This is a genomic window from Leptolyngbya sp. NK1-12, from assembly GCF_032598965.1.
Taxonomy (GTDB): domain Bacteria; phylum Cyanobacteriota; class Cyanobacteriia; order Elainellales; family Elainellaceae; genus Elainella.
The window spans coordinates 3,959,762-4,017,432 of the sequence record NZ_CP053586.1; the positions used below are offsets into that span (position 1 = coordinate 3,959,762).

At 51.0% G+C, this 57,671-nt stretch carries 47 protein-coding genes (2 of these 47 running past the window's edge); 19 read left to right on the forward strand and 28 right to left on the reverse strand.

Annotation, left to right across the window (positions count from 1 at the left end):
- The 6 genes from HJG54_RS16780 to HJG54_RS16805 all read left to right on the forward strand — a co-directional run.
- Nucleotides 1-559, forward strand: the 3' end of a protein-coding gene (locus tag HJG54_RS16780) for an aldo/keto reductase (protein ID WP_316430112.1). It extends 626 nt beyond the left edge of the window; the window shows 559 of its 1,185 coding nt (coding positions 627-1,185); its start codon lies beyond the left edge, outside the window; its stop codon occupies nucleotides 557-559.
- A gap of 357 nt (nucleotides 560-916) precedes the next feature.
- A complete protein-coding gene (gene cysC / locus HJG54_RS16785; RefSeq protein ID WP_316430113.1) occupies nucleotides 917-1,471 on the forward strand; it encodes an adenylyl-sulfate kinase in 555 nt (184 codons plus the stop codon).
- A gap of 1,392 nt (nucleotides 1,472-2,863) precedes the next feature.
- Entirely contained in the window at nucleotides 2,864-3,349 is a 486-nt protein-coding gene (locus HJG54_RS16790; protein WP_316430114.1) for a helix-turn-helix domain-containing protein, read from the forward strand.
- Nucleotides 3,331-3,894 carry an IS630 family transposase gene (locus tag HJG54_RS16795; protein ID WP_316435628.1) on the forward strand — a complete coding sequence of 188 codons (564 nt, stop codon included), beginning with the start codon at nucleotides 3,331-3,333 and terminating at the stop codon, nucleotides 3,892-3,894. The genes HJG54_RS16790 and HJG54_RS16795 overlap by 19 nt, the downstream gene beginning before the upstream one ends.
- A 202-nt stretch (nucleotides 3,895-4,096) precedes the next feature.
- Nucleotides 4,097-5,257, forward strand: a complete 1,161-nt coding sequence (locus HJG54_RS16800) for an ABC transporter substrate-binding protein (protein WP_316430116.1) — start codon at nucleotides 4,097-4,099, stop codon at nucleotides 5,255-5,257.
- 81 nt (nucleotides 5,258-5,338) lie between these two features.
- Nucleotides 5,339-5,746 (forward strand): YkvA family protein, encoded by a 408-nt coding sequence (locus tag HJG54_RS16805; protein WP_316430117.1) that lies wholly within the window; start codon nucleotides 5,339-5,341, stop codon nucleotides 5,744-5,746.
- 179 nt (nucleotides 5,747-5,925) lie between these two features.
- Here HJG54_RS16805 and HJG54_RS16810 read toward each other — a convergent pair whose 3' ends face one another.
- Nucleotides 5,926-7,413: a serine/threonine-protein kinase gene (locus HJG54_RS16810; RefSeq protein WP_316435642.1), complete on the reverse strand. Its 1,488-nt coding sequence runs from the start codon at nucleotides 7,411-7,413 to the stop codon at nucleotides 5,926-5,928.
- 151 nt (nucleotides 7,414-7,564) lie between these two features.
- Between HJG54_RS16810 and HJG54_RS16815 the strand changes: the two genes are divergently transcribed.
- The 3 genes from HJG54_RS16815 (at nucleotide 7,565) to HJG54_RS16825 (ending at nucleotide 9,106) form a co-directional block, all read left to right on the forward strand.
- Nucleotides 7,565-8,242, forward strand: coding sequence for a histidine phosphatase family protein (locus HJG54_RS16815; protein ID WP_316430119.1), 678 nt, complete (start codon nucleotides 7,565-7,567; stop codon nucleotides 8,240-8,242).
- 51 nt (nucleotides 8,243-8,293) lie between these two features.
- Nucleotides 8,294-8,608 carry a carbon dioxide-concentrating mechanism protein CcmK gene (locus HJG54_RS16820; protein ID WP_035996699.1) on the forward strand — a complete coding sequence of 105 codons (315 nt, stop codon included), beginning with the start codon at nucleotides 8,294-8,296 and terminating at the stop codon, nucleotides 8,606-8,608.
- Between the two features lie 162 nt (nucleotides 8,609-8,770).
- Entirely contained in the window at nucleotides 8,771-9,106 is a 336-nt protein-coding gene (locus HJG54_RS16825) for a carbon dioxide-concentrating mechanism protein CcmK (protein ID WP_035996697.1), read from the forward strand.
- A 23-nt stretch (nucleotides 9,107-9,129) separates the two neighbouring features.
- Here HJG54_RS16825 and codA read toward each other — a convergent pair whose 3' ends face one another.
- The gene (gene codA / locus HJG54_RS16830) at nucleotides 9,130-10,389 is read right to left on the reverse strand and encodes a cytosine deaminase (protein WP_316430122.1); all 1,260 of its coding nucleotides are present in this window, start codon (nucleotides 10,387-10,389) and stop codon (nucleotides 9,130-9,132) included.
- 343 nt (nucleotides 10,390-10,732) lie between these two features.
- Between codA and HJG54_RS16835 the strand changes: the two genes are divergently transcribed.
- Together HJG54_RS16835 and HJG54_RS16840 are read left to right on the forward strand one after the other, a co-directional pair.
- On the forward strand, nucleotides 10,733-10,942 hold the full coding sequence (locus HJG54_RS16835) for an addiction module toxin RelE (RefSeq protein WP_316430123.1): 210 nt from the start codon (nucleotides 10,733-10,735) through the stop codon (nucleotides 10,940-10,942).
- Nucleotides 10,939-11,187, forward strand: coding sequence for a hypothetical protein (locus tag HJG54_RS16840; RefSeq protein ID WP_316430125.1), 249 nt, complete (start codon nucleotides 10,939-10,941; stop codon nucleotides 11,185-11,187). Before HJG54_RS16835 ends, HJG54_RS16840 begins: the two co-directional genes overlap by 4 nt.
- A gap of 25 nt (nucleotides 11,188-11,212) precedes the next feature.
- On the opposite strand, the gene HJG54_RS16845 is transcribed toward HJG54_RS16840, so the two are convergent.
- From HJG54_RS16845 to phoU, 5 genes are all read right to left on the reverse strand, one after another.
- Nucleotides 11,213-11,701 (reverse strand): tetratricopeptide repeat protein, encoded by a 489-nt coding sequence (locus HJG54_RS16845; RefSeq protein ID WP_316430127.1) that lies wholly within the window; start codon nucleotides 11,699-11,701, stop codon nucleotides 11,213-11,215.
- Nucleotides 11,682-12,485 carry a hypothetical protein gene (locus tag HJG54_RS16850; RefSeq protein ID WP_316430129.1) on the reverse strand — a complete coding sequence of 268 codons (804 nt, stop codon included), beginning with the start codon at nucleotides 12,483-12,485 and terminating at the stop codon, nucleotides 11,682-11,684. The genes HJG54_RS16845 and HJG54_RS16850 overlap by 20 nt, the downstream gene beginning before the upstream one ends.
- Before the next feature lie 87 nt (nucleotides 12,486-12,572).
- Complete coding sequence (locus tag HJG54_RS16855) at nucleotides 12,573-13,220, reverse strand: flavin prenyltransferase UbiX (RefSeq protein WP_316430130.1); 648 nt, start codon at nucleotides 13,218-13,220, stop codon at nucleotides 12,573-12,575.
- 53 nt (nucleotides 13,221-13,273) lie between these two features.
- A complete protein-coding gene (locus tag HJG54_RS16860) occupies nucleotides 13,274-15,682 on the reverse strand; it encodes a ribonuclease R family protein (RefSeq protein WP_316430132.1) in 2,409 nt (802 codons plus the stop codon).
- Between the two features lie 615 nt (nucleotides 15,683-16,297).
- Nucleotides 16,298-16,951, reverse strand: coding sequence for a phosphate signaling complex protein PhoU (gene phoU / locus HJG54_RS16865; protein WP_035996681.1), 654 nt, complete (start codon nucleotides 16,949-16,951; stop codon nucleotides 16,298-16,300).
- Nucleotides 16,952-17,367: 416 nt separating this feature from the next.
- On the opposite strand from phoU, the gene psaM reads away from it, so the two are divergent.
- Nucleotides 17,368-17,463 (forward strand): photosystem I reaction center subunit XII, encoded by a 96-nt coding sequence (gene psaM / locus HJG54_RS16870; protein ID WP_072009690.1) that lies wholly within the window; start codon nucleotides 17,368-17,370, stop codon nucleotides 17,461-17,463.
- A 615-nt stretch (nucleotides 17,464-18,078) separates the two neighbouring features.
- Nucleotides 18,079-18,546 carry a hypothetical protein gene (locus HJG54_RS16875; protein WP_316430134.1) on the forward strand — a complete coding sequence of 156 codons (468 nt, stop codon included), beginning with the start codon at nucleotides 18,079-18,081 and terminating at the stop codon, nucleotides 18,544-18,546.
- A gap of 27 nt (nucleotides 18,547-18,573) precedes the next feature.
- On the opposite strand, the gene HJG54_RS16880 is transcribed toward HJG54_RS16875, so the two are convergent.
- Both HJG54_RS16880 and HJG54_RS16885 read right to left on the reverse strand, forming a co-directional pair.
- A complete protein-coding gene (locus HJG54_RS16880) occupies nucleotides 18,574-19,599 on the reverse strand; it encodes an ABC transporter permease (RefSeq protein ID WP_316430135.1) in 1,026 nt (341 codons plus the stop codon).
- Between the two features lie 134 nt (nucleotides 19,600-19,733).
- Nucleotides 19,734-20,459 carry a Bax inhibitor-1 family protein gene (locus HJG54_RS16885; RefSeq protein ID WP_316430137.1) on the reverse strand — a complete coding sequence of 242 codons (726 nt, stop codon included), beginning with the start codon at nucleotides 20,457-20,459 and terminating at the stop codon, nucleotides 19,734-19,736.
- A 287-nt stretch (nucleotides 20,460-20,746) separates the two neighbouring features.
- Between HJG54_RS16885 and HJG54_RS16890 the strand changes: the two genes are divergently transcribed.
- Nucleotides 20,747-21,532 carry an RNA polymerase sigma factor SigF gene (locus HJG54_RS16890; protein WP_316430138.1) on the forward strand — a complete coding sequence of 262 codons (786 nt, stop codon included), beginning with the start codon at nucleotides 20,747-20,749 and terminating at the stop codon, nucleotides 21,530-21,532.
- Nucleotides 21,533-21,959: 427 nt separating this feature from the next.
- Here the strand turns inward: HJG54_RS16890 and HJG54_RS16895 are convergent, their stop codons facing one another.
- Entirely contained in the window at nucleotides 21,960-22,190 is a 231-nt protein-coding gene (locus tag HJG54_RS16895) for an NfeD family protein (protein WP_316430139.1), read from the reverse strand.
- A 740-nt stretch (nucleotides 22,191-22,930) separates the two neighbouring features.
- On the opposite strand from HJG54_RS16895, the gene HJG54_RS16900 reads away from it, so the two are divergent.
- On the forward strand, nucleotides 22,931-26,437 hold the full coding sequence (locus HJG54_RS16900; RefSeq protein ID WP_316430140.1) for an NB-ARC domain-containing protein: 3,507 nt from the start codon (nucleotides 22,931-22,933) through the stop codon (nucleotides 26,435-26,437).
- A gap of 13 nt (nucleotides 26,438-26,450) precedes the next feature.
- Here HJG54_RS16900 and bchD read toward each other — a convergent pair whose 3' ends face one another.
- From bchD to HJG54_RS16950, 10 genes are all read right to left on the reverse strand, one after another.
- Nucleotides 26,451-28,490, reverse strand: a complete 2,040-nt coding sequence (gene bchD, locus HJG54_RS16905) for a magnesium chelatase ATPase subunit D (RefSeq protein WP_316430141.1) — start codon at nucleotides 28,488-28,490, stop codon at nucleotides 26,451-26,453.
- 87 nt (nucleotides 28,491-28,577) lie between these two features.
- Entirely contained in the window at nucleotides 28,578-29,531 is a 954-nt protein-coding gene (locus HJG54_RS16910) for an asparaginase (RefSeq protein WP_035996663.1), read from the reverse strand.
- Nucleotides 29,532-29,625: 94 nt separating this feature from the next.
- Nucleotides 29,626-30,123, reverse strand: coding sequence for a CGLD27 family protein (locus tag HJG54_RS16915; protein ID WP_316430142.1), 498 nt, complete (start codon nucleotides 30,121-30,123; stop codon nucleotides 29,626-29,628).
- A gap of 40 nt (nucleotides 30,124-30,163) precedes the next feature.
- Nucleotides 30,164-30,607: a ribosome silencing factor gene (gene rsfS, locus HJG54_RS16920; RefSeq protein ID WP_035996658.1), complete on the reverse strand. Its 444-nt coding sequence runs from the start codon at nucleotides 30,605-30,607 to the stop codon at nucleotides 30,164-30,166.
- Between the two features lie 112 nt (nucleotides 30,608-30,719).
- Nucleotides 30,720-31,328 (reverse strand): bis(5'-nucleosyl)-tetraphosphatase (symmetrical) YqeK, encoded by a 609-nt coding sequence (gene yqeK / locus HJG54_RS16925; protein WP_316430143.1) that lies wholly within the window; start codon nucleotides 31,326-31,328, stop codon nucleotides 30,720-30,722.
- A 195-nt stretch (nucleotides 31,329-31,523) separates the two neighbouring features.
- Complete coding sequence (locus HJG54_RS16930; protein WP_316430144.1) at nucleotides 31,524-34,553, reverse strand: response regulator; 3,030 nt, start codon at nucleotides 34,551-34,553, stop codon at nucleotides 31,524-31,526.
- Nucleotides 34,554-34,694: 141 nt separating this feature from the next.
- On the reverse strand, nucleotides 34,695-38,120 hold the full coding sequence (locus HJG54_RS16935) for a GAF domain-containing protein (RefSeq protein ID WP_316430146.1): 3,426 nt from the start codon (nucleotides 38,118-38,120) through the stop codon (nucleotides 34,695-34,697).
- A 119-nt stretch (nucleotides 38,121-38,239) separates the two neighbouring features.
- Nucleotides 38,240-38,767 (reverse strand): chemotaxis protein CheW, encoded by a 528-nt coding sequence (locus HJG54_RS16940; RefSeq protein WP_316430147.1) that lies wholly within the window; start codon nucleotides 38,765-38,767, stop codon nucleotides 38,240-38,242.
- Nucleotides 38,742-39,104 carry a response regulator gene (locus tag HJG54_RS16945; RefSeq protein ID WP_316430149.1) on the reverse strand — a complete coding sequence of 121 codons (363 nt, stop codon included), beginning with the start codon at nucleotides 39,102-39,104 and terminating at the stop codon, nucleotides 38,742-38,744. Before HJG54_RS16945 ends, HJG54_RS16940 begins: the two co-directional genes overlap by 26 nt.
- Before the next feature lie 154 nt (nucleotides 39,105-39,258).
- The gene (locus HJG54_RS16950) at nucleotides 39,259-40,308 is read right to left on the reverse strand and encodes a response regulator (protein WP_316430150.1); all 1,050 of its coding nucleotides are present in this window, start codon (nucleotides 40,306-40,308) and stop codon (nucleotides 39,259-39,261) included.
- A gap of 724 nt (nucleotides 40,309-41,032) precedes the next feature.
- Between HJG54_RS16950 and HJG54_RS16955 the strand changes: the two genes are divergently transcribed.
- Entirely contained in the window at nucleotides 41,033-41,674 is a 642-nt protein-coding gene (locus tag HJG54_RS16955; protein WP_316430151.1) for a pentapeptide repeat-containing protein, read from the forward strand.
- Between the two features lie 163 nt (nucleotides 41,675-41,837).
- Here the strand turns inward: HJG54_RS16955 and HJG54_RS16960 are convergent, their stop codons facing one another.
- Together HJG54_RS16960 and HJG54_RS16965 are read right to left on the reverse strand one after the other, a co-directional pair.
- On the reverse strand, nucleotides 41,838-43,145 hold the full coding sequence (locus HJG54_RS16960) for a glycosyltransferase family 4 protein (protein WP_316430153.1): 1,308 nt from the start codon (nucleotides 43,143-43,145) through the stop codon (nucleotides 41,838-41,840).
- A gap of 1,401 nt (nucleotides 43,146-44,546) precedes the next feature.
- The gene (locus tag HJG54_RS16965; RefSeq protein WP_316430154.1) at nucleotides 44,547-45,497 is read right to left on the reverse strand and encodes a pentapeptide repeat-containing protein; all 951 of its coding nucleotides are present in this window, start codon (nucleotides 45,495-45,497) and stop codon (nucleotides 44,547-44,549) included.
- Between the two features lie 867 nt (nucleotides 45,498-46,364).
- Here HJG54_RS16965 and HJG54_RS16970 point away from each other — a divergent pair.
- The 3 genes from HJG54_RS16970 (at nucleotide 46,365) to HJG54_RS16980 (ending at nucleotide 50,977) form a co-directional block, all read left to right on the forward strand.
- On the forward strand, nucleotides 46,365-47,576 hold the full coding sequence (locus tag HJG54_RS16970; RefSeq protein WP_316430155.1) for a sensor histidine kinase: 1,212 nt from the start codon (nucleotides 46,365-46,367) through the stop codon (nucleotides 47,574-47,576).
- A 508-nt stretch (nucleotides 47,577-48,084) separates the two neighbouring features.
- Entirely contained in the window at nucleotides 48,085-48,591 is a 507-nt protein-coding gene (locus HJG54_RS16975) for a response regulator (RefSeq protein ID WP_316430157.1), read from the forward strand.
- Between the two features lie 178 nt (nucleotides 48,592-48,769).
- On the forward strand, nucleotides 48,770-50,977 hold the full coding sequence (locus HJG54_RS16980) for an ATP-binding protein (RefSeq protein ID WP_316430159.1): 2,208 nt from the start codon (nucleotides 48,770-48,772) through the stop codon (nucleotides 50,975-50,977).
- 88 nt (nucleotides 50,978-51,065) lie between these two features.
- Here HJG54_RS16980 and HJG54_RS16985 read toward each other — a convergent pair whose 3' ends face one another.
- The 6 genes from HJG54_RS16985 to HJG54_RS17010 form a co-directional block, all read right to left on the reverse strand.
- Nucleotides 51,066-52,259, reverse strand: a complete 1,194-nt coding sequence (locus HJG54_RS16985) for an endo-1,4-beta-xylanase (RefSeq protein ID WP_316430161.1) — start codon at nucleotides 52,257-52,259, stop codon at nucleotides 51,066-51,068.
- Between the two features lie 145 nt (nucleotides 52,260-52,404).
- On the reverse strand, nucleotides 52,405-53,364 hold the full coding sequence (locus tag HJG54_RS16990; RefSeq protein WP_316430162.1) for an NAD-dependent epimerase/dehydratase family protein: 960 nt from the start codon (nucleotides 53,362-53,364) through the stop codon (nucleotides 52,405-52,407).
- Nucleotides 53,365-53,485: 121 nt separating this feature from the next.
- Nucleotides 53,486-54,268, reverse strand: coding sequence for a WecB/TagA/CpsF family glycosyltransferase (locus HJG54_RS16995; protein ID WP_316430163.1), 783 nt, complete (start codon nucleotides 54,266-54,268; stop codon nucleotides 53,486-53,488).
- A 55-nt stretch (nucleotides 54,269-54,323) separates the two neighbouring features.
- Nucleotides 54,324-55,421 carry a glycosyltransferase family 4 protein gene (locus HJG54_RS17000; protein WP_316430165.1) on the reverse strand — a complete coding sequence of 366 codons (1,098 nt, stop codon included), beginning with the start codon at nucleotides 55,419-55,421 and terminating at the stop codon, nucleotides 54,324-54,326.
- 109 nt (nucleotides 55,422-55,530) lie between these two features.
- On the reverse strand, nucleotides 55,531-56,802 hold the full coding sequence (locus tag HJG54_RS17005) for an O-antigen ligase family protein (RefSeq protein ID WP_316430168.1): 1,272 nt from the start codon (nucleotides 56,800-56,802) through the stop codon (nucleotides 55,531-55,533).
- 26 nt (nucleotides 56,803-56,828) lie between these two features.
- A protein-coding gene (locus tag HJG54_RS17010) for a glycosyltransferase family 4 protein (protein ID WP_316430170.1) crosses the window boundary here: on the reverse strand, nucleotides 56,829-57,671 show its 3' portion. It continues 303 nt past the right edge of the window; only the last 843 of its 1,146 coding nucleotides appear in the window; its start codon lies beyond the right edge, outside the window; the stop codon is at nucleotides 56,829-56,831.

Below are 57,671 nucleotides of genomic sequence, written 5' to 3' on the forward strand. Positions count from 1 at the left end.
AGGTGGATTGCTCTACCAACCTTCGCAGCGCTTGATTGACCTCTGTGCACCCCTCAGCCCAATGGTGTTTAACGATTTGTTTTGCCTCAGCCACTCCGAAGTGCATACCCTGAGCATAGGAGCCGCTCGACCGCAGGATTTCGATGAGCACCTGAAGACCCTGGAGCTGCTCGATCAAGCCAATCAGATCCTGCCGCCCATCATCCAGCGTTTAGAGCAAGCTGCGATTGACCGCCTGGGTCAAGAATGGCTTGAAACCTGGCATCTGGGTTTGCCACAGCCAGAGGACACACCCGGCCAGATCAACATTCCCGTGATTCTGTGGTTACGAAATCTGGCCCTCGCCTATGATCTGATTGACTACGGTAAGATGCGCTATAACCTGTTAGGCCATGCAGACCACTGGTTCCCGGGCAACAAAGCGACTCAAGTCCAGCAGTTCGATCTGCGCCAGTGTCTTGCCAACAGCCCCCACGCTGACAAAATTCCCCAGTGTTTGCGAGAAGCTGACCAACTGCTAGGGGGTGAAGCCGTGAAGCGATTGTCCCAATCAGACTGAGACTAGCAGAGCAAAATTGCAATCAGATGTGACAGAAAGATCAGTAGAACCGAGGAGCGAATAAATCGCGACTCATTACGTCTGATGTTCATCGCCATGTTTACAGCATCTGCTCACAGCATTACCTGCGTAGCTCATCTTTACTGGTTCAGTTCGCCTCAGTTCGGCTCAGTTTTGCCTTGTGTGACAGCCATAGTGTAAAATTGCGTCTTGCCTAGTTCTGTTTTAACCGATTCGAGCTGTTAGATTTAGGAAATTAGGCGCATGGCACCTGGCGCTCTAGGCAGATGGGCCAGAATTAGGTTAGACGTGGTAACAGTTGGACGTGATGACGTAAGTTTGGAGGTTAGGTTTAGCATGAGGCAGCGGGGCGTAACAGTTTGGTTCACGGGCTTGAGCGGGGCAGGAAAAACGACGATTTGTCAGGCAGTAGAGGAAAAGCTACGCTCTGGCGGCTATCAGCTTGAGGTGCTCGATGGCGATATTGTGCGGGAAAACCTCACCAAGGGCTTGGGATTTAGTAAGGAAGACCGGGACGAAAACATCCGCCGCATCGGGTTTGTGGCCCATTTACTTACCCGCAATGGTGTGATTGTGCTGGTATCTGCTATTTCTCCCTACCGGGCCGTGCGCGAAGAAGTGCGGCAAAAGATTGGCGACTTTGTGGAAGTCTATGTCAGCACTCCGCTAGAAGTCTGTGAAGAACGGGATGTCAAGGGTCTCTACAAGCGAGCTAGAGCTGGTCAGATCAAGCAGTTTACCGGCATCGACGACCCCTATGAATCTCCCCTCAATCCAGAAGTAAACTGCCAAACTCAGCAGGAAACAATTGAAGAGAGCACAGCGAAGGTGCTGGCCTGCCTAGAGCAGCTCGGCTATTTGGTGGCCTCTCCTACACTGCAAAACGTATAGAACAAAATTGCGAAATTGACAAAACTGCTTGGCTCCCCTCCAATCGAGTGGGAGTTTTTTCGATTCGTGGAGAACGAAGCTGTGAGTTTTTGATACTTTGCAGTGTAGACATCGACAACCCTGCAAAGAAGGTATTAGGTGATGCAGAATAAATAAGATTATTGATTTTGACCAAAACAAAGTTGTGACCATAGATATCTATGGTTTGCAATATGCCCTACGGCAATTAGCTCACGCTTACTGCTTGGCCAAGCAAACTTTATCTTCAAGAGTTTTTCTAATTGAGCAATGATATTTCCCTTGGCTCAGTAGATTCTTACGGCCAAAAACTCTAAAAGTCCAAGACTCTGAAACGTATTATGGAAGGGAAAGACAGCCCTCTCCGATATCAATCTACTAAAGGGCTGTAATCTGTTGTCAGTGTATTGACTTTAATGGTAGGCTCCCTATCTTGATGACAGTTCAATTTTGAATTGACTATCATGTGTTTCTCAGATTTCCTCGCAACATCAATTAATAGGATGTTAAATCGGGTTCTGAAAGGTTGTGAAGCTCGCTTAGTTTGTTAAGCAATTAGCCTAAATTAGCATACCGCCAACAAAACCAGACTCTCTTCACAGTTAAGGTTAAGAGCTATTCTGATCAACCTCAGCGAATGTACCGAGTTCTTAACAACAGAGACAAATTTGGGATAAAGACAAACTTGCTCAAAATTACCGAGCTCGATGACAGTACGGTCGTAAATAGGTCATAACTCGTCATGGAGTTTGCTCTTGGTGCTACCTGGGCAAAACCGCAACAGTACTCAAGACAGCACTCAACGACAATAGCAATGACAGCCTAACCAAACAGTGACAGATTACGGAACTCACGTGAACTCACTCTAAGGTGAACTAGATTTCAACAGGGATATAGAACAACTTGCCTCGTCCCTGATTCTATAGCTGGGGTTAGGGGAACTCAGCGGTAAAGGTGGTAACTTTGCGAAAACATTAAGGAAAGTTGTGGGATCGGTAAAATTGCTGATTCGCTGGCTTAAAAAGCGGAAGCTTGGGCAGGGCGTCAAAAGCATCTATATTGTTGAATTTACTAAGGTTCAACACGCCAGCATAAATTTAAGGCAAAATTGAGGACGGCTTAGTAAAGCACGAAAAGCAAGCTGGGCTGCTTCAGCCAAGCCAAACAGGCAGATCTCAGGTGTAGTTTGTAGCTGCAGCTAGTGATTCAGCTAATTGTCGTAATCTAGCCAACTGCTGGCTATTACTCGTCACCTATCAACTCACTGTCTATTCACTGTCTATTTACAGCCTAATTTGTTACTATAGGCATCCTAAATAGGATGTGAACAAATGGTAGGCTGAGGACGTGCCCCAAACTTTACCCCCTCAGCCGATGGAAACGCTCGAACAGTTCATTCAAAGTAACCCACCTCCGTTGGAACTCAAGCGTGCACTCGCTGTGCAGATGAGTCAAGGCGGTCACAGCTATCGGGAGATCCGTGACATTCTGCAAGTGTCGGTTGGCTTCATCACAGCTAGCCATCAACGCTACGAATGCTCAGGTGTGGAGGGACTGCGCTCCAACTATTGGGGCACCCAAGGCTATCTCGATTGTGAGCAGAAGCAAGCGTTGTTTCGGTGGCTCGACGGGCAGGATGCTTGGACACTCCAGGAGGTAATTGACCACATTGAGGATGAGTATGGGGTGGTCTACCAATCACTCCAGAGCTACTATGCCCTGCTCAGAGACGCTGGCTTCAGTTGGAAGAAGGCACAACCGGTTCACCCTGACAAGGATGAAACTCTGGTTCAGGAAAAAAAAGAGAACTTGAAGCGCTACTGGCAACGCATCAATCTGAGATCGCCGATGGACAATTAAGAGTTTTATTTCTCGACGAATGCCACCTGTTGTGGGGCGATATCAGTGGCTATGGGTGGAGCCGCCGCAAGCAACGGGTGGATGTGGAAGTCAAGTCTACCAAGCAACGACAGACCTACTATGGGGCATTGGATTATCTCACCAAGCAGTTTGTTGTCAAAGAGTACAGCGCAGGCAACGAAGAGAATACGGTTGCCTTCCTACAGTATCTCCAGTCTTTGTATGTTGAGAACACGCGCCTGGTGATTGTCTGGGATGGGGTGAGCTACCACCGCTCAAAGGTGGTGCAGGAATTTCTGGAGCAGACCAATGGAGGCTTACCGACTGAGGCGTGGAAGATTACCTGTATTCGCTTAGCCCCTAATGCACCTGAGCAGAATCCAGTTGAGGATGTTTGGTTACAAGCGAAGCAGTTTATTCGCAAGTATGCACGAATGTGTAGAAGATTTGGGTCGGTCAAGTTTCTGTTTCAATTGGTCACGCATTGTCAAACCTTTGCTTTCGCCAAGGCGTTTATGTACGGCTACTGTTCATCTCCTATCTAGGATGGCTGTAGCCCCCACAAAACTTGCAAATGGTAGCGAGATAGGCAAAGTGGTCACAATAGTTTCCATAGATTTGTACTGCTACCTATCTGGAAACTCCGCGGGGTTTTGAAGTTCAAAAACCCTGACAAGTTTTCAGATAGGTTCTAAAAGCTCTATCCAGATCGGCAGAGCTGCATCAATAGTTTTTCTAGATTGACTTATGACTCATCAGAACTCACGCAACTCCAACTCTTCTTTCCCTTTCATCCACCAGAGCAGACGGCATCCGACTCGCCGCCGCTTTCTCCAGTTCTCAGCTGCTGCCCTCTCAACGGTAGCCCTCTCCAACTGTGCTCGCAATACTCTCAACCAGCCATCGACTGCTTCGTCTCCGGTTGCCCAAACCGACTCTAAAACGCTCTACATCTACACCTGGGCCGACTACTCCAGCAACGAACTCTATCAACGGTTTCAGGACAAGACAGGCATTCAGGTCATAGCCGATGTTTACGATTCCAATGAGATGATGCTGAACAAGCTGCAAGCCGGAGGGGGCGATCAATATAGCTTGATTTTTCCCTCTGATTATATGGTGCGGCAGATGATTGACAGTCAGCTCCTGCTGCCGCTGGATCAATCTAAGCTCAAAGGATTCGACAATATTATGGACCGCTGGAAGAGTCCGACGTATGATCCGAATTCAGCCCACAGTATTGCGTTTAACTGGGGAACAACAGGTCTGCTCTACAACACCAAGGTGGTCTCTACCGAGCCAACCGATTGGGACTTTCTTTGGCAAAACCGAGACGCCCTCTCTGGCAAAATTACCTTGCTGGATGATGTGCGGGAGACAATGGGAGCCGTGCTAAAGTCGCTCGGCTATTCCTACAACGCCACCGAGCCAGCTCAGATAGAAGCCGCCTACCAAAAGCTGCTAGAACTCAAGCCTCATCTTGCTAGCTTTAAAACCATTGGCTGGGAGGATCAGCTAATCAGCGGCGATTTAGCCATTTGCATGGCCTATTCAAACCTAGGCAGCCTGTTGCCGATCGAGAATCCTCACCTTAAATATGTGATTCCTCAAAGCGGCACCTCGATTTGGACTGACACAATGGCGATTCCAGCGAAAGCTCCCAATGTCGAAGCCGCCTACACCTGGATCAATTTTGTTTTGGAACCCGAAAATGCCGCCTATGCTGCAACCCAGCTCAAGTTAGGTAGTTCAAATAAAACCGCCTTTGAACTATTGCCTGCTGAGGTGAAAAGCAATCCATCCCTCTATCCTTCAGCCGAGGTGGTCAAAGCAGGCGAAGGGATTCAGCCAGTGGGTGATGCCATCAACCTATACGAAAAATATTGGACTGAGGTGAAGAGCGCCTAAGCGCGAAACTGAGTCTTGATGGCCACACGCTAGAGTGAAAACATGCACCAATGAATTTGTAGCTTTGAGGACGCAACGGAAATGGTAAATCCGACCGAGCCGTCTGAGACGGGTTATTCCGAACCAGACTTTTGGCGCAAGCTGAATCAGTTCGCGATATTGGCAGGGCGCAATGTTGTGGAAAAAGCCCTGACGCTTTACTATGCAGCCCAACGTCCAGAAACACCGCTCTGGGCCAAAATGGTAATCTATTCCTCGCTGGCCTACTTTGTGTTACCGACTGATGCTCTGCCGGATTTTATGCCCTTTGTCGGCTACACTGATGATTTGGGGACGATTGCCAGCGCCCTAGTCACAGTTGCGATGTCGATTACGCCAGAGGTGAAGGCTACCGCTCGGCAACAAGTCCAAGCATGGTTTGGCGATGAGACCGTATCGTCAGAGCACCCACAATCTGGCGACACAATGCGCGAAATCCCAATCGAGTAGAGGCGTTTCGCAAAACGCCTGTCCAATATCGCGATCCAAACCAAAGGCATGAATTTAGATTTCCGCCAAACAAAATCCCGATCAAGTAGAGGCGTTTCGCGAAACGCCTAGACAATATCAGCGATCCAACCAAAGGCATGAATTGAATTTGATATAAATTCGTCTGAGCTGAATCTGCCTTAAGGCTGTCGGGTAATGTCAATTGGCGGGACATAGGGCCGGCATACTTCCATGCGGGAAAACAAGGTAGAAATCGTGATGTTGCTCTGCCAAGACGGGAGATGTCCCTTAGGTGCATCTAGAGCAAAGGTGTAGTCTTCGTAGTCAATCCAGCGCTCCTTCACCCGCCAGCCCACCCGACTGCTAAACCGTTGCCAGGGCGTATTGACCCGCCATTTAGAACGACTTTGCGAAAGGCGGTCCCAGGTTTCATAGTTGCCATCCGTGCTGCCGCCCACATTCAGCCAAATTTCTTTCTGGATGCTGAATCCAAACAAGCCGTTGCTGTGATTCACCCAGAGGTAATCGATTGCGTGTAGATCCAAACAAGGCAGACAGCGGATTTCCTCTAACTGAAGTTGCCCCCTTTCTCGTCCAGACAGCGCTAGCAAAAGTCGATGGGTTTCCCGGTCGGCAGCTTGCCAAGCTTGATCCAGCAACAGCTCTTGCAGGCGGCTATAGTCGAGGCGGCGTTCGGAATAGAGGGTAGCGCCACTACTAGTGGTGGTACTGGCCACCTGAAGCTTGGCATCAGCGGCAGTATGAATGCTGGCTAGCAGATGAGGATCAGCCAACAGAGGCAAAGGCCGTTCTGGAACAAAGGGCTGCAAATCGATCAGCACTTCTAGCGCCGACTGATACCGTTCGCGGAAATCGTAGCGCACCAGCTTGTCGAGAATGGCGGTTAGTTCGGGACTTACGGCGGCTCGGTCATGCCAGAGCAGCTCGCAGGTGCGGGGATCTTCGGGCAACTCGCGCGGATGGGCACCCGTCAAGGCTTGAATCCCAATCATGCCGACGGCATACAAATCGCTGCAAAACTTGGGTCGGCCCGCCATCTGTTCACTCGGCATATAGCCCGGAGAGCCAATCGCAATCGTGCGGGTGGTGTGGCCCTGCACCTGAATTATCTGCGTGCTGAGCTGCTTCACGGCTCCAAAATCGATCAGCACGATCTTTTGGTCGCGGTGACGCCGGATCAGATTAGAGGGCTTTAAATCGCGGTGAATCACGTGATGCTGATGGATGAACACCAGCACTTCTAAAATGTCTTGCAGCAGCGGAATCACCCGACTTTCTGGCAACCGCTGACCCGGCATCAGCTCGGTACTGAGATTATCGCCGTCGATATACTCCTGGACTAAATAAAATTCTTGCCCTTCTTCAAAATGGGCCAGCAGGCGGGGAATTTGGGCATAGTCGTTGAGGCGATACAAAACCTGCGCCTCGGTTTCAAACAATCGCTTGGCAGTGTCTAAACTTAATGGGTCAACTAGCCTCGGCTTCAGGTGCTTCACAACGCATTCAGGATCACCAGGTAGATGGGTATCTTTGGCCAGATAGGTCTGACCGAACCCTCCACCGCCTAAATAGCTGCTAATCTGATAGCGTCCACCCAGTAGAACCCTCGCGTCGGGGTCATGCATGGTTTGCCAGCGAAATTCCACCAAATCTGTTTATTTCCTCCTAACCGGAATGGCCGGAGTGTCATCATCTATTCTACCGTTGCGTCTCTATTCCCCCGCTAGTTCCGATGCTGCTATTCCCATCCAGACAACTGCTTTGCCTGAACCTGCTGATCCTGGAGTGTTTTGAAGCATGATCAATGTTTGGTTTATTCGTCATGGCGAAAGCGAGGCCAATGCTGGCTTGCCCACCACGAATCCAGCCACGACGCCCCTGACTGAGCGCGGCCATCATCAGGCACAGCAGGTAGCGTTAGCGTTTGCTCAAGCTCCTAATTTGATTGTCACCTCGCCCTACCGCCGGACGCAGCAAACCGCCCAGCCTACCCGCGAACGCTTCCCGGACGCTGACCATCTGGAATGGCAGGTGCAGGAATTTACCTACCTCGCACCCAAGCGCTACCAAAACACCACGGTAGACGAGCGCCGCCCGATTAGTGATGCCTATTGGCAGCAAGGCAATCCCTTGTATGTAGACGGAGAAGGAGCCGAGTCCTTTGCGGATTTAATGCAGCGGGTTCAGGATGTGCAGGCCAAGCTGCGGCAATTAGAGGCAGCAGAACCCAAATTCGTGGTGGTGTTTAGTCATGGACGGTTCATGCGGGCGGTGCTGTGGGCCATCCTGACTCGTTCTACCGAAGTTAGCGCTAAACGGATGCGGCAATTCTACGGATTCATTGGTTCCTTCTCGGTGCCAAATGGGGCGATCCTAAAGCTGCACCTGCATGACTCAGAAATTTGGTTCAGCGGCATTCATACCGCTCACCTCTCAGAGTATTCTGAGGGAAGAACCAATCCATCATCTCCATAACGCTAAGTATCTGTAAGGTAATAAGTATCTGTAAGGTAAAAGGACGAAACCATGCCACAGGCTGTGGGTGTAATTGAAACATTGAGCTTTCCGGCGGTGCTGGCCGCCGCAGATGCCATGGTCAAGGCAGGCCGCGTCACGATTGTCTATTACGACATTGCCGAAAGCGGTGAACAGGTCGTTGCGATTCGGGGACCGATTTCGGAAGTCAGGCCAGCGATGGAGGCGGGGATTGAAGCGGCAGACAAAGCGCCTCCCAACGGCAAACTGGTCACCTATTACATCGTTCCAAACCCGCCCGAAAACGTGGAGTCGGTGCTGCCGATTCACTACACCGATCAGGTCGAGCAGTTCCGCTGGATGTGATGAAGTAATTTTTGAGCGCAACGTAAACCAAGATTGATTTATTTTACTAATCTTTGCTTTTCAATTTCTAATTGAACATAACCAATCGATTCAATAGAACTGGGGCTATACACTCCAGTAGAATAGATCACGTTCATCTCACCCCTTAGCGAGGAAGAAGCGATGCCCGTCGCAGTTGGCGCACTTGAAACAAAAGGATTTCCAGGAATATTGGCCGCAGCAGATGCCATGGTGAAGGCGGGTCGCATCACGCTGGTGGGCTATCTGCGCTGTGGAAGCGCTCGCTTCTGTGTGATTATCCGCGGCGATGTGTCCGAGGTCAAAACGGCAATGGCGGCTGGGGTAGAGGCGGCTGAGAGCTGCTATGGCGGCACGCTGGAATCTTGGGTAATCATTCCCCGCCCGCATGAGAACGTAGAAGTGGTATTGCCGATTGCCTTTACCGAGTCGGTGCAGCGCTTCCGCGATTCGGTCGAAACGCCGCGACTGTTGGGCTGAAGCTAGACTGAATCCCGTGAGAATTACCGTCTCCATTCCATCACGGGTAGCTCCGTAGACGCGAGCAGTTGCCCTTGTGAAATGACGTAGCGCACCATCGCCCGTCGTCGAATCGCATCATAGCGATCGTTAGCATCCAGCACGATTAGATTGGCGGGTTTGCCGACTTCGATGCCGTATTGGTCCTGGAGATTTAGCGTGGTTGCTCCATGCCAGGTGGCCATGTTATAGCAGGCGTCGATTTCGGTCATGCCGGTCATTTGCGCCACATGCACAAGCATAAATGCCACATCCAGCATATTGCCCGTGCCCAGCGAGTACCAGCAATCCTGCACACAGTCATGGCCGAGGCTGACATTCATGCCCTGCTGCCACAGCTCCTTGACGCGGGTTAATCCTCGCCGTTTGGGATAGGTATCGGTGCGGCCCTGAAGCGTGATGTTGATCAGAGGATTGACGACAAAGTTAATTTGCGTGCGGCGCAAAAATCCCAGCAGCTTGTAGGCATAGGCATTGTTGTAGGAACCAAAGGCGGTGGTGTGGCTGGCTGTGACTCGTGATCCCATCTCGGAGCGAATCGCACAGGCGGCTACCACTTCTAGGAAGCGAGAGTTATCGTCATCGATTTCGTCGCAGTGGATGTCGATCAGGCGGTCGTACTGTTGGGCCAACTGAAAAATTCGCTCCACTGACCTAACCCCATCTTCCCGCGTCAGCTCGTAGTGGGGAATGCCGCCTACCACATCAGCTCCCAGCTTCAAGGCTTTTTCGATCAGCGCTTCGTTCTGCGGTCCGCCGTAAATCCCATCTTGCGGAAAAGCCACAACTTGCAGCGTCATCCAGTCTTTCACTTCCTCGCGCACTTCCAGCAAAGCTTGCAGCGCCACCAGATTCGCTTCACTCACATCGGCATGGCTGCGGACATAGAGCACTCCCTGCATCGCCTGTTGTTTTAAGGTCTCAATCGCCCGCTGCTTCACGTCATCGAGAGACAGATCCTGCTTGCGCTCTCGCCAAATTTCGATGCCTTCAAACAGGGTGCCGCTCTGGTTCCAGCGGGGCTGACCAGCCGTGAGGGCCGAATCGAGATGTACATGGGACTCAACAAACGGTGGACTGACGAGTTTCTGGTTCAGGTCTAGCTCAAGCTGGGCCGTTGCTTCGATCCGAGGAGCAATCGCGGCAATTTTTCCGCCATCAATCGCAATATCAACAGTTTCAATCGGAGCATCAAGCTGGAGGAGACGACCGTTACGCAGCAGCAGTGGGTAGGAGGCAGACATATAAGGAACGATGATATCAATGGGGTTAGCGAAGAAATGCTAGCAAAACTTCAATATTAGTCTAGTAATTTGTAGTCACTTCCAATGGGTTGTAGCGAGCTGAATCTGTAATTTAACGTTGCTGTTCAGCAGCGGTTGTCCTGAAACTCAAAACCAAAATTCTTGCACTCATCCCCTACAGCACAGCGATTGGGCTGCATTTGCATGTAAAAATTTGATCTGGTTGACACAAAAACTGGTTGCGGAGCCTACAGTTTTGCCATACCGTATTGCTCTTTCGAGAAACAGCCTGTCCCACTTGCGAGCGTTGTCACCAAGGGAACAAAGAATTATTAGGGATGCTATGGTTGAACAACTGAGCTACGAGCCGACTGTCTCTACTAGAAATCGTAAAGAAATGCGTCCAAACCCACTTGCTGTTTGGGAATTGCGGATAGGTAACCTGCGAGTGTACTACGATGTGGATGAGCAGGAGTCTGTGGTAGACATTCGCGCTATTGGAATTAAGGAAGGCAACCAAGTTCGTATCGGTGGGGAAATAGTTGAACTATGAAAACAGTAGAAATCAGTGAAATTGCCTCCTTGTTGGAGAATTACGGTAAGAGCGAACAGCCTCTTGTTCTAACTCGTAATGGGCAACCTGTTGCTACCTTGTTTCCGATTGAAGACATCGATATGGAAACTCTTAGCTTGAGTGTAAATCCAAAGTTTATTGAGATTATTGAGCAATCTCGGAAAAGCCAAAAAGAACAAGGCAGGGTTTTCCTAGAGGACATTCCTCTTCCTTCGGAAACCTAACCTCAGGCTTTGAGTGTAATTTCCCCTACTTCTGCGACTTCAGCCGTTCCAAATCTTGTTTAAGCTGGGCGATTGGAGTGGTATTACCTTGTTCTAGATACAGCTCACTAGCTTTGACCAGATCGGCCACGGCGTCTGTAACCCGACGCAGATTGGCGCTGGCGCGTCCGCGATTGTAGTAAGCTTCAGCCAACTGGGGATCGAGTTGCAGGGCTTGGTTAAAGCAGGTAATCGCCCGTCGATACTGTCCAGATCGATAGACTTCGCAGCCTTGTTGGAAGGCACTGGCCGCCTCTGGGATGAGGGTGGGTAGGGGCATCGCGTCAGCCGCAATTGGTTCAGGAAACACAACGGCCACACTATCCTTGCCCCAGTAGGCCGAGAGCATTGAGCCTAAACCAATTCCTGCAACTGCAATCAGAACAATCAACCAAATCCAAAAGCTTGTTTCCACGAGTTTGTTTTCTTGAAGCTGGGCTAAGTTTTGCTGAATTTTACGGCTTGGGCTTTTCATTCAGGTCATCGTCTAGGCCCCAGTCGTCATCGTCTTCAACAGCAGGCGGTGGTGGGGGTGGAGGCTCTGGGGCTGGCGTGGTCGGATTGTAGGGCGGAATGATCACCCGGTATTCGGCATCGTAGATTTCGTTCTTGCGGGTTTCGCTGGATTTACGCGGAGGGGTGTCCTGCGGTTCTCGGTAGCTGTAGGAATAGACCGAACCTGTTTGCTGCTGGGTTTTGGGAGCTTGTGGAGCTTCAAAGTCGGTGCGACGGGGTGGAATGGGAGAATCAACGGGCTGACGCGGCGGTTGGCGCACAGCATCGCGGGGTGGGCGTTGCTCATAGCCTTCCCACTTCGCCCAATCTTCATCGGTTGTATCGCGAATTTCGGTTCTAGGAGCTGAACTAGCCGTGGAGCGGGGTGGAGGTGGTTCCTGTGCCCATTCATCCCACTCATCTCTGGCATTTGCTTCCCAATCATCGCTACTGGGCCGGCTGCCGCCACTGAAGCCCGCAGTTCTGGATCGGGAGGTTGGACCAGCCTCGCGGGAAGAAGCTGAACTCCAGGGGGAGCGAGTTGCCCTTGGTTGAGTTTGTCGAGATGCGCCGCGTGAGAGGCTGGAAAATCCGAATAACAGCAGGTTTGTCACGGCACCGGCTGCCATAGCTCCCAGCACCCAAGCGGCTAACGGCAGGGTAATTCTAAAGCCCAAAATCACTAACGGCATGGGCGTCAGGTTTTGCGCTGCAAAAATTACTAGTGCAGCCACAATCAACAGTAGTAGTGCAACTCGTATCATGGGTCCGTTCTCCCTGGAAACTGCTGAGAACCGAGTGCGGACGACTCAGTCGGGTGCGTGCTGCCTGCCGTTGTGTACCATGCTTGTTTACCCCTGATCTGACTCTACTGACTCTAGATGTCCTTCCCAACGCTTTAGCGGCACGCAGGCAATATCCAACTGGTCTAGGGCACGGGCTACGACGAAGTCCACCAAGTCTGTAACTGTTTGCGGGTTGTGGTACCAGGCCGGAATCGCGGGAACGATCCGAGCACCGGCTTCGGCTAGCGTGGTCAAGTTGCGCAAATGGATCAGGCTAAACGGCGTTTCACGAGGAACTACTACCAGTTTACGTCCTTCTTTTAGCTGCACGTCAGCCGCTCGCTCTAGCAGGTCCGAACTCAGGCCCGCTGCCAGTTTACCGACCGTACTCATGCTGCACGGCAGAATCACCATGCCCAACGTGCGAAACGAGCCGCTGGCAATGTTTGCACCCACATCACCCCAGGGATGGCAGCGCAATTTACCGCTAATTGGAACCTGGGCCTGCTGTCGCCAAAATTGCTCTTGCTGCATTGCTTCGACCGGCATCCGCAGATTTGCCTCGGCTTGCCAAACCATGTAGGTCGATTTGGAGGCGACCAGTTCAATCGGGTACTCGGCTTCCAGCAGAAATTTGAGGGCACGCACCGCATAGATCAGGCCGGAGGCTCCCGTCACCCCCAGGATCAGCGGCAGTTGGGAATTGGATGGCATAGATGAGATAGGAGATATCAGAATCAGTTAGGGCTGGCTTCTGCCCTTACCTCCTAATCATACGCCTCCACTTCTTCCGGCTCGTTGGCGTCCTCTAGCTCGTCTTCTAGCACCACTTCTTCCGGTTCATCTTCGTCTGGAGCCTCGCTGCCGCCACCCACGGCCACCAGATCAATCTGCTGACGGTAGTAATCAACGCTCTTGACTTGCACCTCAACCCGGTCGCCCAATTTGTACTGCTTGCGGTTTTTGCGGCCTACGAGTTTCTGCTGCCGCGAGCGGTACTCGTACCAGTCGTCTTTTAAGGAACTGACATGCACTAGCCCCTCCACCAACAGCTCTTCGATTTCCACAAAGAAGCCGTAGGACTGGACGCCGGTAATCAAACCGTGGAAGATTTTGCCGGTATGCTGCTGCATAAATTCGGCTTTCTTCAGGCCCTCCAGGTCGGCTTCGGCTTCTTGAGCCAGCTTCTCTTGCTCAGTCAGGTGGACCACAACAGCGGCAAAGGCTTCTTCGAGTTCAGTTTGGATATCAGTAGGCAATACATTCCAGGTAATTTGGCCGTGGCAAGAGCTGTGGCGCAGATCGACTTTCTCTTTGGACCGAGTGCTGCGACGATCGCGGCCATGCTCAAACACCGCATGAAGGACGCGATGCACCAGCAGATCCGGATAGCGCCTCAGCGGCGACGTGAAGTGGGTATAGCCATCATCCAGCGCCAGTCCAAAATGTTGACCGGGGGTCGTGCTGTAGACAGCGGGTTTAAAGGTAGACAGCAGCAGATAGGTCAGCACCTTTTCGGTCTTAGACTCAGCGAACTGTTCCACCAAGCGCTGATAGTCGCGGGGATGCACCACATCTTCTTGTTCCAGGTGGGCGTCGATGCCCATGTTGCTCACCAGCTTCAGCAATTCCTGCACATCGCTGGGGTCCGGTGCTCGGTGCACTCGGTAAATTGCCGGTACCTGGAGCGCCAACAGGTGAGAGGCAACAATTTGGTTGGCCAGCAGCATCAGTTCGGTGACAATCGAGCGGGCCGGCAGCAGCGAAGACACCACCATTGCCCCCAGCGCACCTTCATCGTCGTATTGGAACTTAGTGGAGAGAAACTTGCTCAGCTCTGGGTTGGCTTCATTGGGAAAGATTTTTTCCGGCAGGTTCAGATCAAAGGCACCCCGCTGCAACCGTTGGGCACGAATTGCCTGACTGAGGATGAAGAGCTGGTCCAGCATCTCAAACACCGGCTCGAACTCGCGCAGTTCGTCTAGGGTCGGCAAGGGATAGGCCGCGGGGCGAGTGGCAGAATCCTCCGGAGAGTCATGCCGCTGTACAATTGCTTGCGCCTGCTGATAATCGAGCCGATGATCCACCTGAATCACCGTGGGTTGGATTTCAAATTCCACCACCTGTCCATCCGAGGTCAGGGTCAGCAGCACGGAGACGGCCAGCCGATCTTGACCCGCCGCCAAGGAACAGCATTGATGCACTCGCTCAGGCAGCATCCGCAGCACGTTTTCGCCCAAGTAGATTGAAGTGCCCCGTCGGCGAGCTTCGATATCTAGCCTGGAATCCGGCTCAATGTAGTAGGACACATCGGCAATGTGAATTCCCAATCGCCAATGATCAGCTCCCAGTTCCTCTAGCGTCAGGGCATCATCGATTGCCGGTCCCGTGGGATTGAGTGGACCATCGATTGTAATGGTGGGCAGTAGGCGCAGATCAACCCGTTGCTTCAGGTCAGCTTTGCGTAGCTTTGTGGGCAGAGATTTGGCTTCTTCCAGCACCGCTTCTGAGAACTGGCGCGGCAGATCATGCTTGCAGCAAACAATATCGTATTCCGAAGCAGCCTCAGCATCGCTGCCTAGAATCTGTGCCACCCGTCCCAGGGGTGGATGGTTGCCCAGCGGGTAACGCAGAATTTCCACATGGGCAAGCTGATCTACCGCTTCTTCTAAGTTGACACCGTTCTCTTTCAGCTCGACTTCAAACAGCAGCCGGTCATCCAGGGGTGTGGCTCGATAGCCGTTTTCTGCCTGTTTGACTCGAGCCAACACCGAGGAATTTGCCCGGTCTAAAATCAGCCTTACTTCTCCTTCGGGGCTGCGTCGCCGCGTGCCTTCTTTGGTGACTTTCACCAGCACCCGATCCCCGTTCCAGGCTGTATTCAAATGGCTCTCGCGGATGTAGATATCTTCTGAACCTTCCACATCCTGGATCGCAAAACAAAACCCTTTGCTCGAGCAGCGCAGCTTGCCTTCCACCACATCGTCTTCAAAGATGCGGCGGTATTTGCCCCGCTCCCGCACCAGAATATTGGCTTTTTCCAGTGCATCTAAAACAATCTGCAACAAGCGTTGGCTGGTCTCATCTTTGCAGTTGAGTTTCTTCTCCAGAGCCTTAGGAGCAACTAACTTGTCGTCTGTGAAATTGGCTAGTAGTTCTGCAATCGAAAATTCCATGTAGCGATTGGTCCTTATGATTTAAGCTCCATCCGACCCTGATCGTTATACGCTAAGCCAGCCGAAATGATTCTCGATTCTGGACACCCAATCATAATCCGCCCTAGAGATGGGTGCAGTAGCCGCCACAGTCTACACAAATCGCCTAGGCTGCGGTTCTCCAGCACTCTCCTTTACGTTTTGCCCTTAAGGTGAACAGAGCGTGTCAGCTAACTTCACTCGTCAACCGAGATGTCTTTTTAGCTGCTGCAACGGTTCAGGCATGAATGTTCCGAGTGTGAACGGTTCAGGCCTATCTCTGCTTCCTTAGTCTGCATGGCAAAGGGGATGCGCTTTCAGACTATCCCTCCAGAAATCTGTACCCGCCTCTGCAATCCTCTGTCGCAGGTTGCGCCAACCGACAGTTGCCGAATTATCGGCCCTACAGAATGCTGATACAGCCAAGAAATCAGGCTAACGAACACCGAGTCGAGTGAACGAGGTCTGAAGTGAGTGCCAAAATTTCGTTCATTTTCGCACTTTACTCATTTTATTAACACTTTTCACGCAAAACATGTCCATCTGAGAAATTTTTCTGTTGAGTGATATTGCTTTGACAAAATCCTCAGCTATGCTTCACCGTTTCCCGGTCACAATGTAGGCGACTCGCTTACCGATATTGGTGGCATGATCAGCCATGCGTTCTAGATAGCGAATGGCCAAAACCAGCAGCACGGTAGGTTCAATCGTGTCGGTGATATCCGTGTGGTGAACCAGCAAGTTGTAGAGCGACTCGTAATCTGAATCAACCGCATCGTCCTTGAGCTTGATGTCCAGTCCCGATTCGGCATCCAGATCAGAAAGGGCCGCTAACCCCATGGCCAGCATCGCCCGACAGCGATCCAGCATGATTTGCACCCGTTCCATACAGGGCTGCACTGGGTAGGGAAACAGCTTGACGGCAATTTCTCCGATGTCTTCGGCGTAGTCGCCAATTCGTTCTAAATCGCGAATTAGCTGCATCAAGGCGCTCAATAGGCGCAGGTCTTGCGTGACAGGAGCTTGTAACGCCATTAGATTGACACAATCGACCTCAATCTGGCGGTAAAGCTGGTCAATTTGCTTATCCTGCACTGAAATTTGATAAGCAGCTTCCAAATCACGCTCACAAAGAGCCTTCCGCGCTAGCCAACAAGAATGTTCCACCAAAGCACCCATGCGCAGCACATCACGCTGGACACGCCTGAGCTGCCGTTCAAACTGAAGCCGGGTAGGTCGTTTATCTTCCAACGAGTGGCTCTCCCTACTGAAGATGAAGAACAAAAATCGAGAAGCCTAAAGCCGGATCAGACTTTGAACCTGACTCCAGCAAATGTGTTAAATCATGAGGCTGCACATCCAGGATCAACACCATATTGCTGAAATCTCCGTTTTCCCAGGATAACCCTTGATCCTAGTTTTCGATGTCTACAGCGTTGCAATAGGCAGTTACATCCTAGTTACACGGAATCTAGAAAGATCTACAAAGCAACAACGGCGATCAAACCACACTCTAGAACGTCCGTTCTTTGTTACATCATGTGACAAAGGGTTCCACAATGCCCAGATTTATCTGACATTTAATGACGTTAGCCCATGCTTACTTCATCCAGAAGTGGGCAAGGTTGCTTGCCATATATCACATGACCTTAGGAGTTTTCTAAATCATGTCTATATCAGATACTCAAGTCTATGTTGCGCTGGTCATTGCCCTGATCCCGGCTGTGTTGGCGTTCCGGCTCTCCACCGAGCTGTATAAATAGAGCTATCAAAGCTATCAGCGAAGGGATCCACTACCGCTGGTTTGACGAAATGCGCTCTAGATTGCAAAGCAAGCTTTAGAGGCAGCAACGAATAGCCAGCGGGATATTTTGCCAATTCAAAACGGGGAGTCAGTCTCTGGATCGGGCCTAGTGTTCGAATTGGGCACTTAGGTCGATGCAGCGGTTTGTACTCCCTGTTCTATTTAAAGCAGCATAAAGAAATTGTAAAGTTCAGTCAGCAGTCAAGAAAATTTTGGCTTTTAACTTTCATGGTTACCACTGGTATAGGCTTGCTCTAGCCCGCCTATAGCGTCTGAACTGTCTTTTGATGACTGACTCACAGGACTGCCAAAAGTAAGTCAGTTATGCAAAAATACTTTCTCAAGTTGAAACAAAGTCTCAGAACTGTGTTAGTACTGAGCTAGAAATTTCTTGAGCGAATAAAATAGGCGTGCAGCTCAAAAAATTAAGCTTGCAAATTAAAAATTTTGCGTTAATCTCTTGTTTGCAAGCAGTTCCTGAAGCCTAGAACCAACGGGCTAACGGTGCATCCTTTAGCGCTTGCGATTTATTTCTTTGCAAAATTGCCCCTCTTGAGAGCAGGGTTTGACGACTATGAACGCATTGCAACCTCAACATGATCCATCTCCCTCGCCAAATCCCTCTCGTCGGCATCGAGTTCGCAGACAGCCCCGTCGGCCTCCTCAGCGTTCGCCCCACCATACCTTGGCGGTTGAAACTACGGTAAAACTAGGAGTAAATCTGCTGCTTGCCACAACCGCAATTATTACCCTAGCTCGGCTGATTCCTTACAATACCCAGCAACAGGCCGATTTGGTCAGACTAGAAGCCGAAGTCAAGGAAGCTAGCACAAAGGTCGCAGGTCTGCAAGAAGACTTTGATCGGCACTTCGATCCGCAGCAGGCAGTGACCGTCATGCAAGAGCAAAATATTCGCTTCAACCCCAAGCAGCGGCAGGTTGTATGGCTGACTCCAAAAACTCAAAAACCTGAAGCTGAGGAAAAAGCCAAGCCTTCACCCGATACCAGCCAGCCAGCCGATTCCGCCATCGCTCCGGATTGATGCAGGGGCATTAACTCAAAACTTCTCTCAATATCGAATCCGTGGATCGATATAGGCGTTGAGAATATCAATCAAAATGCTAGCCAAGGCCACAATCACTGAGAAAAACACCATAATGCCCTGTACTACCGGGTAGTCGCGCAGAGAAATAGCGCTGTAAAGTCGATTTGCGAGACCTGGCCAGGAGAATGTCACTTCAGTGAGAATCGCGCCGCCCAACAGTGAGGCAAAGGTTAAGCCAAGCACGGTAATTACCGGAATCAAGGCATTCTTAAGGGCATGGGCAACCACAATGCGGGATTCAGGGATGCCCCGTGCTCGCGCTGCTTCGACATAGTCTGCCTTTAACGTCTGCTTCAGGTTCACCCGCACCATGCGTTCAAAGATACCGCTGAGCAGGAGGCCGAGGGTGAGGCTAGGCAGGGCCAAGTAGTACAAACTGGTAAAAAACTGCTCGAAATTGGCGTGCAGCAGACTGTCAACTACATACAGGCCAGTCGGCCCTTGAGGCGCAGCCATCCTGAGCGGATACCGAGTGCCTAGCGGGAACCAGCGCAACTGAACTGCAAATACCAACTGCAACAACATGCCAAACCAGTACATCGGGACGGCGTAGGTAAAGATACCAAACAAACGTCCTCCCACATCAATTGGCGTATTCGGCTTAGAGGCCGCCAACGCACCAACGCTTACTCCCACTACTACAGACACCAGCATGCTGAAGATGGCTAGCTCCATTGTGGCCGGAAAATGCTGCTGAATGATTTCCCAAACCGATTGGCCTTGGCTAGCGAGCGAAGTGCCCAGATCAAACCGCAGCAAACTGCCCATGTAGCGGAGATACTGCAACCATAGGGGCGCATCTAGCCCTAGACTAGCCCGCAGTTCTGCCTTGGCACTTTCGGGGGCGCGGGGGCCTAGCAGCGAGTCGATCGGATCGCCTGGGGTGGCCCGTAGCAGCAGAAAAATCACCGTCGTGATGGTCCAAATCATCAGCGGAGCTAGCAGCAGCCGGGACAGAACGTAGTATTGGAGTGCTCTGGAACGAGACATGGAGAAAGGGAATGAGTCGTTTGTACTGAAAATTAACCTGAAACCCAATTGAAACACAAAAGACTGAGCAGAATTTCCACTCAGTCCTTGATCGTTAGATCTTCAAATGTATGTAATCTATCCCAAAACGGGTTCTACTCGCGGTTGACTGCGATCAAAAGCCGCAGAATGAAGACGAACAGGTTGATGTAGGTGAGGTACATCGACAGCGCAGCCGGAAGATACTGATCATCTCGGTAGGCACGCGGCAACACAAAGAAATCAACCACAGCAGCACCGGCAAACAACATGACTCCAAGCCCAGAAATCGCGATTTCTAACCAGGTTGGAGTAAAAACGCCAAACAAGCTAAACAGCAGTTGCAGCACCAAGACAACCAGGAGGGCAATAATCCCAATCTGAATCGTTTTGCCGAATGCTAAGCCATCCTGCTCTGATAGGTTGGAACCAATCTGACGTGCCACAATGAACGTCGCACCACAGCCAAGGGCCGCAATGCCGATACCGGCCACACCCACGCCTTGAGTCCCCAGCGCCACCTGCACAATGCCGCTCAGGGTATATCCGGTTAGCAAACTGTAGGTTGCCAGCAGGGGTAAGGCGGTGCTGTTATTGCCCTTTTCGGCAACTCCCCTGGCCACAAAAAACAAAATTAACTGAAGGACCAGCGCCCCAATGAATGTCGGCATAAACAGTGCCGGATTCGCTTGAATCACCCTCAAGCCGCCGTAGATACCAACCGCTGTGAGAATCAGACCACCGCCGAGATAGGGCAGCGCGTTGGAAATTACATTGGGGCCGATCAGGGCTTGTCCCTGTGCCTGACGAATGGCACTCCGAAAGTTACTGGAATTGCTCATAGATAGTTCCTTGTTAACAAACTTGTTAACTGACAGTCCCGTTTGCTGAATCACTATGCGGATCGGGTTCTGACTCGATTTTAGGTGATCTATCCCGAAACGAGTGCCAATCTTTGCGTGTGAAACGCCGCTGTCTGCTCAAAGATCCCGTAGTGGCTCAGTAAGTGGTCAGTATTTCTGCTGATCCTACCGAGGCAGCCTCCGTTCATTCCCGTGGAATAACGATGGTTTGCTATCTCTTCTCTGCCGACAATGAGCCTAAATCCGATACAAGGTGGTTCATTCAAATGACGGCTACTCAATCTTCTCTTCGTTCTAACTGCATGGAATTGTTGATGGCCTATCAGCAAAATCCTTCTGTAGCACTCCGTAACAAACTGGTGCGCATGAATGCTGGCTTGGTTCGTAAGATTGCTCATCGAGTCAGTCATCAGTGTGCCGAACCTTACGAAGACCTGGAACAAATTGGCTATCTCGGTTTGATCCGGGCAATCGAACGGTTTAATCCTAGTCAAGGTTGTGCCTTTAGCTCGTTTGCGGTGCCTTACATTCGGGGTGAAATGCTGCATTTTCTCCGCGACCGGGGTAGTTCTATTAAGGTGCCCAGACGCTGGCAAGATCTACAAAAAGAAGGTCAGAAAGTTCGGGTAACTTTAGCTAAGAAACTGGGCTATCAGCCAAACGACACAGAAATTGCTGAAGCACTGGGAATTTCTGCTTATGAGTGGCGCGAAATCAAGCTAGCCGTTAAGAATCGTTTACCTCTCAGCCTAGATGCTACCGTTTGCCAGCAGGTTGATTCTTCGATTACGTTGGGTGAAACTCTGCCCGATGCTCGCTATCAGGCGCTCCAGCGGCTAGAAGAAGACCGGCAACAGCTCCAGCGTGCCCTGAGCCAATTAGAAGATAAGACCAGAGCTGCGATCGAATTTGTCTTCTTCAATGAACTGTCTCGCAAAGAAGTGGCCGAGCGGATTGGCGTCAGCCCCATGACCGTAACTCGCCGGATTCAGCGAGGTTTAGAGCAAATGATGGTGTTTTTGCAACCGCAGACGCTCCAGACCGATCCCTAAGCATCGTCCAGTCTTAACTTTAGAAAAACCTAACTTAAACTGTCACCCGTCGTTGAACGTTGGTCAGCCTCGAAGCAAATTGCAATGACGGATAGCAGGTGACAGCCCAATCCCTAAATCTGTATTGCCTCAAGGATTGAGGATTATTCAAGCTTTCAAGTCAGTTTGCCCCTACCTCACCAGTGTTTCCAAGCTTCAGCCACAGCCCCAACTACGACTAGGCAAAAGATGAAAACCACTAGGCGTAGCAGGAACTGTGCTACTGTCGCAACCAGAAAGGCAATTACCTCGAATGCCCCAAGACCAGCCAATACAATACAAATGACTGCAAAGCAAAGCCAGCTCAGCAAATAATATTTGAGTACATTTCCTGCAAACTTTAGCAACGGACTATACTCGGGTGGTCTTCCCATCATGATCAGCGCCCTCAGGATGCGGTTGGCGTCACGAGTAAGGTAATTCCGCGTATTCCAATGATGCTCACAGGTTCACCAACAGAGACTACTGTCGTTGGCTCCGGCCGATACAGTTGGGCAGACCAGTAGGTTCCTTTGTACTTGACTCGCCCATTCTGACCATAGGCAATCGGTCGATCTGTAATTCCCAAGGCAGGCTCAGGCAGCAGTTGGGAATTAGAAGGAAGGAATAGACTACTCATAATCATCGCACCTACCTCGAATGAAAAACTGATTGGATGTTTGGATGTCGAATTTGCCTTCCCCAAGGAAGGCATTTGACTATGTGAAGTATTTCAATCCGCACTCTCACTCAAGTGAGAAAATTGTTTTTGGCAACGCCTTACTGCCTACCTTCAATCAAAAGGCAGCACTCCCATCGTCGCTGCCATAGCAAAATTAATAAAAAATTCGCCAAGAAAACCTATTGATCTCACATGGTCTCACACCACATTGCCATTCATTCTGTTCTGGCTGTTCTGGCTTAGTGCATTGGCGCAGGTTCTGTCTGACAACCGCCTTTACCTGAATGGAAACTTGGATGGAATGGGTTACGTCATAACCATATCTCACTTTTGTGAGAATATCAACCAAATTGTGAGAAAGAGACAATTTTACTATAGCACTTTGTTTTCAGCCAATGGTCAAACCAGGAGGCAAAAACGGTTTGCAGCCTTGAGAATAATCTGATTGAATTATCTACTGGCAGGTCAGACTTCACGGAAGATTCATCCAGAAATCTCACAACACGCACTATCGTAGAGAAAGTTGTGAATCACATAAGTGATTTGTGCTAGAAAAGAGTATCAGCCTTGAACTGAACCTTTAGCAATGCGAGCTAGTTGCAGTGATCCCCCAAGACGCCTTAAGAACGCTCGTTAGTCGCCGTGGTGTTTCAGATACGGAGTTTCAAGTCCTGCACCTTGCCCTAGAAGGCAACTCTATGGCTGATATTGCTGTGGCGTTGGAAATTGACGCCGCCGCTGCTCGAAAACGATTGGGTGAGGTCTACCGCAAGTTTAATATTCTCGGCAGGGGGCCGGGCAAGCTAGCTAGGCTTCTACAGGTATTGATGTCCCAATATCAGCAGCAGTACCCGTCTCAATTGCAGGCTGAACCAGCCGAAGATCCAAAAGATCTATCAAGGTCAGTATCTGCACCCAAATCCACGAAACAGACCACAAAATGGGCAGATACACCGGAGATGGTGTTTGAAAGCCTTGCCGAGGTTGATGCTTTCTATGGCCGCAGTCGGGAATTGGATCAGCTAGAAGCCTGGGTTGTTAAGGAGCGCTGTCGCTTAGTGGAGGTGCTAGGCAGTGGTGGAATTGGCAAAACAAGTTTGGTGGCGGAACTCGTCAAGCGAGTCAAAGACCAATTTGAGCAGGTGGTTTGGTGCTCGCTCAGTCACACCCCGCCTCCGAACGAAATTCTGGCAGAATTACTGCAAAAACTTGGCGATGGGCAGGTTGATAGACTCTCTGAAAACCTAGACGAGCGCATGGTGCAGCTGCTTGGCTATTTGCAACGCCATCGCTGTTTGTTGATCCTAGATGGTATCGAGCACACGTTGCGGCGCGATGCTTTGGCCGGTACTTATCAGGAGGGCTATCAGGACTATGGCACATTGTTGCGACTCGTTGCTAAAACCGAGCATCAGAGCTGTTTGGTAGCTACCAGCAGCGAAAAAACTCAAGAATTTACCGAACTCGAAGGCAGAAAAGTCCGAGCCTTTCACCTGCAAGGATTAACAGCCATTGAAGCCCGCGACTTTTTCAAGGAAAGGGGGCTTTTTGCGGAGTCAGACCAGGCTTGGTCCACCATTAACCAGCTCTATGGCGGCAATCCTCTGGCGCTCAAGATTGCTTCAGTCACAATCCAAGAAGTGTTTGGCGGCAGTTTAACCGAATTTTTGAACCAGGGAACTGCCGTATTTGGCGATATTTCGAATCTGCTTCGGCAGCAGTTTGAGCGGCTTTCTCGCTTAGAACGGCACATCATGTATTGGCTAGCCCTGAGTGCAGAACCAACCTCGCTGACCGAATTACGCAATGACATGGTGCCGCCCGTAGCTCAACCCAGATTGCTAGAAGCGTTGGAATCTCTAAGTCGCCGCTCATTGGTCGAACGGGATAAAGCCTTATTTTCGCTTCAGCCGGTCGTGATGGAATATGTGGCGAATCGTTTGATTGAGCGTGTTTATGAAGAAATCAGCTCTGGAAAAATCAAGCTACTCAACAGTCACGCCTTGATCAAGGCCGAGGCAAAAGACTACATCCGCGAGCGGCAAATTGGGCTGATTTTAAAGCCCTTGATTGAACGCTTAGCCACTAATTTCGCCAACGAGGTAGCCGTTCAACAGCGCCTTTTGCAGTTGGTGGCCGAACAGCAGCAGGCTCCACTCAAACCGGGCTATATGGCGGGCAATCTGCTGAACCTCATGGGACAAATGCGTCTGGACCTAAGCGACTGCGATTTCTCTCGACTGACGGTGCGACAAGCCTATCTCAAGGATATGGAGCTGCATCGCGTCAACTTTACGCGAGCCGATCTAGCCCAATCGGTTTTCGCCGAAAAGTTGGGCAGCATTCTGTCGCTGGCGTTTAGTCCAGATGGCAAACGGTTGGCCACTGGCGACACTGATAATCAAATCCGCATTTGGAATTTAGTCACAGGCGAACAGATCGCCACCTGGCAAGGGCACGAGGACTGGGTGCGGTCGGTAGCCTTCAGTCCCGATGGGCAAACGCTCGCGAGCGGCAGTGAAGACAAAACGATTCGCTTGTGGAATGTGGCGACTGGGCAGTGTAACCGAATTCTGGAAAACCATACGAGCTGGGTGCGTTCAGTCGCCTTTAGTCCCGATGGGCAGCTTCTAGCCAGTGGTAGTGATGACCACACGGTGCGGATTTGGCAGGTTGCGACAGGTGAATGCATCCACAAACTGACAGAGCATACCAACGTGGTACGTTCGGTGGCCTTTAGTCCCGATGGGCAGCTTCTAGCCAGCGGTAGCAGTGACCACACAATTTGTCTCTGGGATGTGAGGCAAGGAAACTGTATACGAGTGCTGAAGCAGCATCTGCGTGGCGTGCGTTCGGTGGCTTTCAGTCCTGATGGACAAACCCTCGCTAGCGGCAGTAGTGACCATACAATTTGCCTCTGGACTCTAGAGACTGGGAAATGCTGGCGCACCTTAAAAGGGCATCGCGGCTGGGTTTGGTCAGTAGTTTTTAGTCCAAATGGTCAGGTTTTGGCCAGCGGCAGTGAAGATCAAACCGTGCGGCTCTGGCAGGTGGAAACGGGTGAACTGCTGAAGACTCTGCATGGGCATACAAGCTGGGTGCGCTCGGTCAAATTCAGTCCCGATGGGCAGCTTCTAGCCAGCGGTAGCGATGATCAAACCGTGAAACTATGGGATGTGAAGAACGGGCAACGGCTGAAAACCCTACAGGGCTATGCTCGTGGCATTCGCTCGGTGGCCTTTAGTCCGGACGGGCAAACCCTGGCCAGCGGTAGCGAGGATCAAACAGTTCGAATTTGGAATATAGCGACCGAACAGTGCCTAATTGAGTTATCGGAGCATAAGAGCCGCGTTTGGTCGGTGGCCTTTAGTCCCGATGGCCGCCTGCTTGCCAGCGGCAGTGAGGACTGCACAATTCGCCTCTGGCATATGGGCACTGGGGAATGCTTGAAGATTTTCTCTGGGCATGGGGATGGTGTGCATTCAGTGGCTTTTAGCCCGGATGGGCAAATACTCGCCAGCGGCAGCAGCGACAGAACAGTTCGGCTCTGGCAAGTCATGACCGGGCAATGTCTAGCAATTCTATCTGGACACACCGACTGGGTTTGGTCGGTTACCTTTAGCCCGGATGGCAACACCCTCGCCAGCGGCAGTAGCGACCTGACAGTCAAACTGTGGGATGTGCGTACCTATCAGTGTTTGAATACGTTGAAAGGACATACCCACTGGATTCGGTCAGTCGCTTTTAGCCCCGATGGCAAGACACTGGCCAGCAGCAGTGTCGGTCGAATGGTGCGGCTGTGGGACGTGAAAAGCGGCAAAAATCTCAGCACACTGGATGGTTTTAAGAATGGAATCCGCTCGGTGGCCTTTAGTCGAGATAGCCGCATTTTGGCGAGCGGCAGCGATGATCGGGTGGTGCGGCTGTGGGATGTAAAGTCAGGTCAGTGCTTACAGGCTCTCGAAGGTCACGCAGATCGGGTGCGGTCGGTGGCGTTTAGTTTGGATGGCAAGCTTCTAGCCAGCGGCAGCAACGATGAGGCGATCAAACTCTGGCAGGTAGAAACCGGCAAGGAGCTAAAAACCCTGCGGCTACCCAGACTTTACGAAGGCATGAACATTACTGGCGCTCTGAACCTATCGCCAACTCAGAGAAGTACGCTGATCGCCCTAGGCGCGATCGACGAGTACTTAACCTGTTGCTGAGTGCTGGAGCTTGCTAGCCCGTGATATCCCGTAAGGCTCCTTTGGTCATGGCTGCGATTGCCTGATCGGTGGCTTTGGGCAAGTGATAGTATTTGCCACCCGCGTGTTTAGCGATTTCTTTAGCGAATCCGGTCGAGACAAATTTGTTTTCAGTATCGATGACCAAAAGCTGGAATCCAGTCAGGCGAATCTTGTCGGCTAGATCCAGCAGTTCGGCTTTGATATCCGGTTTTTCGCCATCCGGTAAGGGTTCACCCAGGGAACGAGCCAGCGGAATATTGCCACGACCGTCCGTAATCGCCACAATCACGACCTGACCAATATCGCCGGATTGTTTGGCGTTCATACCTACCCGGACGGCTTGGGTTAATCCATGGGCCAAGGGAGAGCCACCACCACAGGGCATGCGTTCTAGGCGACGGCGGGCAGCAGTAATCGAGCGGGTAGGAGGCAACAGCACCTCGGCCTGTTCCCCCCGAAACGGAATGAGGGCCACCTGATCGCGATTCTCGTAGGCTTCGGTCAGTAAGCGTAAAACAGCACCCTTCGCGGACTGCATTCGGTTCAATGCCATCGAGCCAGAGGCATCTACTACAAAGACAATCAGCGCTCCGGCCTTGCGGGCCAACCGTTTTGCTCGCAGATCGCCTTGTTCCACAAACACCCGCTTACGCGACGCTGGATGGGTTTGCTCATAGCGCTGCCGCCGCACTTTTTGATAGGGAGCGGCTGACCGTAAGGTTGCATCTACCGCAATTCGCCGCACCGTACCTCTCGGTAAGACGGGCTTAATGTAGCGGCCCCGATCTTCCGAAAAGATGGTACTACGAGAACCGGATTTGCCTTGTCGGCTCGCCATTTGGGCAAAGTAGAGCACCGATGGGTCCAGCAGCACACCTTCTGGGTCGAAAATGAATTCTTCTGGAATGCTGGGCGGTTCTTCGGGTGGCTCATCTTCTGGCTCATCGGGTTCGTCTTCGTCCTGATCCTGCTCCGACTCCTGCTGGTCTTGCGGCGGCGGTGGCGGTTGGGGCGGCATTTCTTCTGGAGGTGTCTGCACGATCGTGGATCGGGGTACAATCACCAACTCAACGGCTCGTCGCAAATCCTCAGCGTTTACGGCGGTACGTCCGTCAAGAGCAGCATGGGCTTTAGCAACCCGGAGGGCAAACAGTTCGGCCCGATGGCCCTGCACCCCACCCCGAATCGCTTCATTAACCAAGTAGGCAATCTGTTCGGGCTGGACTTGCACATCCTTGAGCCATTCTCGTGCCAAGACGATCTGAGTTTTCAAACCGTCGATGTCCTCTGCGTACTGTTGCAAGAAGGCTTGCGGCGATTCCGCAAACTGCGTGGCCTGATCCACTGCCTCAACTCGCTGATCCAATCCCAGCACGGCATCGGCAGAGAGGACAATCGCAATCCGGTCGAGCAAATGTTCGCGCAGATCGCCTTCTTCCGGATTGTAGGTGGCAATCAGCAGTGGCCTACAGGGATGTTGAAAGCTGATACCTTCCCGCTCGATTTGGTTACGGCCTTCGCTCAGAGTAGTCAGCAGCAGGTTTGCAATCTGGTCGTCGAGCAGGTTGATTTCATCCACATACAGCACCCCTCGATGGGCTTCGGCCAGCAATCCGGGCTGAAATACCGTTTCGCCGCGCTTAATCGACTGCGCCACATCCACTGATCCCAGCAGTCGGTCTTCGGTCACACCCAGAGGAACCTGAATAAATGGGGCGGGAATGATCTCGGTTGGCAGCCCTGAGAAATTCAACTCACTAGCGAATCTGGCGATTGTTTCGTCGTCCCATTCGTTGGGCTGGGTCGGGTCACAGTTACAGCAGGAGCCTTTTACCACTTCAATCGGCGGCAGCAGCGCATGGATTGCCCGGGCCATGACCGATTTGGCTGTACCGCGCCGTCCGGCAATCACCACACCTCCGAGTGCTGGATCAATCGCGGCCAACAGCAAGGCGAGCTTAATTGCTTCCTGCCCCACGACAGCCGTGAGGGGAAAAGCCGTGATAGCAGGTGAACTGGTGAGCGCAGGCATAAGGGAAATGCAAAAGAGTTCAGTCTTTCAGCATACCAAGAAAGCTTGCCGTGCATGGTGTTCAAATTTCAGCCAAAGCCATCTTGCCTACAGCATCGACAGTTCACCGACCACTTCTAGGCGTTTATAATCACCCAGGGTCATGAAGATTTCGGTCAGACGTTCCTCTAAGGCAGGCGTGATCCAGCCCATTTGCTTGAGCAGATAGATAGCCGCCGCGTGCTTGGCGCGTTTGGCTCCATCGACCGCTTTGATTGCTAACCCTAGCCCCTCGCCGATGCGCCCAATGCACTGAATGCCTTCTGCACCGGCTTTGCTGACTAGTTCTCCTTCTGAGAGACGCATCAGTTCGGTATCAAACTGGCCATTGCCCGAAATCAGACTGGGATGGTGCGTCATGGCCCTAACGATCCGCTCCATGTCGAGATTGTCACCCGAAGCAAGACGGGCGTAGAGCGTCGCCATTTGGGCTAACTGCATAAAGTAGGTGGGAGCACCACAATCATCATGGGCACTAATAAATTCGGCGGGCGGCATCCGCAGCAGTTCGGCCACCTTTGTCAAGATAAGCTGCTGTACCGGATGATTGCGCTGTAGATAGGTACTCAACGGGAAATTGCGCTGACGACACACAGCCAGCATACCTGCATGTTTGCCAGAACAGTTGTGTTCTAGCGGGCTGCGCTTGCCAGCAGGAATCGGACACTGTAAAGCCGAAGGTGGAATGTCACAGCGCCAGAGGATATTAAAGGCTTGTCGAGCTTGGGCTACTGTACCCTGATGGGAGGCACACATAATTGCCAAATCTCGATCGTTGAGACCATAGCGCTCCAGCGTGCCGGTTGTAGTGACAGCAAGCGCCTGAAACGGCTTCAGAGCAGACCGAACAAACGTGGCGGCTTCAGCACTGCCTGCAACTGACAGCGTCCGGCCTCGGTTATCTGCAACAACAGCCTGAACCCGATGAACTGATTCAACAATGCCTTCTCGTAGGAGCCGGACTTCTAACTCTGCCGATTGTGTACGTTTTCCCCTAGTCATGGCTATGACTTTGCCACACTCCGGGCGCAGACGCAAGCAGTTGATCCAAAAATTCCACAGGCATAGAAAAATTGATAATTGTTGATAATTAGAATCACAAAAAAATCCAAATCATGCCGTCAGCCAGCAATAGCGACGCGATCACAATAAAGGTTAACTGCAACCGCCGCAGCAATGAGCGAATTTGGTAAGTAACAATCAGCCGGTCGCGTTGCAGCACTTCTTCCGGCTTTTGCCAAACCTGCCCATCGTACCAGCCCGATTCCTCATAAAATACCGTTGGTTGCAGCAGGCGATTACAGACATAGATCCAGCCCAGGTAGAGCCGGATCAACGCCAGTAGCGGCAGCACCATTGCTCCTGCGGCTCCACTCAAGAAAAATTGCAGCGGATATTTCGCTGGGGGAAAGCTGACTGCGGCAACCGGAGCGGCCAACAGCCAGCCTACGACCCAGAGAATCACAATCGGCTTCAAGTAGCTACCCAACTCCACCGTGGCCCACCGAAAAAACCAGGATTCCTTTAGCTCCTGATACTCATTGATGGGCTGTTGCTCCGCCGGAACCGGACAGACAGGCGCAGAAGAATTCATGGCTCAAGAAAACAAATGGGGCTGCACTCGTTTCTTTAATTTAGCGAATCTCTGGCGAACTCGATAGGGCAAACGGCAACTGTTCGGCATGTCCCCAAAATGCCTCTAGGTTATAGAACTCGCGTTCCTTGGGCATGAAGATATGGGCGATCACATCACCGTAGTCGATCAAAACCCAGCTTCCCTCGGTTTGTCCTTCAATTCGCAGCGGCAACTGCTGCCAGTCGGTTTCTACCTTGTCTTCAATCGAGCGAGCAATGGCCCGCACCTGCACATTAGAAAAGCCGGTGACGATGACGAAATAGTCGGCCAGGTAGGACACGTCGGCCACCTTGAGCAGCACAATATTGCCACCTTTGCGATCATCAGCGGCCTGGGCAATCGTCAGTGCTAGTTGACGGCTTTCTGCTTCGGTGCGGGCGGGCTGGAGGGCAGCACTCGAATTGATCGGATTGGGGAAAGATGGGGTTGGAATAGAGTTCATGCAGTACAGATCTTCTCCTTGACTAATCGTTAAAAAAGTTGATGAACAGCGTAACCAAACTTCGGACTATTCACGTTTAGGTGCATCGGTTAACTCCTCCTTCAAACAAAACTCAACTCGCTGAAGCCTCTGCCTTTGGGCGCGCTCGCTGCAAAAACCAATTGCGTGTGGCGACGGCACGGGGATGAATCAGGCGATGGTTGGCAATTAACTGATTCAGCGTATGGTTGCAGGTCATCCAAACGGCCTTGTGCAAATCCTGTTGACTCACCTGCCGCAGGATGTCTAGCTCAGGTGTGCTGCCCCGTCCCGGCTCTAGACTGTCGGCCAAAAACACAACGCAGCTCAGGTGATCCATCCCCGGTCGGCCCAAGGTATGGTTGGCAATGGCTGTCAAAACTTCCGGATCGCGAATACCAAACTCGTCGCGGGCTACCACCGCACTGACATCGGCATGCAGCAAATGGGGATTCAACTCATCCACCGGATCGGTAATTAGCGCCTCAGCGCGGGCGATTTCCAGCAGAACTTGTGGTTTGAAATACTTGGCTAAGTCGTGCATCAACCCAGCTTGGGCTGCTTTGCTCACTTCCACTCCATGCCTGCGAGCTAGCTCAGCTGCCATCTGCTCAACGCGCAGCACATGCTCTACCCGCGACTCAGGCACGTTGCTGGCTAACCAATGCAACACCCGCTGGCGCAATCCGGCAAACTCACCCATGCAGTGTCCTTGCTGCTGCTTCAGGTAAACGCTGAATCATTAAGGTCTTGATCTCAAAGAACTGGGAAAAAAGCAGAACTTCAGGTAAACCTAATTTCAAATTTGGCGTTTCTATCTGGGTGCCTTTATTCTAGATCAACTTTCGCAACCGTCACGGGCGGGTTGCCGAATCAAGCAAATCCGCTAGAGGCAAGCTTAGCCCACAGCTACCATTTTCTCTAGCGCTTGCAGCAGCACCTGTTCGTTAAAGGGCTTAGAGAAGTAGGCCGTGGCACCCAGGCTAAGGGCAAGTTGGCGATGTTTGTCGCTGCTGCGGGTGGTGAGCATGGCAACGGGAATCTGGTCGTAGGCGGGGTTAGCCTTCAGTCGGGCTAGGAAGCCGTAGCCATCCAATCGGGGCATTTCGATGTCGCAAACAATCGCTTGGACGGCAATGTCGCTGGCTAGTTTGTCTAACGCTTCCTGCCCATCCTTGGCCTGGATCACCTGGTAGCCAGCTTTTTCTAGAGTCAGAGCCAGAAACCGCCGCACATTGATCGAATCGTCCACAATCAATACGGTACGCGCAGTGGCAGGCAGCAAATTTGCCTGGAAGGACCGGGGAAAGGTCAGCGCTTGGGGCGGAGTGGCAGGGACAAAAGCAGCATCAGTAGACGCATCAATCTGGGAACGTTGACAGGTGGTTAACCAGCGCAGCAAATCCGGTACGCTAACCAGCGGCACCACTCGCCCATCGCCCAAAATTGTGCCGTGACTGAACCCAGCAGGCAGAGGCGGACCACCTTGAATGGTGCGAATCGCCACCTCCTGTTCACCCCAGCAGCGATCCACTTCTAAGCCCACAATCTGGCTGCCCTGGGACACCAACAAAACGGTAGGTAGGCTGACCACGGCTGTTCCCTCCAGATTATCGAGGGGCCGGGGACCGGAAAATTTCAGCCATTGCTTCAAACGAATCAGCTGCACCATTGTGTCGTGCCAGCTAAAGGCTAGATTGCCGGCTGTGGTAATCACCTGTTCTGGGGCCAGCATCAGCATTTCCTGAATTGTAGTGGTGGGGAAAGCCATCAAAAAGCCATTGCTTTCGGCAATCAGCACCCGCATCACCGACAGCGTAAACGGCACTGAAAGCATAAACGTGGTACCAAGGCCAGCCTGGGTATCGACGCTAATCTCACCCTGCACTTGCCGTAACCGCTGGCGGACCACATCCATACCAATACCGCGACCGGAGAGGGCCGTCACCTGCTCGCTGGTGCTAAAGCCCGGTTCAAAAATCAGTGACAGCAGCTCCTCGTCGCTGGCTGCCGCCAACAGCATTGGATCAAGCCCCATCTGGCGAGCGCGGGCACGAATTTTATCGAGAGGAATACCGCCGCCATCGTCACTTACCGTAATCCAAGTGCGGTTGTTTTGCTGGAAGGCGCGGATGGTGATTCTGCCCTGTTCTGGTTTACCCCAAGCTTGGCGAGTCTCCGGGAGTTCAATGCCGTGATCAAAAGCGTTGCGCACCAGATGCAGCAATGGCTCATTCAAAGCATCGAGGATATGGCGATCGATCAGGGTGTTGGCTCCCTCGACCTGGAACTGCACGGGCTTACCGTATTGCAACGCCAACTCCCGCAGGGCGCGAGGAAAGCGATCCGTAATGTCTGAGAGGGGGCGCATCCGCACTTGGGTCAGGTGAGTTTGCAGATGGCGGGCGGTTTTGTGGAGTTCGCGGGCCGTTTGTTCGGCTTCGTCGAGGCCAAGTTCCAGATCGCTCGCCACTTCCTGAATTTGGACGATGGTTTCCATCACCTCTTGCGAGAGCAAATGTACATCGTCATAACGGTCCAGCTCCAAGGCGTCGAATCGGGATACAAGGCCAGCTTGAGTGAGGCGGGAGTCAGCGACATCGTCCAGTCCCCCAGCCAGTGAAGAGAACAGCAGTGTATTGGTCCCATTCGGTTTTTCAACTGCGACCTGATCGTAGACATCTCGAAGCTGGGTATTGGATTGCTCTAGAGTTTGCAGTCGCTGGGTCAAGGTGCGCATCAAACCTCGCAGCCGCTTCAGGTTGAGGTCAAGGCTGTTGCGCTCGATAGTTAATTCGCCAAACAAGTCATTCAGCCGGTCGAGCTGCTTGATTGAAACGCGGACGGTATTGTCTGAGGCGTCAGGTGCTGGTGAATTCGGCTTTGCTTCTGGACTGGGTTGAAGTTCTGGTCCGCCTGGAGTGATGGGGCTAATCAAGGGTGGCAAAACGTTTGGATCGGTTGGAGCGGTCGTGTGGACAATGGGTTGCGCATCAGGATGCCCAGGGTTGCCATTTGGCTCCTCGATTTCCGGCCTGAGAGCAGCAGTCAGTTCCTCGGTTGGGGATGCCCCCCGGTCAGTTGTCCAACTTTTGCTGGTGAGGTGCTCCACTGTTATCAGTACCTCGGTCGAGTCTGGAGACGGCAGTGAGATTCCAGCCACTGTGAGGCGATTGGGAAGTTCGTTCAGGTGATGGGTAAGAATCAGGGCTTGCGAACGGCGCCAACTTTGTAGGGCTGCCTGGGCAATCTCCCCCAATCGTTCAGGTACGGCGGTTAGGTGCTGCTTGACCGACTCACAGAGCTGTACAAATGCCGTCAATTGAAGCATTTCCCCAATACCGCCCAGTTCTTCAGTGAGGCTATTGACCAGTTCTGTCAAGCCAGGGTCATGGTGAAGCAACGCCTGCTCCAAGCGATTCAAACTGTCTTCGACCTCGGTTTGAAACAGCAGCGGCAGCACATCCTGCCCGTCTTCTGGCGACAAAATCGAGTAGGCATCCTCAGCTTCTGGCTCTCCGAGGCGGTCGTGAAGCTGATCAAATACTGGATTGACCTGTTCGGCCAACCACTGCGGATCGAGGGGCAGGTCCTGCTGGGCGAACTCGCTCACCTGCTGCAACCGCTCCACTGCTACCAGCAGCCAATGGTCTAGGTCGGCATCGACCGTAATCGTATTTCTCTGAATCTTCAGCACCTTGAGGGAATCTTCGAGCCGATGGGCCAGATTACTGAGGATGGGAAACCCCATCATGCCCGCTCCGCCCTTAATTGAGTGGGCCGCTCGCAGCGCCGCATTGATTGTTTCCGTTTCGATCCCCTGAGATAGACTGGCTAACGCTGTTGCCAGCGTGTGGATGTACTCCTGGGCCTCATCGAGAAACTGCCGCTGGATTTCTTGCTCCCGATCCATGTTCTCCATACTCATAGTCCTTCCTGCGTGCTGCGGTTTAATCCCACATCCCTCGAACTGCATTACAGCCGACAATGTTTAACTAGCTGGGTTATGAAGGTTTCGCAACTCAAAACTGAAAACTCAAAACTTAAAACTCAAAACTTGAATGGATGTTTAGCTGACATTGAATGCCTCAACCGACTGCTGCAATTCCTGGGCAATGGCGACCGTCTGCTGAATTGCGGTAGAAACTTGACGTGACGAATCGGAGGTGCGTTCTGCCACTTGTGTCATCTGCTGCATCACCTGGGAAACCGCTTCGGAAGTCGCCACCTGGGAAACCGTAGCCGCCGAAATCGACTGCACCAGTTGGTCGATCTGCCGCGACACCTCCACAATCTCTTGCAAACTGCGCTTGGCTGCTTCAACGAGTCGTGTCCCCTCCACCACCTGCACCGTGCTCTGCTCCATAGATTCGACCACCTGGCTAGTCTCCCGCTGAATTGCCGCCACGACTTTCTCGATTTCTTGCGTCGCCTCGGCAGAGCGAGCGGCCAGATCGCCCACTTCTTCTGCGACCACAGCAAATCCCTGCCCTTCTTCTCCGGCCCGGGCCGCTTCAATGCCTGCGTTAATAGCAAGCAGGTTCGTTTGCAGGGCAATTTGGTTGATCAGCGACACAACGCGGGAAATTTGTTGGGATGATTCACCGAGTCGTTTCACCTTTTTTGCCGTATCCCCAATCGTTTCCCGCAGGCTGAGAATGTTGTGCACTGTTAAATCCATGGCATTGCCGCCGGTTTCTGCCGTCACTGATGCGGTCCGGGCCACTTGAGCGGCCTGTTGAGCACTCTGAGCAACCGCCTGAATCGAGGCAGTCATCTGTTCCACAGCAGTGAGCATCCGCGTCGTTTCTTCGGCCTGCTGCTGGGCTTCGTCGGCCAAGCGCTGTACCGCATCTTCGTTTTGACCGAGGGCAGTATTCACCTGCATTGCTGATTGCTTCACCTGGGTGACAATATGCCGCAGGCTTTCGATAATGGCGTTGAAAAAGTCGGCCACGGTGCCTAGTTCTCCGGCTGTGACTTCGGCCCGCACCGTCAAATCGCCGCCAGCTGCTCCCTCGACATGACCGAGTAAATTCACGATCTGCTGTTGCAATAGCTCTTTTTGCTGCTGCCGCTGTTCGGACAGGGCTTCGGCTTCTAGACGGGCCTGTTCCTTTTGGCTAAATAGATTCGCCTGCTCCAACGCAAACCCCAACTGAATCGCGATTTGCCGCATGAAGCGGATATCAGCCTCCTGCCATTGCCGAGGTGCACTACACTGATGCGCAATCAGCAGCCCCAACAGCTTGCCCTTGACCAGAACTGGCGCGACCAGGTTAGCTTTCACCTGAAAAGCTTCTAACTGATTGATATGGCACTCGGTCAGGTTGGCTTGCCGGATATTGCTGGTGGCTTGGACTCGGCCCTTGCGGTATTTCTCCACATACTTATCTGCAAAACAGGGATCGGCAATTTGGGCACCTAGGGCCGCTAGATAATCATCGGCCACCGATTCGGCTACAATCGTGCCTTCCCAGTTTTGGTTGAATAGGTAGACCACGGTGCGGTCTGCGGCTAAGCTCTGGCGAGTATCTTGCAGGACCGTATTGAAGATTTCCTGCGGTTCCAATGTTTCCCGCATCTTAGACACGGCCTGATTCAGCAACCGCTCGCGCTCGGCAATCATCTGCTGCTGGTGGAGGAGCGTGGCTTGGTTGAGGGCATAGCCCACCTGGGTCGAAAGCTGCTGCATTAATTCCACATCAGCGGGTTGCCAGCGGCGCGGCCCACTGCACTGATGCGCGCACAGCAATCCCAGCAACTGCTCGCCCACCAGAATCGGTGCCACAATGTTCGCCTGCACTTCTAACCGCTCTAGAATTTCGCAATGGCAACGGGACAGGCTGGCTTCAGCCAAATTTTCCACCATCGAGATCCTGCCGCTACGGTAGCGTTCTAGCGAGATTGGATTGAGGGGGTCGTAGATCGTTTTACCTAATGCTTTGATCCAACCTTCGCCTATTGATTCAGCCGCAATTTCACCGCTAGTGAAGTCGGTATTAAAGCGGTAAATTACGACGCGGTCTACTTGGAGCAATGATCGTCCACCTGTAACTGCCGTATTCAGAATCGCTTCAATGTCCTGCGATTGCTGAATCTGTATCATTACAGCTGTGAGTAACCTGGCATGTTCTGTTTCTTGTTGCTGCGAGTCATGCTGTTCTTGCAACAGTGCTTCTGACTGATCAATGCTTTCAGCCAACCGATTAAATGCTAAAGTCAATTCGCCAATCTCATCCTGCGCATATACCTCAGCTCGTACATTTCGATTTCCTTGAATGAACTGAAGCACAATGCTATATAGATTCTCAACTGGCTTCACTAGCGACTTTCCTAACCATTTCGCTAAAAGTAAATTCAGCAATAGTAAAACCGCTCCGACCGCAAGCTGTAATCCCAGAATCAGCTTCAGCAGTTGCAGCAGCGGTGCCTCTGATTTGCCATGTATTAAAACGGCCACCGGATTTCCCTTGCCGTCTGAGATGGCTTTAGCCACTAGCATATGGGGGCGTCCGGCGATTTCTGAACGCTGGCTGACGGGGGTGGAGGTTTCACCAGCTGGTGCGCTGGTCGCAGCTTCGAGTAGGGTGGTATCGGGTAAAGGAACTAAAGCGGTTGATGCTCCTTCAGGCATTTGGCCTCCCGACAGGGTACTGGTGACGAGATCAAACCCATTGGGTTGGCGGGCGTAAATTGCGCTGTAACCCTGATCAAACTCGATTCGGGTTTCAATGCCTCTCTCTTGATTGAGCACATCACCGGCTAACAAAACGGCCAAGACTGCCTGCGTCTCCGGATCGCGCATGGGTACTACAGCATAGCGAATTAATCCATTCTGATTGGCTAACGGCAGCGATTGCTGTGGGCTGACTACAGCAGTTGTCTTTAGTTCTTGGGGATTGGCTAGCACGCGACTTATTAAACCATCTGGATCAAACGCTGTCCCACTCCGTTCAGCATTGGTACTGGCGATGGTGCGTTTATCGGTTCCGACCAGCGTCAGATATTGGATACCGCGAGCTGCCATCACCTGTTTGAGCTGGTCTCTTACGGCGCGCTCCTGCTCTGGTGACAGGGGCCGGCTGGCCTCGTAATCTCTAGCGGCAGCCATTAGAGCTGGGTGACTGGCCTCTGCCCGTATGTTAGCAGCAAGCTGATCGAGTTCTAGCTGATACGCCTGCTCACTCAGACTCAGCTCGGATTGCGCCTGCTGCTTCAGGTACATCCGTCCGGCCCAAATTAATGGTATTGAACTGGCGGCCATTAATCCCACAGTCGAAAATACCTGAGAAGCGATCAGGGCTAGCAGTGCTTTACGCCGAACCGGTAACTGATCTGATCGGCTCAGGCAGTGAAAACGCTCTCGTGAAGCAGGTGGTGATGTTTGAGTTATATCTTCATCTACAGCTTTAGCAAAGTCCTTTAATCGATCTGAATATCCGTTATTGATCCCAGACTGAGCATTAGGAGATTTGCGAAATTGTGTGGTCATAGAAAAGCCTACGGTGATCAAGGAGCGATATTGAAAGCAGATTAGTTTGAGGATCTTATGATTATGCTTGGATTGACTGCGCTGCCTCTAAATTTCTGAATTGAATTCTGCTTAAATTTTTATTCTGAGTGCTGGTTGAGAATTGGCGCTTGCACAATCGCTTCTGCATCTAGTACCAATACAACGTCCTGCTTATCTTCTTGCTGCTGAAGGGCACAGCCTTGCAAATAGGGCAACAACAGTGCACTCATCTGCCCAATTGGAGGTTGAATGGCATCAGCAGCAAATCGGACCATGCCCTCAATCCGCTGCACCGCTAAGCCAAGTTGCACCACACCGACCTGAATCAGCAGCAGACTGTACGACTGCACGGTAGCATCAAGCACCGATAAACCTAGCAGCTGCGCTAAATCCACCACCCACAGCACACGATTGCGTCGATTCGTTAATCCCAACACCGCAGCCGGCATATTGGGCATGGTGGTTAGCCGACGGGCTGGTAAGATAAACGCCTCTTGAATCGAACGTACAGCCATTACCGCCGGAATTTCTGCATCAAGGCGAAACTTGAGATAGGTGGCTTCGGCCTGAGAAGTCGGAATCGCCAGAGTAGCGCGAGTTTCAGTGGACGAGAGATTCAATTGCATGGATTAATTGTTCACGAGTAAAGGGTTTGGTGATGTAAATGGTTGCGCCTTGTTTGAGTCCCCACATTCGATCGATGTCTTGATCTTTGGAACTGCAAACCACAATCGGCACATGTTCTGTTGCAGGATGGCGCTTGAGACTACGGCAAAGTTCAAACCCGCTCATACCGGGCATGACAATGTCAGTCACAATGACATCAGGTTTCTGGGCAATCGCTTTATCTAAAGCGTCTTTAGCATTGTCCACATCAATAACGCGATAGCCACCCTGTTGAAGGTAATGGCTGAGTAGCTGGCGTTCAGAGGGAGTATCCTCCACGACTAAAACAGTGCTCATACGCAGTGCTCTCTGTGAAATAGAATTTTGAATATTGAGTTGGAGGAATAGCGCAAATAAACGAAATTTAAGTGGAAGATTCAGATGAATAACTAAGCAAACACATTTAGCTAAACCACTCAGTTTGAAAGGCCTAACCTGCTAGCGCCTATCTTCAGGTCAGGTGTTTGAATACCATCTTCACCAAATCTGGCTGGGTGAATGGCTTCGTCAAATACCCTGAGGCTCCCACTAGCTTGGCTTTAGCCCGATCTAGAAAGCCTGTATTGCTCGTTACCATAATTACCGGCGTCTGGCGAAAGCTGGGGTGTTTGCGCAGTAAGGAACAGAGTTCATACCCATCCAGATTGGGCATCGTCACATCCAGCAAAATCAGATCGGGCTTGCTGCGGATAATCTGCATCAATGCCTTCACCGGATCGTTGATCATAATTACCGAAAAATTTTCGTCGTCTAGGAACGAGTTGATCGACTTCAAAACGGCGGGACTATCATCAATGCAGGCAATGGTGTAAGACGACTTGCTGCGAGGCAGGGTGTGAAGGCCCGTTGTCTCCTTCTCTGCAATCGGCTGGTGAACGGGTCGAATGGCGGTAGCCGACTGTTGGGCTAGAGTGGACAGGGAGTAGGGGCTGGTAGGGTTGAATGAGGTGGGGCGACTGGAGGAGGCTGTTAGTCCAGCGGCCTGCCGTTGCCGTAAGCGACTCTGACAAAATTCCAACAACGACGGCAGATCCAGCTGGCAAAAAACAGGAAGATGCTCAATTGTCAGCAACTCGTAGTCTCCTTCCTGCACCGAGAGCAGCGATTCCATCACTTCCTTCGCCAACTCTTCGATCAAAATGGCAGCTTGGGCTAAATTGAGATGGCGCTGCTCGACCAGCCAATTGATAGCTTGATAATCTCGGCAGAGGCTAGAATCTTCATTAGACAATAATTTTGGCGCTTCAAATAGCAAGCGCACCTGAATCCGAATCGCACTCACCAGCGACGGAATTTGCACGCTGAGCCTGCGTAAATACCGGTCAAATCGCCCAAACGGATCAATGGAGTTACTGGCATAGAGCAGCTTGCCCTGCTTCAAGTAGACAAACCAGGAGACAACGCCACCCGAAAGATGTAAGCAACCATCCGCTTGCTGTTCAACCAACTGAGCAAACAGTTGAGGTAAGGAATATTCTTTGGAAAATCTGTAGTGTCCCATCAAGAGCACACCTGTTCAAGCTTTGTGAAATTCTTTAAACGACTTTCTAGCCTTGTCATATTCAGGCAGAGTGCCCGTTCCCCAACTCGAAGCCTTGACCAGCGCTCAAGCTTGGGTACTCACCCTTTGCCCATCAACTTTGCATCAACCGTAAGGACTGAAACTCAGGTGAGACTGAATTCCATTTGCCATCAACAGTCAACCGCTAAGTGCTTTTCATACAGCTCCTCTTACATGCCCGATCTAGCTGTCGAGCCTTGGAAGACCGAGACTTAGAACCTACCCAACACCCGTCAGAGCTTTGAAATCTCAAAACTTCCTGAGACAATTGGATCAATAGCTATTAAACTCATTGAATAAGGGAATCCACACAAACAAAAGCTCAGAGGTAGCCAGAGTCGGCTAGAGGTTCAACTAGAGGTTCAACCGACTTCCATCAACAACTTGACGCAATTCAGCGAACTATTTAGTCAAATAATATACCAAAAAAAGATTAATTCTGTAATCCTACTGAGCTTTCGCATCTTTACTCAAGACTATCAGATGTGTTCAAACTTTAAGCAACTTTATAGAAATTTCACAGTAATTGCCCCAGATTCTAGACTATACGGCTTGAAAGAGGGGTGTTATTCTGGGAAACAATGAGCAATCTATCGATACTAGGTTTTCATCCGTTTATCGGTCCCTTCCGCTCTTTTACATAGACGTAACGCAGAATTGGACAGTGAATCAACCAATCACCTGGGAACTCGCAAAGCAGCTTGCGATTCAGACTACCGCTGAACAAGTTGCCCGCCTAAGATATAGCATTACTGCTTGGAACCAGTGGCGAGCTACCAACCCCAACATGAGTGCCGAGTTGATGGGCGCTAATTTAAGTGAGGCGGACCTGAGGGGAGCGGATCTACGAGAGGCCGATCTGCGCAACGCTGACTTGAAGCGAGCGAATCTGAACGGGGCCGATTTGGTCAGTAGTTATTTGATTGGTGCAAACCTCAGCCAGGTTAACCTGAGTGGAGCTGATTTACGTGGCGCAAACCTCAGTCTTGCCAATCTGATTGGGGCCGATTTGCGGGGTGCTGATTTGCGGTTAGCTAATTTGAATGGGGCTGACCTACGAGACGCCGACCTACGCGGTGCTGATCTGAGCTTGGCCGATCTAAGCCTAGCTAGCTTGGCTGCTGCTAATTTGATCGGGGCCGATCTAGGTGAAGCCATCTTGACTGAAACAGACTGGCGGACTGCGAAAGTCGAGCAAACGCTATTTTGCGATAACCTTGGTTTGACTGAACAAGACAGGGACTATTTATCGGCCAAAGGTGCCCTTTTCTCTAATAATTTGCACACAATGATCGCTTTTGAATAGGATTAGCGGTTCAACCAGAACGCAAGCACGACTCAACTCAGTCAGTTTGCTGCCATTAAAAAACAGGCTGACAGCGATTGCGGTTGAATCTGCCTGGTTCAGCCTGAAATGACTAAGCGATAATCCATCCATCTAAGTTGCTGGAACGGACTAGGAATAGGTTCTACTGAAGTTCGATGGGCATAGCATCAGCCACAGACTTGTCGGTAGTGAGTTGAGGTAAGGCCTTTGCTGGAGAACCAGAAGGAGAAATGACATCGTAGAACAACTCCTCGTAGCGGCTCAGGGCTTTATCAAAGGAATAATGTTGAGTGGCGTAGGCTCTACCTTGTTGTCCTAATGTATTTGCTTTTGCCGGATTGAGATACAAATCCTGGACGGCGGCAGCCAACGCTTCAGGCTGCTCTGGCTCTACAACAACCCCACCCCCGCTCTGACGAATCGCACGAGCTGCCGTTCCAGTCAGTGGCACCGACGCAATAATCGGACGACCGCTCGCCAGCAACACCTGGATTTTTGAAGGCATATTGAACGAGATCACATTGCGCTTTTGCACCACCAATCCTACATCGGCGGCAGCCAGCATTTCCGGCAGTTGTTCCCTCGGCTGAAACGGCAACAGCAACACATTATGGACCCCATACGCTTCACAGGTTTGACGCAGCGCAGACAGGGCTTGCTTTTCACCCACAACCACAACCACAATCTCTGGGATATGCTGCAACTGGGCTGCTGCCCGAATCACCGTTTCTAATCCTTGAGTTAAGGCAATATTGCCAGAATACATCACGACGAATTTGTCTTCTAGACCATAGGCTTGGCGGAAGGCATTGCCTTCTTTACTCAACGGGCGAATGAACTTGGTGTCTACCCAATTCGGAATACAGCGAATTTTGTCTCTGGAGATGCCTTTGGCCGCGAGGTTTTCGGTGAAGCCGTCAGTAATCACGCTGATTACACTGGCCGTGCGGTAGGCGAATTTTTCCAGCGCTTCAAACACCCGAATAGCCTGTTTGTTAGTAATCAACCCGACATGCACAGCCGCATCCGGCAAAATGTCTTGCAGGTTCAACACAACTGGACAGGAATAGATCCATCCCAATAAAGCAGCGGGCACTGAAACGGGCAGTGGCGGTACCGTCAGCAAAATTACATCCGGTCGCCAGCCGCGCAATGCCTGCACCATGCTGCTAACCACAAAACTGCCATCAAGCAGCATACGGGTAACTAAGCCCGGTTTGGGCCGAATCCAGACGCAGCTCCGTTGAATGATGACTCCGTTGCGCTCTTCGGTGCAGTATAGTTTGCCCTTGTAATCCTCATAGATTTGACGTTGGGGATAGTTAGGCATTCCTGTCACAACCCGTACATCATGACCTCTAGCTACTAATCCTTCAGCTAGCTCGGTCATCAGCGGTGCAATACCAATGGGTTCAGGATGATAATTGTAGGAATAAATCAAAATGCGCATAGGTCAAGAAGTCTTGAGAAGAGAACGAAGCAACTAAAAACAGCCGGTCGGATCAGGTATATTTCCTTTGCTCTCTCTAACGTTTTGCATTCAATTTCCACCAGATAAAATGCACCTTTATTGATAGGAGAAGATGAAAGCACAATAGAAATGCATGGCAAAATTGAATGATTACCAGCCGATTAGAGCAGAATCAAAAGGTATAGGTTTTCATTTTTTGAAATCTCTTAGATAGCCTGTTTGCTTTTGCTCAGCTAATATCCAGCGATTTCATTACTTCAGGTGTAATAATTCTCAGCAAACAACGCCCACCGTAGGAACACGGCATTTATTTCTAAGCAAAAAAGTGGGAGAATTGAGGCTAAATTTTTTTAAATTAAGCAAGAAGTTCAATTTTTATTATTAGGTGAAATGACGGAAATTTGGATTTTAACTAATCATTTAAAATTAATTAAAACTAGCGTTGTCAAATCAAAAATTTAAAATCGAAACCCGAGTTTTTACCGACTAAATGTTGCTGTCGTAAGAAGTTTCACGGAGCCTAATTTAGCTTGAATTTAAACTGGCCCAATCTATCTCGATAAAACCACGGTAAAACCGGCCTATAGCCCTCCTCAATCGTCGCGAGGTTTGCTGAGGAGGCAAGGCTCAAGGATAGAAGCTAATTTCGCCGAAAGGCTGTAAGAGCTAGTTTTGCCGAAAGGCTGTGTCTAAGCGTGCTTAAACGCTCAGCACCATCGTTTCTTGCCCAATGTCTTTAGAAACTGGCTACTTGAAACCACCATGCTACAGCCTTTTTCAGGCTAGTGAAGTACGAAAAACAGGGTGCAGTGCCCCTGCGTGAGGGCGAAGCCCCCACACCCCATACCTCACATGAGTGAAAAACGCTGTAAGTTGGTTAACAATGATTCGCAGTGGTTTGGCAAACCCATCGCGTCACATCTGGTTTGCTGGCAAGACACCTGCCCTATGGTCTATGTCTAAATTTTGCTTGTTTACTGCTAATTTCTACAATTCCTAGTGTGGCTATACCTATTCGCGTAGCATGCACGCAGCACAAAAGCGCTATAAATCCAAAATCTAAAATTGAGCATCTAAAATGGTGAAAAACCTGCCAACCCTGGACGTAAAAACTCCAGGGTTAGGCAGGCGTTTTTCAATGAACGAGCCAGCGCCCTATCATTGGGCAGAGTCTATCCGAAAACCCCAAAGGGTTTTTGAATTTCAAAAACCTGACGAGTCTTTGGATAAGTAGGTAGGCTAAATTAATCTTCGCTTCACAATGCCGGGTCTCGACTCCGCTCAACCCTCTGCTTCCCGAAAAGTTGCGCATTGAGCGGAGTCGAAATGCGTCTTCTCAATCATTGCGCCCACCTACTTAGGTAGTTAGCTCTGAATACGTTATTTAACCGAATTGCCACGCCAGATAGTGCGGTCCCAGCAGGTGTTCGTTAGATCTGCTTGACTGAAATCTGTGCTTTTGAGGATGGCTCTGGTGAAATCTGCATTAGTTAGATCACAGCCTCGGAAGCTGGTACCCCAGCGGGTTGCCAGAAAATTAGCTAGTTCCCAGGTGATTATGTGCTTACGACGGTTTTTTAGCGTGCGCCATGCCATATAGCCACTTAATGGCAGAATCAATGAAACCACCGTAGTAGTTGATGCAATACTAATCAGTGCAATGTCGCTCGATGCGAATGTAGCTGTTAATGCAAGAGTTAATGCAACAGCGACCACGAATGCACATGCAACACCCAGCGCTACTACAATCCGAAAAGCTAGCGCAGCTGCAAGCATCAAAATACTAACAGCGGCTGTTGCAGATGTAATCAACGCATCAACTGTGATCACCAAAGCAATACTGCCCATGACTGGAATTGCTGCAGAGCTGACAAACGCTACCATCGTTGCGGCCAACAGGGCAAAACCAAAAATAACAAAGCCCAATCGCATATCGCGAACCAGGGAGACAACGATAAACGTGATCGTTAGAACTGGGGTAACCCAGGCAAGATGGGCCAAATCAGCCTGCTGACCTGCAAAAAATCTCGCTTCGGTTAAAGTTCCCACCAAACCTGCCGCCACTCCCAATAACAGCGCCAAGCTAATCAGGATAACCAGGAGGAATATGGCCTGGCGTTTTTGCAAACCAGCCGTTACATTGACAAAACATGCATCTGTGAGCACCGCATTGGTAAAATCAGCTCCTCGAATATCTGAACCAGTGAAATCTGTGCCAGAGAGGTCTTCGCCGCGAAAACTTTTGCCTCTGAGGTTTTGTCGCTTGAAATTCCTTTCACCTAATTCATACAGCCAAACGATTTCCTCTTTGCGGATGTTCCTAGTCATCATAATGGTATCTACCTCATGAAACAGCTTGCCCTGAGAACCTGGAATAGGCACCCCGTAGCTGGTAGACACCCCGAAAATTCAACACTGACCACGGCAGCGAGCAGCTTCCGAAGAACTAGGGTTGAAATACAGCAACGAAATGGTAGAGCGGTAGGGATCGTTCTGCGATGTGAGACGCCAGGGAACACCAAACTTCAACTAGCGCTGCGCTGAAGCAGCACTGATTCAATCATCAATCAACCGTATCGAAACAACCTGATCGAACCAGACGGGTTAAGATACTCTACTTACTCTTCACAGACTACTGCAAAATTTTTACTTTTACCACTCATTGACTTGGCTATGTTGAGAAGTTGGCGGCTAATCTTGAGCTAATTCTAGACCAATTCTGAGGCCAATCGAGAGCGGATTTGAGCTGTAACCTACAAGCAGAGCTAGCCTGTGCTTGGATCCAGCAATTATTGCGCATTTACAAAATAATTGGGTCACAAGAAATCGAGTTCTAAAATTGCGGTATGGGTAGTCTTCATCGGTCCACCTCAACAGTCTAACCGTTAAGCTAGAAGCCATTAAACTAGGAGTCTATAGACTAGAGACGTAAGACTAGAGACGTAATCATGGTGGTGTTGGTTCCCGCATCCTGGAATACCGCTCTTGCTGAGTAGCAATCTACAGCTCCGATGTGGAAGGGTCACGATCGCCTAAAGTCCCTGTTTTGGTCAAAGCAATTTTGGTCAAAGCAATGGTAGCTCAATAGCAGCTAAATGGCAGCCAACAAGTGGCTTAATCTCTTGAAGCGATCGGGCCGCAAAACCGCTAGACTGATCAAGTGGAATCATTTGTGCAGCTCCTCAACTTTTCTCAATCATGGACTTTAGCCAATTACTGAAAGAGCGTGCTGAAACGATTGCAAACCAATGGGTTGAGGCAGTCAAGCGAGATCGGCAAATTCAAAGCACGGACCACCTGTCTGCGGTTGCAATTCGAGATCACATTCCGCATGTCCTGATGGCTTTGACAACTGTTCTTTCCCACGAAGAAGAAAATGATATAGAAACATTGGCAGTCGCCAGTTTACAGCATGGAGCATTACGAGCTGAACAAGGTTTTGATCCCACCGAAATTGCTCGTGAGTATCATTTATTACGCTCTGCTATTCTGGCGAACCTGCGGCAAGATTTGTTGCAAGGCAGTCCGGAAGAATTATTTCGGGCTATGACATTGATCAATGCAGTAGTGGACGCAGCGATCGCCCAATGTTTTAAAAGCTACGTGCAGGAACGGCTGCAGGAACTCGAACAGCTTCAATCTCAGCTAGCATTGACCAATCAGGAGCTGACTCGCTTAGCAAGAGCCAACCAAGATAACTTGTCGGTACTGACCCATGAGCTAAAAACCCCTTTGAATTCAATTATCGGCTACTCTGAGCTATTTTTGCGGCAGCAGCGCCAAGCTCAAACTAGGGATACGGTCCCCAGCTTAGAGCATATTGAGCGAGTGTTGCGCAATGGTCGGCAGTTGTTACGTTTGATAAACGACGCGCTGGAGCTGTCGCGCTGTGAGGCTGGCCGGATGCCGCTGCAATTAGTATCAACTGAAGTGGGTTCGGTGATTCGCTCTGTGGTTGAGGTAATTCAACCCCTGGCTGATGCTCGCGGCTTGACATTGGTGGTGGACTATGACCTGGCTCCATCCCAGGTGGTGGTGGATCCGTTGCGCTTGCAGCAAATTTTGATCAATTTGGCGAGTAATGCAGTGCGCTATACGCTAACGGGCAACATTACAATTCAGGCTCGTACCCTCGATCAGGAAAAATGGGAAGTTGCTGTAATTGATACGGGAATTGGCATTGCACCAGAAGAACAGGCACATATTTTTGATCCGTTTGTACAGCTCCGCCCTCCCGATTCGTTTAGCAATTCAGACAGTACAGGCTTAGGGCTAGCAATTGTGGCTCAACTTGTGAAGCTAATGCAGGGCGAGATCCAGTTAGCATCTCAGGTTGGGACTGGTTCTACATTCACGGTGATACTGCCAATTGAAGTGAAAGAGTACCAGCCGAGCGCGTCCGTAAAATGATCTTAGACGCTACTGATTGCTCATTTTGAGTACACCAAATTCAACAATTATTGAATATCTTTCAAATAGTTCTGGACCTCAGTGAAGGACTAATTGTTTAATTTAACCTAGATTTTATAATGAACGCGTTTGGGAATAAGCTGATTCAATCTCAAACCAGTCATACAGCGAAAAGCCGATCAGGTAAATGGGCAAAATCAACTATCAAAGATGAGGCATTTGGCCTGCTGAGGGATTAATGGTCTGCGCTATCGGTTTGCTCAATCACTGGATTGGTCGCTGGTCACTACTGGTAATTGGTTTGTCTCCTCATAAAGGTTTACCTGTGAAGTGAGGGTAGTCATCCACCTGGCGCAAACGTTGAAATTAGGTTAACTAAATAATCAAGTTTGTTTAATCAAGTTCGTTTAATCAACAGCTTGATAAATTAGAGTGCGTTCCAGGATCGTGTTCCGGAGTCGTATCTCTGAATAGTGTGTTCCAGTGCAAATCTAGTGCAGATGGCTTTATGAACTGCAATCAGAACAACGAGTTGCCCAATGAGTTACCCCCAGATCTAACCTCAGATCTAGCCTCAGATCCTTCACCTGCCAACCTCCAACCTACCGCAAACGCACCTGCACTAGCAGGATTGCGGATTCTGCTTGTGGAGGATGATCCATCAGCCAGACAGTTACTCAGCGATATTCTGATAATAGATGGTGGTGCCGAGGTGGTTGCTGTGGCCTCAGTCCGTGAAGCGTTAGAGATTTTGGAACGCCAGCAAAGCGATGTTTTGATCAGTAATATTGTGCTGCCTGATGGAGATGGGCGGACGCTGATTCGGCAAATCAGAACGTTGACACCCGAACAGGGCGGACAGATTCCAGCCATTGCTGTAACCGCTGCCGCCAATGAACGGAACCGTACCGAGTTGCTGGCTGCCGGGTTCCAGGACTATCTATTTAAGCCCTTTGACGTTGAGCGCTTGATTGCCGCCGTAGCTAACTTGGGCCGGCCCAATCGAGATTGTTAAGCAGCGAAGCAGAATTCCCCCTTGGAGCGATCTGCCTCTATATCTAGTGATAGTGTTTACAGTGTCTCCTACTTCTCAGAATGAAGGATAGGTGAGATTGTCGATTTGCTGGGGTTGGACCGCTTCCCCAGCAGATTTAATTTGCCTAACCTGCTGCTGGTCTGGAGGAGGCATATCAATGAATGATGAAGCAAAAATTCAACAGTCGATTGCTGAACTCAACCTGCTCCGTCAGCGCGTAGTTGAGCTAGAAACTCAGCTTACTAACTTAACGAGCCAGCATCTGTGCGGCCCAAACGGCATTCGCCTTGATCCAGATACCTGGTTTCGGCTGATCCAGGCTGAAGTGAAAGACTATGCAATATTTACCCTGGATCCAAATGGTTGTATCACCACCTGGAATGCTGGAGTTGAGCGGATCCTAGGCTATCAGGAAGCAGAATTTATTGGGCAACCTACTGCCCTGTTGTTCACGCCAGAGGATATCGCTGCTCAAGCGCCACAACAGGAATTAGCCACTGCCCGTACTGAAGGTCGAGCCGAGGACGAGCGTTGGCATCGTCGCAAAGATGGTACTCGCTTTTGGGCATCGGGCGTTGTCACGGCTTTACAGGACTCAAGCGGAGCGTTGCAGGGCTTCATCAAGGTGATGCGAGACTGCACTGACCGCAAGCAAGCCGAGACCTCGCTCTACAAAGCTGTGCAGAACTCGCAGCAGTATGTGGCTCAACTGCAAGGCTTAATGGCAGCAGCCTTAGCGATCAATTCCGCCAATTCGCTCGATGAATCGCTGAATCTAATTGCAGAACAGGCGCGTTCGTTGACTAATGCCCATCAAGCTATTATCAGTCTGGTATTGGATGAGGAACGCAGACAGGCGACGGAAGTGATTGCCTACTCAGATAAGCATGTAAATTGGCGGCAGCCCCATGAAATTCCCGATTCTTGCGGCATTTTTACCTTGGTGCATCACATCACCCAACCGTTGAATTTGTCCCAAGCTGATCTGACCTCCCATCCCATCTGGCGAGCTTTTAGCCGTCGGGTTGGTCAACATCCGCCCATGCGGGGAGTTTTAGCTACGCCGTTAGTGGGACGTAAAGGGGTCAACATTGGCTTGATTCATGTTTCTGACAAAGCTGGCGGAGAATTTAGTCCAAGCGATCAGGCCGTGTTGGTGCAGTTGGCCCAGATGGCTGCTGTAGCTATCGAAAACACGCGCCTTTACCAAGCTGCTCAAGAAGCCAACCGGATTAAGGACGAATTTTTGTCGATTTGCTCTCATGAACTCCGCACGCCCCTCAACTCGATTCTGGGCTGGGCCAGACTGCTGCGGAGCCGTCAGTTTGATGAAGGCACCACCGCCCGCGCCTTGGAAACGATTGAACGCAATGCTGAAACTCAGGCTCAGCTAATCGAAGATTTACTCGACATTTCCCGGATTATTAGCGGGAAGCTGCGGCTGAATGTTTGTCCAGTGGATTTGACGGCTGTGATCTTTGCCGCCATCGATACTGTGTATCTAGCTGCCGAAGCAAAAGCAATTCAGATCAAAGCAGACTTGAATTCCACAGTAGGGCCAATTTTGGGCGACCGGGATCGGCTGCAGCAGATTGTCTGGAATCTGCTCTCCAATGCGATCAAATTTACGCCGAGGGGAGGCCGAGTTGATGTGGCTTTGAAGCGGCGCCAAGCTCAGGTGGAAATTGTAGTAAAAGATACGGGACAGGGCATTGCTCCCCACTTTCTGCCGTTTATTTTCGATCGGTTTCGGCAGGCAGACAGCACCACCACTCGTCGCTATGGGGGCTTGGGCTTGGGCCTAGCAATTGTGCGGCATTTAGTCGAACTGCATGGCGGCACGATTCGAGCCGAGAGTCCGGGAGTTGGGCGGGGATCTACCTTTACGGTTAGCCTGCCCTTGAATGCAATTCGGATCGAGCATAACGAACCGGCCCTGACGTCTACCCCGCGCCGCAGTACACCGTTCGAGTGTATGGCGCAGTTGAATGGTGTGCGGGTCTTGGTGGTGGACGATGAAGCAGACGCACGTCAACTGCTCACGACGGTGTTGCAGCACTGCGGGGCCGAAACAACAGCCGCCGCCTCGGTTCAAGAAGCTCTGCAGGCGATGGAACAGGCCGAATTCGATGTCTTGATCAGCGATATTGCCATGCCTCATGAAGATGGCTATAGCTTGATTCGTCGGATCAGAACCTCAGCCTACCGTCAACTGCCTGCTGCTGCCCTGACGGCCTACGCCCGTCCTGAAGATCGCACCGCTGCCCTGATGGCGGGATTTCAAACCTATTTGACTAAACCCGTTGAACCGATTGAATTGATTGCCGTAGTGGCATCCCTATCAGGACGAACTGAATTGAATTGAGCAGGGTGTCTGAGCACGTGTTGAACTCTGGTGATGATATTGGGTTAATGCTTGACTACGTTCAACTTGCAAAATTAAGTTCAGTTGGCTAACGAGACGGAGCCTGGTCAATCGCTCTAGCCACTGCGTGCCAGGCCAGCTTTCGGTTTAGGTTAGCATCCAGTAGCAAGGGCCGCACCGCCGCCCGATCGGAACGGGGATGAAAATCGCTCAACCAGGTGTAGCGATCGCTCAAGCCCCAGGTGACGATCAGCTTCACTGCCGGTTCATCCAGAGCTACCGTCAGAAAATCTTCGTAGGCTTGGGCGATCAGACGATCACGGTTCGTTGGATGGCGCGGCAATCGGTTATCGATTACATCCAGTTCGGTAATATAAATCTCCAACCCTAAACTAGCTACATCGGCTAGAAATCGCCGCAGCTTGTTGGGGTTAAAGCGGGTTTCGTGCCCTTCTAGATGGGCTTGGAGGCCAAAGGCATGGATTGGGGTTCCCTGAGCTTTTAGCTGCTCTAGTAGCTTGAGCACAGCTCTGCGTCTGGCGTCGTGATCGGGCCGGTCGTATTCTAAGCCGTAATCGTTGTAGGTTAGCTTAGCTTGGGGATCAGCCGCTGCCGCCGCCCGAAACGCCAAATCCAGATAGTCGGGGCCGAGCAGTTGCAGCCAGGAGGTGATGCGCAAGCCGTCGGCACGCCGATTGTTCGGTTCAATCGCTTCATTCACGACATCCCAGGAGTGCAGCTTACCGGCATAGTGACCCGCTACAGTTTGAATATGCCGTACTAGCACTTGCTCAGCATTTTGGCGATTCACCTGTTCCTCGAACCAGTCGGGTAAACCCAAATGCCAAACCAGGACATGGCCGCGCATCTGCATGTCGTGGGATTGGGCAAACCTGAGCATCCAATCCGAGCGCGAGAAATCGAAGGTTTGCAGGGTTGGACGTAGCCGCGCATCACCAGAGGACCACTTTAGCTCCCATTCTGGCACCAGAATGCCGCACTCGGCCTGGTAGGCTTTGGCCAACGCTGGATCGGTAAATAGATTAGCGCGACGGGCAGCGGCTCCATAAATTAAACCCTTTGCTTTAGCCCGTTGGCGCAGTGATTGTTCACCCGTGACCTGAGTCTGACGCGCCAGTTTGTCCAGCGACGCGGCCGGACTATTCCGCAGCGCCGTTTGGGCCGTCGTGATTGTTCGAGCAACGGTGCTGGTGCCCAATCCCGTGAGGGCCGCTAAGCCCAGCCACAGCGCACGACGGCGGGTGAATTGATGTTGAGGCATGGGTGGAACCGTAATCAGGATAGAAACGGAGCCAGGAGGAGAAATTTAGCCGCCTGAATAGCGTGCGTAGTTCTCGCTTATGGGTATAAGATGTGACGGCCGTAGCCCAGCTCCAGGTTCCTCGCTCCTAATCAAAACTGGTTGATCAAAACTGGTTGACCTGAGCGCTGATCCACTTATAGGTTTCGAGCAGTCCGGCTTCCAGGGAAATACTGGGTGCCCAACCCAATAGCTCCTGGATCAACGTGTTGTCTGAGTTTCTGCCTTTGGGGCCAACGGGTTTAGACAAATCGTATTTGCGATGCACCCGCTTACCCGCAATTTCCGACACAATGTCAATTAGCTCATTGATCGTCACCATCCGATCCGAACCTAAGTTGATTGGCCGGTCGAGATTGGAGCGCATAATCCGTAGACAGCCTTCGACACAGTCATCCACATAGCAGTAGGAACGAGCCTGGGTACCATCACCCCAGACGTCGATGATGCCTTCTACCCCTTGAATTTTGGCAATTTTGCGGCAGATGGCAGCGGGTGACTTTTCCCGACCTCCATCATAGGTGCCGAGTGGACCATAGATATTGTGGAAGCGGGCGATTTTGATATTCAGCCCGTAAGACTTTTTGTAAGTTCCGTGTAGAATCTCGGAGGTGAGTTTCTCCCAGCCGTACTCCATGTCAGGATCGGCTGGAAAGACCTTGTCCTCCTTCAGACCAGGACTATCGTTGGTTTCCTGTAGGTAGTTGGGGTAAACGCACGCTGAAGATGCATAGAAAATATTTTCAACTTCGTTGATCCGGCAGGCTTCTAGGGTGTTCGTCGAGATCAGCAGATTGTCGTGCATGATTGCCGCCGGAGCCGTGTGGGTCCAGCCAATTCCGCCCATGTTGGCAGCCAAAGAAAATACGGTGTCTACATTCCGCATCGCCTGCAAACAATCATCGCGTTTACGTAAATCTAAAATTTCAAATTCATCCGCGTCGGTTTTACTAAATTCTGGATATTTAATATCTACGCCTCTGACCCAGCAGCCTTCTTGCTTCAAACGGCTGACCAAGTGAGAACCAATGAAGCCACCAGCTCCAGTTACAGTCACTCTTTTCATGCTTTCATCCTCTATTGAGTAAATCGGGTGGGTCTGCGCAAATTGACAGACGGACTCTGCACCTGTGGTGAACGGATCGACCCAAACAGGCATCTGCTAGCCAAGCAAGACTCAAACGAAACTAGTTATTTTGAGGAACACGAATACTGTCAAATCGTTTCAGGCGCAAAAGTTGCAGCAAGAAATTCCAAATAAACACGAAGTTGTAGACGGTGTAGCGTTTCCACAGTCGCTTTGGATCTTGTGTCAGCCGAAACAGCCATTCAAATCCCGACCGCTGAATCCAGTAGGGTGCCTGGGGAATGCGGTTACTAAAGAAATCAAAGGCAGCTCCAGAAGCAATCATGATTGTGCCGGGAATTTTGCTGAGATGATCCTGAATCCACTGATCTTGTTTGGGGGATCCCAAACCAACGATGATGAAATCTGGATTGGCCTGACGAATCTGCTCGCACACCAGGGCGTCTTCTTGCAGTGTGAGCGGGCGGAATGGCGGCGAGTAGGTGCCTACAATTTGCAGCCCAGGAAACTTGCTTTGCAAAAATTGCTGCATTGTTTCTGGAACTCCCTCTGCCCCACCGTAGAGATAGAGCCGGTATCCCCGCTGAACTGCAATGCGGCAAAGATTGAGAATGATGTCAGGGGCATAGAGCCGGTCACACTTTTGACCTGTGATCAACCGAATCCAGTAGACAAACGGCATACTGTCTGGACCGGAAATATCGGCTTTCGTAAAAATTTCTTTGATCTCACGGTTCAGGTAACTTTCAACTACACAGTTGACATTGACGCAAGCAACATGCTTCGAGCGAGCCGATTTGTCTTGTAGCCATTGCTCACACTTAGCAAACAACTCCTTGTAGGTGATCACATCTACATCAACACCAATAAAATTGTATCTCATCGTATACTGCTCCGTATGCTCAAATTTGCAAAATCTACGCTTGATTTAGTCAAAATCATTCCAAGGTCGAAACATAAAGTTTCAGCATTGACTGCATGTAGTGCTTTACATCTAATGCTCGGACTGTATTTCGTGCTGTAATGCCTAGTTCGTTCCGCAGTTGATAATCTTGGATTAATCGCTTCATTGCCTCTATCAATTCTGTCAGATTGCCTGGCTGCACTAATATGCCATTTCGTTCTGATGTGATCACTTCTGGGATTCCGCCCACTGGCGTTACAATCACCGGCAATTCCCAGGCCATCGCCTCCAGCATCGACATGGGTAGCCCCTCGTTGTAGGACGGCAACACGAACACACTGGCATTTGCGAGCAGCTGATCGCGCTGCGTTGGATTGACCCAAGCGTGAACCACCGCCCGATCGGCAAGTCCTAAATTTGCAATTAGGGTTTGGGCTTGTTCCACATCTCCATTCCCAGCCAATACCAGTCGAGCCTGAGCACGAACCGATGCAGGTAGGGCAGCAAAGGCCCGAATCAGATCAAAAGCCCCCTTGTCCTGACGCGGAAAGGCAATCACTGAACGCACCGCATCGAGGGCACCCCCATGCTCACCAATCCGACCTAAAAACACAAAGGTAATGGTTTGCTGCTGGCTGCGATCCGGCACTTCGGCTGGCAGCACGACCGGATTGGGCAGCACGACCATCTGATCTGGGCTGAGATGAAAGCTTTTTGAGTAAAAATCGCGCCAGCTTTCGGACAGGGCAATAAACTTTGCACATTGGCTGAACCCAGCGATAATCAACCCCTTCACAACACGAGGTAACTGGGCATAAAATTCTCGGTAGGCCGCTCCATGGCAATGCAAAACGAACGGCTTACGGAAACACAGGGTAATAAAGGCCAGAATCAGCTTACGAAACGTACTGCCTCGATCGGAAAAGTGAATGTGCACCAGATCGGTCTGATTGCGGCTCAACGCTTGAATCAGGGTAGCAATCGCGCCCAAAAAAACGGCGACATTGCGAGTCGCAGACCCCTTGGCGAACGTAGGCACATGATGAATTCTAAGTTCCGGTGGCGCGTAGTCTAGCATCAGCTTTTCTACCGAAGTAATGCCGCCCTGGACATCCAACCCTGCGCCTAACATTAATACTCTGATAAATTTTCGATTAGCAAACGTATTCATTTTCAGATAGCTCTATTTGATTTTTATCAAGTTTTTTATCTCAGCTTCGAGTAGATTCAATCAGAGTCAATCAGGCATGACAATCTTGCCACTGTAGCTTGGCAGCGGTGAGTGGCTCCTGCTGATGGCGAACAACTAGTGACAAAATGGCTGCGCTATACAACACCCAGTAAATAGTGTTGCGGTCCAAGAATGTGCTTTCGGTAAGATTGACCAGAATTGTGAACAGGAGGAGCATCAGCGGCAAAAAGAATTCCGGCGTTCGGCTCTGGCTGACTAGCGCCACCGACCTTGCCAAGCCCGTCAGGAACTGCACCAGGAAAATGCTGACTCCCAATAGGCCCAACCCCAACCAGAGTTCCAAAAATCCGTTGTGGGCACTGGGGGCTTCCCAACCCACTGCTCGCCAAACATAGCTGGTTTCGCTGTACCAGTCTTTCCAGAGGGAGCCATAGCCGTAGCCCAACCAGGGTCGTTGCTGGATCAGATCCCAACTGTAGACCCATAGCTTTGAGCGGCCTGTGAATGTGAGATCTTTGCCCAGTAAACGCACCAGGCTTTCTGCATACAGCAGGATCAACGTCGTCAGGCTCAACCCAACCACCGCGATTAAGCTGAGGGCAACGGTCCGCAGGGTGTAGTACCAGCGCAGGGTGCGAAAGATGATAAAAGCAGGCAGCAATACCAGCAAATGCACCAGGGGCGACGAAGATTTGGACAGTAGCAATAGCGCAAACGAAGCCCCCATACCGCACCAAAGCCAGCGGCTAGCCCTGAACCCAACCGCCAACAGCAGGAATACGGTAGTGCTCAAGGCCATCATGGCACCCAAACCATTTTTATGGGTGTAGATGCCCCGCCATGTTCCGGCATGGGTTCCGCCCATAATGCCATATTGGGGCAATACCACAGCAAACAGAATGCTCAACCCAATTGCCAAACCAAAGGCCCAACCCAGTAACTGTAGCTGTTGCTTTAGACTGTAACGAGTCGAGAGATAGACTCCGAATAGGGTTGTACCCGTGACGGCTATAGCTCGGTTGATTGTGAGCGTAGGTGAGGAAGACCAGAAGATTGACGCCCAGATGACGCTGACTGTCAGCAAGATCGTCTTTTCCTTGAACAGGATATAGAGCGCTCGCTTCCAGTGCGGCAGCAGCAGTAGAAACGTGATGATATAGATCAGCTGAAACAGAAGTTTTACCAGCATGAAATCGGGCGTTGGTCCCTGCTGCCCTTCGCTTTTGCCGCCTGATAGGATGACAACCAAGGGACCTCCTGTGTAGACCAGGAGCGCCAGCACGGTGAAGATTGGTTCGGCAACACTCAGCAGTTTTTTCATGTAGATAGACCCCTGGCTCAGAGAACTCAAACCGCCTGACGGCTTTTTTGATGAACTTTTTGATAAATTTCAACCGTTTGAGCGGCAATGGTGGACCAGTTCAAATCGGTTTGGCAACGGGCTAAGGCGGCGGTTCGCAACTGATTTTGCAGCTCAGGATCTCCCAATAGGCCACTGATGGCATTGGCTAAAGCTAGCCCATCTGCCGCTGGCACGAGTAGACCGTCCTGCTGGTGACGAATCATTTCGGCCAATCCACCCACCTGAGACGCAATCACCGGGGTTCCTGTCGCATAGGCAATGGCCGCAACACCGCTTTGAGAGGATTCGGTATAGGGTAGAACCACGGCAGTACTGCGTTGGAATAACTCTGCTACAGCTGCAAACGGAATGAAATGATTCAAAAGCTCATAGCGCTTGGGATCATAACCATTGGGGAAATACCGCTCGATCGGATCACCTCGACCTGCGATCACGAGCTTTACCTGAGGAAACTGCTGAGCTACCAGCGGCATGGCCTCCAAGAGAAACCGCAGCCCCTTGTAGGGCCAAATTCGCCCAAAGAATAGCAACGTATAGGGTTCACGGATGCAATGGTTAATAGTATGGGCTATGTTCTCAGAACTAGTCTCATATTGGCGGACTGCAAAGGATGTATACAAACTGCCCAGTTCACCATGCGGCAAAACGCTGATACGGTGTTGGGGTACTCTAAACTGATTGATTAGGACATCTTTGATAGATTGCGCATGCACAATTAGATGCTGGGAACGGTAGTAGGCAATGCGGCGGGTGTATTCGGAGCCAAATTTCAGATCCTGATCACCGGGATGCCGAAACACATCATGAATGGTGGTGACGAGAGGCGG

Coding starts and splice junctions, on each gene's coding strand:
- HJG54_RS16915 (WP_316430142.1), bottom strand. CDS start 30,123: ATGAATTCTTCTGCGCCTGTCTGTCCGGTTCCGGCGGAGCAACAGCCC.
- HJG54_RS16850 (WP_316430129.1), bottom strand. CDS start 12,485: ATGATACGAGTTGCACTACTACTGTTGATTGTGGCTGCACTAGTAATT.
- HJG54_RS16945 (WP_316430149.1), bottom strand. CDS start 39,104: ATGAGCACTGTTTTAGTCGTGGAGGATACTCCCTCTGAACGCCAGCTA.
- HJG54_RS16815 (WP_316430119.1), top strand. CDS start 7,565: ATGATCAATGTTTGGTTTATTCGTCATGGCGAAAGCGAGGCCAATGCT.
- HJG54_RS16800 (WP_316430116.1), top strand. CDS start 4,097: ATGACTCATCAGAACTCACGCAACTCCAACTCTTCTTTCCCTTTCATC.
- HJG54_RS16935 (WP_316430146.1), bottom strand. CDS start 38,120: ATGACCACACAATTTCGCAAATCTCCTAATGCTCAGTCTGGGATCAAT.
- HJG54_RS16890 (WP_316430138.1), top strand. CDS start 20,747: ATGACGGCTACTCAATCTTCTCTTCGTTCTAACTGCATGGAATTGTTG.
- HJG54_RS16900 (WP_316430140.1), top strand. CDS start 22,931: ATGGCTGATATTGCTGTGGCGTTGGAAATTGACGCCGCCGCTGCTCGA.
- HJG54_RS17005 (WP_316430168.1), bottom strand. CDS start 56,802: ATGAAAAAACTGCTGAGTGTTGCCGAACCAATCTTCACCGTGCTGGCG.
- HJG54_RS16940 (WP_316430147.1), bottom strand. CDS start 38,767: ATGCAATTGAATCTCTCGTCCACTGAAACTCGCGCTACTCTGGCGATT.
- HJG54_RS16790 (WP_316430114.1), top strand. CDS start 2,864: ATGGAAACGCTCGAACAGTTCATTCAAAGTAACCCACCTCCGTTGGAA.
- HJG54_RS16910 (WP_035996663.1), bottom strand. CDS start 29,531: ATGACTAGGGGAAAACGTACACAATCGGCAGAGTTAGAAGTCCGGCTC.
- yqeK (WP_316430143.1), bottom strand. CDS start 31,328: ATGGGTGAGTTTGCCGGATTGCGCCAGCGGGTGTTGCATTGGTTAGCC.
- HJG54_RS16875 (WP_316430134.1), top strand. CDS start 18,079: ATGAACGCATTGCAACCTCAACATGATCCATCTCCCTCGCCAAATCCC.
- HJG54_RS16960 (WP_316430153.1), bottom strand. CDS start 43,145: ATGCGCATTTTGATTTATTCCTACAATTATCATCCTGAACCCATTGGT.
- HJG54_RS16990 (WP_316430162.1), bottom strand. CDS start 53,364: ATGAAAAGAGTGACTGTAACTGGAGCTGGTGGCTTCATTGGTTCTCAC.
- HJG54_RS16845 (WP_316430127.1), bottom strand. CDS start 11,701: ATGAAAAGCCCAAGCCGTAAAATTCAGCAAAACTTAGCCCAGCTTCAA.
- HJG54_RS16995 (WP_316430163.1), bottom strand. CDS start 54,268: ATGAGATACAATTTTATTGGTGTTGATGTAGATGTGATCACCTACAAG.
- psaM (WP_072009690.1), top strand. CDS start 17,368: ATGTCTATATCAGATACTCAAGTCTATGTTGCGCTGGTCATTGCCCTG.
- cysC (WP_316430113.1), top strand. CDS start 917: ATGAGGCAGCGGGGCGTAACAGTTTGGTTCACGGGCTTGAGCGGGGCA.
- HJG54_RS16930 (WP_316430144.1), bottom strand. CDS start 34,553: ATGAGTATGGAGAACATGGATCGGGAGCAAGAAATCCAGCGGCAGTTT.
- HJG54_RS16950 (WP_316430150.1), bottom strand. CDS start 40,308: ATGGGACACTACAGATTTTCCAAAGAATATTCCTTACCTCAACTGTTT.
- HJG54_RS16985 (WP_316430161.1), bottom strand. CDS start 52,259: ATGCCTCAACATCAATTCACCCGCCGTCGTGCGCTGTGGCTGGGCTTA.
- HJG54_RS16980 (WP_316430159.1), top strand. CDS start 48,770: ATGAATGATGAAGCAAAAATTCAACAGTCGATTGCTGAACTCAACCTG.
- HJG54_RS16835 (WP_316430123.1), top strand. CDS start 10,733: ATGGTTGAACAACTGAGCTACGAGCCGACTGTCTCTACTAGAAATCGT.
- HJG54_RS16880 (WP_316430135.1), bottom strand. CDS start 19,599: ATGTCTCGTTCCAGAGCACTCCAATACTACGTTCTGTCCCGGCTGCTG.
- HJG54_RS16820 (WP_035996699.1), top strand. CDS start 8,294: ATGCCACAGGCTGTGGGTGTAATTGAAACATTGAGCTTTCCGGCGGTG.
- HJG54_RS16855 (WP_316430130.1), bottom strand. CDS start 13,220: ATGCCATCCAATTCCCAACTGCCGCTGATCCTGGGGGTGACGGGAGCC.
- HJG54_RS16885 (WP_316430137.1), bottom strand. CDS start 20,459: ATGAGCAATTCCAGTAACTTTCGGAGTGCCATTCGTCAGGCACAGGGA.
- HJG54_RS16965 (WP_316430154.1), bottom strand. CDS start 45,497: ATGATGACTAGGAACATCCGCAAAGAGGAAATCGTTTGGCTGTATGAA.
- HJG54_RS16860 (WP_316430132.1), bottom strand. CDS start 15,682: ATGGAATTTTCGATTGCAGAACTACTAGCCAATTTCACAGACGACAAG.
- HJG54_RS16840 (WP_316430125.1), top strand. CDS start 10,939: ATGAAAACAGTAGAAATCAGTGAAATTGCCTCCTTGTTGGAGAATTAC.
- HJG54_RS16805 (WP_316430117.1), top strand. CDS start 5,339: ATGGTAAATCCGACCGAGCCGTCTGAGACGGGTTATTCCGAACCAGAC.
- HJG54_RS16825 (WP_035996697.1), top strand. CDS start 8,771: ATGCCCGTCGCAGTTGGCGCACTTGAAACAAAAGGATTTCCAGGAATA.
- rsfS (WP_035996658.1), bottom strand. CDS start 30,607: ATGAACTCTATTCCAACCCCATCTTTCCCCAATCCGATCAATTCGAGT.
- HJG54_RS16970 (WP_316430155.1), top strand. CDS start 46,365: ATGGACTTTAGCCAATTACTGAAAGAGCGTGCTGAAACGATTGCAAAC.
- HJG54_RS16975 (WP_316430157.1), top strand. CDS start 48,085: ATGAACTGCAATCAGAACAACGAGTTGCCCAATGAGTTACCCCCAGAT.
- HJG54_RS16895 (WP_316430139.1), bottom strand. CDS start 22,190: ATGAGTAGTCTATTCCTTCCTTCTAATTCCCAACTGCTGCCTGAGCCT.
- codA (WP_316430122.1), bottom strand. CDS start 10,389: ATGTCTGCCTCCTACCCACTGCTGCTGCGTAACGGTCGTCTCCTCCAG.
- HJG54_RS17000 (WP_316430165.1), bottom strand. CDS start 55,421: ATGTTAGGCGCAGGGTTGGATGTCCAGGGCGGCATTACTTCGGTAGAA.
- bchD (WP_316430141.1), bottom strand. CDS start 28,490: ATGCCTGCGCTCACCAGTTCACCTGCTATCACGGCTTTTCCCCTCACG.